Origin of the sequence: Prosthecomicrobium pneumaticum (assembly GCF_014199915.1) — a bacterium.
Classification (GTDB): Bacteria; Pseudomonadota; Alphaproteobacteria; order Rhizobiales; family Kaistiaceae; genus Prosthecomicrobium; species Prosthecomicrobium pneumaticum.
In genome coordinates this window covers 605,480-659,222 of sequence record NZ_JACHOO010000003.1, presented here as the reverse complement: position 1 = coordinate 659,222, position 53,743 = coordinate 605,480, and the positions used below count along the sequence as shown (strand labels likewise).

General features: G+C 69.9%; 58 protein-coding genes and 2 pseudogenes (2 of these 60 cut by a window edge). 29 read left to right on the top strand and 31 right to left on the bottom strand.

What is annotated here, in order from left to right; genetic code table 11:
* Window positions 1-1,017: the 3' portion of a hydantoinase B/oxoprolinase family protein gene (locus GGQ63_RS10215; protein ID WP_183855299.1), read on the top strand. Its footprint begins 2,715 nt before the window's first position; 1,017 of the gene's 3,732 nt are visible here — the last part of the coding sequence; its start codon lies off the left edge, out of view; the stop codon is at window positions 1,015-1,017.
* Between the two features lie 8 nt (window positions 1,018-1,025).
* Here the strand turns inward: GGQ63_RS10215 and GGQ63_RS10210 are convergent, their stop codons facing one another.
* The gene (locus GGQ63_RS10210; protein ID WP_183855297.1) at window positions 1,026-2,030 is read right to left on the bottom strand and encodes a zinc-binding alcohol dehydrogenase family protein; all 1,005 of its coding nucleotides are present in this window, start codon (window positions 2,028-2,030) and stop codon (window positions 1,026-1,028) included.
* 115 nt (window positions 2,031-2,145) lie between these two features.
* Between GGQ63_RS10210 and GGQ63_RS10205 the strand changes: the two genes are divergently transcribed.
* Window positions 2,146-2,496 carry a winged helix-turn-helix transcriptional regulator gene (locus tag GGQ63_RS10205; RefSeq protein ID WP_183855294.1) on the top strand — a complete coding sequence of 117 codons (351 nt, stop codon included), beginning with the start codon at window positions 2,146-2,148 and terminating at the stop codon, window positions 2,494-2,496.
* Window positions 2,497-2,499: 3 nt separating this feature from the next.
* On the opposite strand, the gene GGQ63_RS10200 is transcribed toward GGQ63_RS10205, so the two are convergent.
* On the bottom strand, window positions 2,500-3,210 hold the full coding sequence (locus GGQ63_RS10200) for a hemerythrin domain-containing protein (protein ID WP_183855292.1): 711 nt from the start codon (window positions 3,208-3,210) through the stop codon (window positions 2,500-2,502).
* Window positions 3,211-3,311: 101 nt separating this feature from the next.
* On the bottom strand, window positions 3,312-4,268 hold the full coding sequence (locus GGQ63_RS10195; protein ID WP_183855290.1) for an extensin-like domain-containing protein: 957 nt from the start codon (window positions 4,266-4,268) through the stop codon (window positions 3,312-3,314).
* Between the two features lie 133 nt (window positions 4,269-4,401).
* On the opposite strand from GGQ63_RS10195, the gene GGQ63_RS10190 reads away from it, so the two are divergent.
* Both GGQ63_RS10190 and GGQ63_RS10185 read left to right on the top strand, forming a co-directional pair.
* Window positions 4,402-4,770, top strand: coding sequence for a BA14K family protein (locus GGQ63_RS10190; RefSeq protein ID WP_183855288.1), 369 nt, complete (start codon window positions 4,402-4,404; stop codon window positions 4,768-4,770).
* 334 nt (window positions 4,771-5,104) lie between these two features.
* Window positions 5,105-5,983 carry a YihY/virulence factor BrkB family protein gene (locus GGQ63_RS10185; RefSeq protein ID WP_183855286.1) on the top strand — a complete coding sequence of 293 codons (879 nt, stop codon included), beginning with the start codon at window positions 5,105-5,107 and terminating at the stop codon, window positions 5,981-5,983.
* On the opposite strand, the gene GGQ63_RS10180 is transcribed toward GGQ63_RS10185, so the two are convergent.
* The 3 genes from GGQ63_RS10180 to GGQ63_RS10170 all read right to left on the bottom strand — a co-directional run bounded on the left by GGQ63_RS10180 (window position 5,980) and on the right by GGQ63_RS10170 (window position 8,375).
* A complete protein-coding gene (locus GGQ63_RS10180) occupies window positions 5,980-6,996 on the bottom strand; it encodes a DUF2336 domain-containing protein (protein WP_183855284.1) in 1,017 nt (338 codons plus the stop codon). The two genes, GGQ63_RS10185 and GGQ63_RS10180, sit on opposite strands and share 4 nt — an antisense overlap.
* Window positions 6,997-7,362: 366 nt before the next feature.
* The gene (locus GGQ63_RS10175) at window positions 7,363-7,680 is read right to left on the bottom strand and encodes an AzlD family protein (RefSeq protein ID WP_183855282.1); all 318 of its coding nucleotides are present in this window, start codon (window positions 7,678-7,680) and stop codon (window positions 7,363-7,365) included.
* Entirely contained in the window at window positions 7,677-8,375 is a 699-nt protein-coding gene (locus GGQ63_RS10170; RefSeq protein WP_183855280.1) for an AzlC family ABC transporter permease, read from the bottom strand. Before GGQ63_RS10170 ends, GGQ63_RS10175 begins: the two co-directional genes overlap by 4 nt.
* Before the next feature lie 199 nt (window positions 8,376-8,574).
* On the opposite strand from GGQ63_RS10170, the gene GGQ63_RS10165 reads away from it, so the two are divergent.
* Complete coding sequence (locus tag GGQ63_RS10165; protein ID WP_246429699.1) at window positions 8,575-9,513, top strand: glycosyltransferase family 90 protein; 939 nt, start codon at window positions 8,575-8,577, stop codon at window positions 9,511-9,513.
* Here GGQ63_RS10165 and metH read toward each other — a convergent pair.
* From metH to GGQ63_RS10115, 10 genes and pseudogenes are all read right to left on the bottom strand, one after another.
* A pseudogene (metH, locus tag GGQ63_RS10160) lies at window positions 9,480-12,197 on the bottom strand (methionine synthase); the annotation flags it as partial. The gene GGQ63_RS10165 and the pseudogene metH overlap by 34 nt on opposite strands.
* Window positions 12,169-12,615, bottom strand: coding sequence for a PIN domain-containing protein (locus GGQ63_RS10155; RefSeq protein WP_425502072.1), 447 nt, complete (start codon window positions 12,613-12,615; stop codon window positions 12,169-12,171). The pseudogene metH and the gene GGQ63_RS10155, both read right to left, overlap by 29 nt.
* Window positions 12,616-12,620: 5 nt before the next feature.
* Window positions 12,621-12,818, bottom strand: coding sequence for a hypothetical protein (locus GGQ63_RS10150; protein ID WP_183855272.1), 198 nt, complete (start codon window positions 12,816-12,818; stop codon window positions 12,621-12,623).
* 49 nt (window positions 12,819-12,867) lie between these two features.
* Window positions 12,868-13,914: pseudogene (locus GGQ63_RS10145) on the bottom strand (homocysteine S-methyltransferase family protein); the annotation flags it as partial.
* A 15-nt stretch (window positions 13,915-13,929) separates the two neighbouring features.
* On the bottom strand, window positions 13,930-14,352 hold the full coding sequence (locus GGQ63_RS10140; RefSeq protein WP_183855270.1) for a type II toxin-antitoxin system VapC family toxin: 423 nt from the start codon (window positions 14,350-14,352) through the stop codon (window positions 13,930-13,932).
* Window positions 14,345-14,599: a type II toxin-antitoxin system Phd/YefM family antitoxin gene (locus GGQ63_RS10135; protein WP_183855268.1), complete on the bottom strand. Its 255-nt coding sequence runs from the start codon at window positions 14,597-14,599 to the stop codon at window positions 14,345-14,347. Before GGQ63_RS10135 ends, GGQ63_RS10140 begins: the two co-directional genes overlap by 8 nt.
* Before the next feature lie 67 nt (window positions 14,600-14,666).
* Window positions 14,667-15,605, bottom strand: coding sequence for a methylenetetrahydrofolate reductase [NAD(P)H] (metF, locus tag GGQ63_RS10130; RefSeq protein ID WP_183855266.1), 939 nt, complete (start codon window positions 15,603-15,605; stop codon window positions 14,667-14,669).
* Entirely contained in the window at window positions 15,602-16,615 is a 1,014-nt protein-coding gene (locus GGQ63_RS10125) for an ArsR/SmtB family transcription factor (protein WP_183855264.1), read from the bottom strand. The genes metF and GGQ63_RS10125 overlap by 4 nt, the downstream gene beginning before the upstream one ends.
* Before the next feature lie 85 nt (window positions 16,616-16,700).
* A complete protein-coding gene (locus GGQ63_RS10120) occupies window positions 16,701-17,423 on the bottom strand; it encodes a B3/B4 domain-containing protein (protein WP_183855262.1) in 723 nt (240 codons plus the stop codon).
* Window positions 17,424-17,483: 60 nt separating this feature from the next.
* Window positions 17,484-18,068: a DUF2336 domain-containing protein gene (locus GGQ63_RS10115; RefSeq protein ID WP_183855260.1), complete on the bottom strand. Its 585-nt coding sequence runs from the start codon at window positions 18,066-18,068 to the stop codon at window positions 17,484-17,486.
* A gap of 272 nt (window positions 18,069-18,340) precedes the next feature.
* Between GGQ63_RS10115 and GGQ63_RS10110 the strand changes: the two genes are divergently transcribed.
* From GGQ63_RS10110 to GGQ63_RS10100, 3 genes are all read left to right on the top strand, one after another.
* On the top strand, window positions 18,341-19,756 hold the full coding sequence (locus tag GGQ63_RS10110; RefSeq protein WP_183855258.1) for a cytochrome ubiquinol oxidase subunit I: 1,416 nt from the start codon (window positions 18,341-18,343) through the stop codon (window positions 19,754-19,756).
* Window positions 19,756-20,760, top strand: a complete 1,005-nt coding sequence (gene cydB, locus GGQ63_RS10105; RefSeq protein ID WP_183855455.1) for a cytochrome d ubiquinol oxidase subunit II — start codon at window positions 19,756-19,758, stop codon at window positions 20,758-20,760. The genes GGQ63_RS10110 and cydB overlap by 1 nt, the downstream gene beginning before the upstream one ends.
* Before the next feature lie 92 nt (window positions 20,761-20,852).
* The gene (locus tag GGQ63_RS10100; RefSeq protein WP_183855256.1) at window positions 20,853-21,431 is read left to right on the top strand and encodes an NADPH-dependent FMN reductase; all 579 of its coding nucleotides are present in this window, start codon (window positions 20,853-20,855) and stop codon (window positions 21,429-21,431) included.
* A gap of 51 nt (window positions 21,432-21,482) precedes the next feature.
* On the opposite strand, the gene GGQ63_RS10095 is transcribed toward GGQ63_RS10100, so the two are convergent.
* Both GGQ63_RS10095 and GGQ63_RS10090 read right to left on the bottom strand, forming a co-directional pair.
* Window positions 21,483-22,121, bottom strand: coding sequence for an NrsF family protein (locus GGQ63_RS10095; protein WP_183855254.1), 639 nt, complete (start codon window positions 22,119-22,121; stop codon window positions 21,483-21,485).
* An 8-nt stretch (window positions 22,122-22,129) separates the two neighbouring features.
* Entirely contained in the window at window positions 22,130-22,663 is a 534-nt protein-coding gene (locus GGQ63_RS10090; protein WP_425502069.1) for a sigma-70 family RNA polymerase sigma factor, read from the bottom strand.
* Window positions 22,664-22,860: 197 nt separating this feature from the next.
* Between GGQ63_RS10090 and GGQ63_RS10085 the strand changes: the two genes are divergently transcribed.
* The 4 genes from GGQ63_RS10085 (at window position 22,861) to GGQ63_RS10070 (ending at window position 25,338) form a co-directional block, all read left to right on the top strand.
* Entirely contained in the window at window positions 22,861-23,145 is a 285-nt protein-coding gene (locus tag GGQ63_RS10085) for a BufA1 family periplasmic bufferin-type metallophore (RefSeq protein ID WP_183855250.1), read from the top strand.
* A 54-nt stretch (window positions 23,146-23,199) separates the two neighbouring features.
* The gene (gene bufB / locus GGQ63_RS10080; RefSeq protein ID WP_183855248.1) at window positions 23,200-24,081 is read left to right on the top strand and encodes an MNIO family bufferin maturase; all 882 of its coding nucleotides are present in this window, start codon (window positions 23,200-23,202) and stop codon (window positions 24,079-24,081) included.
* Window positions 24,078-24,851, top strand: coding sequence for an HvfC/BufC N-terminal domain-containing protein (locus GGQ63_RS10075; RefSeq protein ID WP_183855245.1), 774 nt, complete (start codon window positions 24,078-24,080; stop codon window positions 24,849-24,851). Before bufB ends, GGQ63_RS10075 begins: the two co-directional genes overlap by 4 nt.
* A gap of 64 nt (window positions 24,852-24,915) precedes the next feature.
* Window positions 24,916-25,338 carry a DoxX family protein gene (locus tag GGQ63_RS10070; RefSeq protein ID WP_246429724.1) on the top strand — a complete coding sequence of 141 codons (423 nt, stop codon included), beginning with the start codon at window positions 24,916-24,918 and terminating at the stop codon, window positions 25,336-25,338.
* On the opposite strand, the gene GGQ63_RS10065 is transcribed toward GGQ63_RS10070, so the two are convergent.
* Window positions 25,287-26,231: a hydrogen peroxide-inducible genes activator gene (locus tag GGQ63_RS10065; RefSeq protein WP_183855241.1), complete on the bottom strand. Its 945-nt coding sequence runs from the start codon at window positions 26,229-26,231 to the stop codon at window positions 25,287-25,289. The genes GGQ63_RS10070 and GGQ63_RS10065 overlap by 52 nt on opposite strands.
* 151 nt (window positions 26,232-26,382) lie before the next feature.
* Between GGQ63_RS10065 and GGQ63_RS10060 the strand changes: the two genes are divergently transcribed.
* Window positions 26,383-27,846: a catalase gene (locus GGQ63_RS10060; RefSeq protein ID WP_183855239.1), complete on the top strand. Its 1,464-nt coding sequence runs from the start codon at window positions 26,383-26,385 to the stop codon at window positions 27,844-27,846.
* Window positions 27,847-28,307: 461 nt separating this feature from the next.
* On the opposite strand, the gene tam is transcribed toward GGQ63_RS10060, so the two are convergent.
* Together tam and GGQ63_RS10050 are read right to left on the bottom strand one after the other, a co-directional pair.
* Window positions 28,308-29,081: a trans-aconitate 2-methyltransferase gene (tam, locus tag GGQ63_RS10055; RefSeq protein WP_183855453.1), complete on the bottom strand. Its 774-nt coding sequence runs from the start codon at window positions 29,079-29,081 to the stop codon at window positions 28,308-28,310.
* A gap of 5 nt (window positions 29,082-29,086) precedes the next feature.
* Window positions 29,087-29,686 (bottom strand): MOSC domain-containing protein, encoded by a 600-nt coding sequence (locus GGQ63_RS10050; RefSeq protein ID WP_183855237.1) that lies wholly within the window; start codon window positions 29,684-29,686, stop codon window positions 29,087-29,089.
* A 645-nt stretch (window positions 29,687-30,331) separates the two neighbouring features.
* On the opposite strand from GGQ63_RS10050, the gene GGQ63_RS10045 reads away from it, so the two are divergent.
* Window positions 30,332-33,025 (top strand): HAD-IC family P-type ATPase, encoded by a 2,694-nt coding sequence (locus GGQ63_RS10045; protein WP_183855235.1) that lies wholly within the window; start codon window positions 30,332-30,334, stop codon window positions 33,023-33,025.
* Window positions 33,026-33,044: 19 nt separating this feature from the next.
* Here GGQ63_RS10045 and ettA read toward each other — a convergent pair whose 3' ends face one another.
* On the bottom strand, window positions 33,045-34,697 hold the full coding sequence (gene ettA, locus GGQ63_RS10040; protein ID WP_183855232.1) for an energy-dependent translational throttle protein EttA: 1,653 nt from the start codon (window positions 34,695-34,697) through the stop codon (window positions 33,045-33,047).
* A 135-nt stretch (window positions 34,698-34,832) separates the two neighbouring features.
* Window positions 34,833-36,053 (bottom strand): NAD(P)/FAD-dependent oxidoreductase, encoded by a 1,221-nt coding sequence (locus GGQ63_RS10035; RefSeq protein ID WP_183855229.1) that lies wholly within the window; start codon window positions 36,051-36,053, stop codon window positions 34,833-34,835.
* Window positions 36,054-36,261: 208 nt separating this feature from the next.
* On the opposite strand from GGQ63_RS10035, the gene GGQ63_RS10030 reads away from it, so the two are divergent.
* The 6 genes from GGQ63_RS10030 (at window position 36,262) to GGQ63_RS10005 (ending at window position 41,022) form a co-directional block, all read left to right on the top strand.
* Window positions 36,262-37,284: an SIS domain-containing protein gene (locus GGQ63_RS10030; protein WP_246429698.1), complete on the top strand. Its 1,023-nt coding sequence runs from the start codon at window positions 36,262-36,264 to the stop codon at window positions 37,282-37,284.
* On the top strand, window positions 37,281-38,432 hold the full coding sequence (gene nagA / locus GGQ63_RS10025) for an N-acetylglucosamine-6-phosphate deacetylase (protein ID WP_183855449.1): 1,152 nt from the start codon (window positions 37,281-37,283) through the stop codon (window positions 38,430-38,432). Before GGQ63_RS10030 ends, nagA begins: the two co-directional genes overlap by 4 nt.
* The gene (locus GGQ63_RS10020) at window positions 38,432-39,328 is read left to right on the top strand and encodes an ROK family protein (protein ID WP_183855227.1); all 897 of its coding nucleotides are present in this window, start codon (window positions 38,432-38,434) and stop codon (window positions 39,326-39,328) included. The genes nagA and GGQ63_RS10020 overlap by 1 nt, the downstream gene beginning before the upstream one ends.
* 16 nt (window positions 39,329-39,344) lie before the next feature.
* Entirely contained in the window at window positions 39,345-40,112 is a 768-nt protein-coding gene (locus GGQ63_RS10015; RefSeq protein WP_183855226.1) for a copper homeostasis protein CutC, read from the top strand.
* A gap of 129 nt (window positions 40,113-40,241) precedes the next feature.
* Entirely contained in the window at window positions 40,242-40,466 is a 225-nt protein-coding gene (locus GGQ63_RS10010; protein WP_183855225.1) for a hypothetical protein, read from the top strand.
* A 52-nt stretch (window positions 40,467-40,518) separates the two neighbouring features.
* Window positions 40,519-41,022 (top strand): YciE/YciF ferroxidase family protein, encoded by a 504-nt coding sequence (locus GGQ63_RS10005; RefSeq protein WP_183855224.1) that lies wholly within the window; start codon window positions 40,519-40,521, stop codon window positions 41,020-41,022.
* 65 nt (window positions 41,023-41,087) lie between these two features.
* Here the strand turns inward: GGQ63_RS10005 and GGQ63_RS10000 are convergent, their stop codons facing one another.
* From GGQ63_RS10000 to GGQ63_RS09985, 4 genes are all read right to left on the bottom strand, one after another.
* Window positions 41,088-43,541, bottom strand: a complete 2,454-nt coding sequence (locus tag GGQ63_RS10000; protein WP_183855223.1) for a beta-mannosidase — start codon at window positions 43,539-43,541, stop codon at window positions 41,088-41,090.
* A 154-nt stretch (window positions 43,542-43,695) separates the two neighbouring features.
* The gene (locus tag GGQ63_RS09995) at window positions 43,696-43,980 is read right to left on the bottom strand and encodes a hypothetical protein (protein ID WP_183855222.1); all 285 of its coding nucleotides are present in this window, start codon (window positions 43,978-43,980) and stop codon (window positions 43,696-43,698) included.
* Window positions 43,981-44,047: 67 nt separating this feature from the next.
* Window positions 44,048-44,896: an SDR family oxidoreductase gene (locus GGQ63_RS09990; RefSeq protein WP_183855221.1), complete on the bottom strand. Its 849-nt coding sequence runs from the start codon at window positions 44,894-44,896 to the stop codon at window positions 44,048-44,050.
* Between the two features lie 78 nt (window positions 44,897-44,974).
* Entirely contained in the window at window positions 44,975-45,220 is a 246-nt protein-coding gene (locus tag GGQ63_RS09985; protein WP_183855220.1) for a hypothetical protein, read from the bottom strand.
* A gap of 140 nt (window positions 45,221-45,360) precedes the next feature.
* On the opposite strand from GGQ63_RS09985, the gene GGQ63_RS09980 reads away from it, so the two are divergent.
* From GGQ63_RS09980 to GGQ63_RS09970, 3 genes are all read left to right on the top strand, one after another.
* On the top strand, window positions 45,361-45,657 hold the full coding sequence (locus tag GGQ63_RS09980) for a hypothetical protein (protein ID WP_183855219.1): 297 nt from the start codon (window positions 45,361-45,363) through the stop codon (window positions 45,655-45,657).
* 73 nt (window positions 45,658-45,730) lie between these two features.
* Entirely contained in the window at window positions 45,731-45,919 is a 189-nt protein-coding gene (locus GGQ63_RS09975; protein ID WP_183855218.1) for a DUF3008 family protein, read from the top strand.
* A 50-nt stretch (window positions 45,920-45,969) separates the two neighbouring features.
* Entirely contained in the window at window positions 45,970-46,302 is a 333-nt protein-coding gene (locus GGQ63_RS09970) for a DUF2934 domain-containing protein (RefSeq protein ID WP_183855217.1), read from the top strand.
* 56 nt (window positions 46,303-46,358) lie between these two features.
* Here the strand turns inward: GGQ63_RS09970 and GGQ63_RS09965 are convergent, their stop codons facing one another.
* The 3 genes from GGQ63_RS09965 to GGQ63_RS09955 form a co-directional block, all read right to left on the bottom strand.
* On the bottom strand, window positions 46,359-46,943 hold the full coding sequence (locus tag GGQ63_RS09965; protein ID WP_183855216.1) for an amino acid synthesis family protein: 585 nt from the start codon (window positions 46,941-46,943) through the stop codon (window positions 46,359-46,361).
* Window positions 46,940-47,524, bottom strand: a complete 585-nt coding sequence (locus GGQ63_RS09960) for an amino acid synthesis family protein (RefSeq protein WP_183855447.1) — start codon at window positions 47,522-47,524, stop codon at window positions 46,940-46,942. Before GGQ63_RS09960 ends, GGQ63_RS09965 begins: the two co-directional genes overlap by 4 nt.
* 64 nt (window positions 47,525-47,588) lie before the next feature.
* The gene (locus GGQ63_RS09955; protein WP_183855215.1) at window positions 47,589-48,236 is read right to left on the bottom strand and encodes a DapH/DapD/GlmU-related protein; all 648 of its coding nucleotides are present in this window, start codon (window positions 48,234-48,236) and stop codon (window positions 47,589-47,591) included.
* 152 nt (window positions 48,237-48,388) lie between these two features.
* Here GGQ63_RS09955 and phnC point away from each other — a divergent pair, with 152 nt between their 5' ends.
* The 4 genes from phnC (at window position 48,389) to phnE (GGQ63_RS09935) (ending at window position 52,166) form a co-directional block, all read left to right on the top strand.
* Window positions 48,389-49,201: a phosphonate ABC transporter ATP-binding protein gene (gene phnC, locus GGQ63_RS09950; protein WP_183855214.1), complete on the top strand. Its 813-nt coding sequence runs from the start codon at window positions 48,389-48,391 to the stop codon at window positions 49,199-49,201.
* An 80-nt stretch (window positions 49,202-49,281) separates the two neighbouring features.
* Complete coding sequence (phnD, locus tag GGQ63_RS09945) at window positions 49,282-50,214, top strand: phosphonate ABC transporter substrate-binding protein (protein WP_183855212.1); 933 nt, start codon at window positions 49,282-49,284, stop codon at window positions 50,212-50,214.
* Between the two features lie 118 nt (window positions 50,215-50,332).
* A complete protein-coding gene (phnE, locus tag GGQ63_RS09940; RefSeq protein ID WP_183855210.1) occupies window positions 50,333-51,265 on the top strand; it encodes a phosphonate ABC transporter, permease protein PhnE in 933 nt (310 codons plus the stop codon).
* A gap of 10 nt (window positions 51,266-51,275) precedes the next feature.
* Window positions 51,276-52,166: a phosphonate ABC transporter, permease protein PhnE gene (gene phnE / locus GGQ63_RS09935; RefSeq protein WP_183855208.1), complete on the top strand. Its 891-nt coding sequence runs from the start codon at window positions 51,276-51,278 to the stop codon at window positions 52,164-52,166.
* Window positions 52,167-52,197: 31 nt separating this feature from the next.
* On the opposite strand, the gene phnF is transcribed toward phnE (GGQ63_RS09935), so the two are convergent.
* Window positions 52,198-52,965 (bottom strand): phosphonate metabolism transcriptional regulator PhnF, encoded by a 768-nt coding sequence (gene phnF / locus GGQ63_RS09930; protein ID WP_343061125.1) that lies wholly within the window; start codon window positions 52,963-52,965, stop codon window positions 52,198-52,200.
* Between the two features lie 86 nt (window positions 52,966-53,051).
* On the opposite strand from phnF, the gene phnG reads away from it, so the two are divergent.
* A complete protein-coding gene (gene phnG, locus GGQ63_RS09925) occupies window positions 53,052-53,510 on the top strand; it encodes a phosphonate C-P lyase system protein PhnG (RefSeq protein WP_343061124.1) in 459 nt (152 codons plus the stop codon).
* Window positions 53,507-53,743: the 5' portion of a phosphonate C-P lyase system protein PhnH gene (gene phnH, locus GGQ63_RS09920; protein ID WP_183855206.1), read on the top strand. It continues 360 nt past the right edge of the window; the window shows 237 of its 597 coding nt (coding positions 1-237); its start codon is at window positions 53,507-53,509; its stop codon lies beyond the right edge, outside the window. The genes phnG and phnH overlap by 4 nt, the downstream gene beginning before the upstream one ends.

Here is a 53,743-nt window from a genome sequence, read left to right as displayed (position 1 = left end):
CGCAACGTTGCGCAAAACGTCGCCGACCTGAAGGCGCAGATCGCCGCGAACGAGAAGGGCGTCGCCGAACTCGCCCGCATGGTCAGCCATTTCGGCCTCGAGACCGTGCGGGCCTATATGGGCCACGTCCAGGACAACGCCGCGGAGAGCGTGCGGCGGGTCATCGACCGGCTGAAGGATTCCGAATTCGCGGTCGAGACCGACCAGGACGCGGTGATCCGGGTGAAGATCACCGTCGACCGGGCGGAGCGGCGGGCGAGAGTCGATTTCACCGGAACGAGCCCGCAGCAGAAGACCAATTTCAACGCGCCCGAGCCGGTGACCCGCGCCGCCGTGCTCTACGCCTTCCGCGTCATGGTCGAGGACGCGATCCCGATGAATGCCGGCTGCCTGCGGCCGATCGACATCGTCATCCCCGAGGGCTCGATGCTCGCGCCGCGCTATCCGGCCGCGGTCGTGGCGGGCAATGTCGAGACCAGCCAGCAGGTGACCAACGCCCTCTTCGGCGCGCTCGGCGCGATGGCGGCGAGCGAAGGCACGATGAACAACCTCACCTTCGGCAATGACCGCTACCAGTATTACGAGACGATCTGCGCGGGCGCGCCGGCCGGCATCTTCAACGACGGCACGGGTTTCGACGGCGCGGACGCGGTGCACGTCCACATGACCAATTCGCGGCTCACCGATCCGGAGATCCTCGAACTGCGCTTTCCGGTCCTGCTCGAGGATTTCCACATCCGCCGCGGCTCCGGCGGCAAGGGCCGCTGGTCGGCCGGCGGCGGCACGGAGCGGACCATCCGCTTCCTCGAGCGGATGGACTGCGCCATCCTCTCCTCCCACCGCACGATCCCGCCGCACGGCCTCCTCGGCGGCGCGGCCGGCGCGCTCGGCAAGACCGAGGTGCGCCGTGCCGACGGCCGGATCGAGGAACTCGCCGCCTCCGACCAGACGGTGCTCGACGCCGGCGAGGCGGTGATCATCACCACCCCGACCGGCGGCGGCTACGGCCGGCCGTAGGGCGTCCCCTACCAGCCCTCGACGACGATCTTGCCGATCGACCGGCCGCTCTCGATGAGGGCGTGGGCGGCTTTCAGATTGGCGGCGTCGATCGGGGAGAGGGTCTTCTGGATCGTGGTGCGCAGCCGGCCCGCGTCGACGAGGCCCGCCACCTCGTCGAGCAGCTCGTGCTGCCGGATCATGTCGGGCGTGCCGAAGACGGGCCGCGTGAACATCGATTCCCAGTGGATTCCGATAGCCTTCGCCTTGAAGGGGACGATGTCGAGCGTCTCCATGTCGTCGATGATGCCGACATGGCCCTGCGGCGCGACGAGCTTCTGGATCGCCGGCCAGTGGGTCGCGGTCTGCGTGAGCGCGAGCACGATGTCGATCTGCGGCAGGCCGATGCGGGCCGCCTCCTCGTCCAGCGGCTTGGTATGGTCGACGACGTGATGGGCGCCGAGCGCGCGCACCCATTCGGCCGTCTCCGGCCGCGAGGCGGAGGCGACGACCGTCAGACCCGTGAGCGCCCGGGCGAGCTGGATCGCCACCGAGCCGACGCCGCCGGCGCCGCCGATGACGAGCAGCGAGCGGCCGGTCTCGCCTTTCTCGACGCCGATCCGGTCGAACAGCAGCTCATAGGCGGTGATCGCGGTGAGCGGGATCGCCGCGGCCTCGGCGAAGGAGAGCGTTGCCGGCTTGCGACCGACGATCCGCTCGTCGACGCAGTGGAATTCGCTGTTGGTGCCCGGCCGGGCGATCGAGCCGGCGTAGAAGACGGCGTCGCCCGGCCGGAACAGCGTCACTTCGGCGCCGACCGCCTCGACGGTGCCCGCGGCATCATAGCCGAGCACCTTCGGCTCGCCCTTCGGGTCGGCGCGCTTCCGGACCTTGGTGTCGACCGGATTGACCGAGACGGCCGCGACACGGACGAGAAGATCGCGCGGGCCGGGTTCGGGACGGTCGAGGACGACATCGAGCAGCGCCGCCTCCTCGGTGATCGGCAGCGACTGGCGGTAGGCGACGGCGCGCATCGGCTCTTCCTCTTGCGTTCGGTTGCGTCGCCGCGCACTTTGGCACTATGCGCCGGAACGGCAAGAATGCACTTTTCGGGCCTGTAGGCACCGTTCGGATACCATGGAGCCGCCGATGAGCCGGACCGCCGCCGACCCTTACGAGAAATGCGCCGTCGAGACCGCGCTCGATCTGATCGACGGCAAGTGGAAGGGCGTGATCCTCTTCCACCTGATGGGCGGCACGCTGCGCTTCAACGAGATCCGCCGCCGCGCTCCGGGTGCGACGCAACGCGTACTGACCAAGCAGCTGCGCGAGCTGGAAGCCGACGGGCTGATCCTGCGCACCGTCTATGCCGAGGTGCCGCCGCGGGTCGAATACCGGCTCTCCCCGCTCGGCGAGAGCCTTTCACCGATCATCGAGGCGCTGAAGGCCTGGGGCACCGCCTATCAGGAGAGCGGCGCAGAGGCGCGCCGCGCGGCGTGAGCCTCAGGCGGCGAGGCCGAGCCCCGCATCGACCCGGCGCCATTCGGCATCGGTGAGCACCGGCTTGACGACGCCCTCGACGAGGCCGGTGAAGACCTCGGCCGGCATGACGGCGCGCATGCCGGAGAGCATCTCGATCCGCACCACCGGGTCGACCGCCGGGAACATCAGCCGCAGCGCGTCGGTCATCACCTCCGGCGGGATCGAGGCGACGATGCGGTGCTCGATATCGGCGAGTTCGGCATCGGTGAACAGCCGGTGCAGCATCGGCAGGATCACCGTCTCCTCTTCCAGCATGTGCTCGAAATCATGCGCGATGAAGGTCGCGTAGCGATGATAGAGCGCGCGGATCGCGGAGCGGCGGGCGGAGCCTTCCGCCGCCTCGATGGCCTCGACGAACGCTTCGAGCTCGACGAAGGACCGTTCATGGTCCTCGTGATCGTCGGCGAGGCCGGCGGAAGCGCCCGGAAGCCGCTCCTCGAGGGCGGTGTGGATGAAGTCGTTCTCGTCGGTGAGGTGGAAACGGCCGAGCACCAGCAGCCGGCGAAGCTCCGCCATCGCCGCGGCGACCGCCGCGTCATCGGCGGCGTCGAGCGCACCGATGCGGGCGAGGAAGCTCATCTCCGCCATGCGCAGCGCACGATGGATGGTGCCGTAGAGATCGTAACGGGCATCGGCGGCCTCCTGGGCCGCGATCAGGGAAGCGACGGTCATTGGGGATTCTCCGGGGCGGCGCCCGAGCGGCGCCGATCGAGCGAGGCCATAGCCGCTCGCCGGAGGGGCGGCAGTGACGGTTGTCACATGCCGCGCCGCACCTACTCCGAATAGGAAAGCGGCACGCGCGCCGGCGGCAGCCAGCGTTCGTCCGCCTGCCGGGCCGGCATAGGCGGCGGAGGCAGCGCCGCGGCCGGCGCGGCGGGTGTCGCGCCGTAGAGCACGTCGTCCGTGCCGGCGATCCCCTCCTCTTCCGCCGGCGTCTCGCCGTTCGGATAGCCATAGAGCATCGACCGCTCGGCAAGGGACTGCGGCGCCGGCATCGGTTCCGCGGGCGGCAGCGAGACCATCAGGCCCGGTGCCGGCATGGCGGGCGGGGTGAGCCGCGGGCTGCAATAGACGGAACGGCCGGTCTTGCCGCGCCGGGCGAGATCGAGGTGGAGATGGTCCTCGTGCAGCCGGTTGCTGCCCGGCCCGAGCACCGTGGTGAACGGTCCGCAGGCGGCCGCCGCGACCGTGCGCAGGAAGGCCTGCTCCTCCGGAGCGCCGCGCCGCCAATGGGTCTTCACCCGCACGATCCGGCCGCTCGCGAATTTGAAGCCGGCGACATCGATCGCATTGCCGAAGGCGTGCTCTGAGAGCTCGGCGCCGCGCCGATGGTTGATCGGCCGGCAGGAATAGGAGCCCATCGACAACACCTCGATCACCGGTTCGCCGAACCAGGCGAGCGCGGCCGGCTGCACACTGTTGGTGAGCCAGGCCTCGGTCGTCGCGGTGATGTTGCAGCCGAGCGGATAGGTCGAGGAGAGATTGATGCGGCCGCCGTCGAAGGCGGAAACCTTGAGCGGCTGCTCGATGCCGCAGGCACCGCGGCCGTCGATCTCGCGGCCCGGCTGCTGGAAGGCCGAGGGGATCACCCGGCCCTCGCGGAAACAGGCCCGCTCGGCCTTGTCCCGCCAGGCTTCGCGTCCCTCGTCGAGGAAGTTGAAGCCGCAACCGGACAGGAACAGGCCGAGCAGGACTGCCGACGCGGGACGCAACAGGACGCAACGCAACATAGGCCGGGATCATCCGCCGATCGCCTTAACGAAGTGGAAACGACGTTCGACACGGTCGTTCATCGCCGGTTCATGCGGCGGCGGCGACACTCCCCGCGGGGTCGACGAGGGGCGGTTCAACCTTGGAGGAGGCATGAACAGACTCTCTCGCGCGCTCTGCGCGCTCACGCTCTGCGCCACCACGGCCGGCGGCGCCGCGGCGGCCCCGCTCGCTGCGCCGACGACGGCCCAGGCGACGGCGCCGACGGCGCAGTCCGATGTGACCGAGGTGCGGCATCGTCGCTGGCACCATCGGCGGCATCACTGGCAGGGCTTCCGCGTCGCGCCCGGCTATTACTACCATCGACCGTATTACCGGCCCTACTACCGGGCGCCGGCCTGGCGCCTGCCGGCCCGCCATGTCCGCTGGTGCGAGGCGCGCTATCGTTCCTACCGGGCCTGGGACAACACGTTCCAGCCCTATAACGGCCCGCGGCGGCAGTGCCGCTCTCCCTTCTACTGAGCCGGACAGGTCCGTTCCGGCGCTTCGGGGCGGCGGTCCTCGCCGCCCCGCCATGGCTGCACCGCCGCAGCGCCTTGGCCCCCGGGCGACCGCGCGCTATGATTCGTCGCGGGGACCGATGCGGAGACGGGCGCGGACGATGCGAAGCGAGACCGCATGGGCGGACGGCGGGAGGCGGCGGTATGCCTCGACACACCGCGCGAGCCCGCCGCGTGTGGGAGCCGTCCGCTGCGGGCCGTGAGACCCATCGCCTCCGATTGTGGCCGCTCCGAACCGCGCGGTTGCCGTCGTGCGATGATTGCGGCCGCCCTCCCCTTTCGGGCGGGCTGATCCGATGCGCCTCCTCGCCCCCCGCACTCTGCTCGCGGTCGCGGTCGAGACCCTCGAGGGTTTCGTCTTCCATCGCGCGACGCGGGCGGCGAACGACATTGCCGTCTCCGCCTTCATCGCCCTCTTTCCCTTCCTGATCTTCGTCGCGAGCCTCGCCAATCTGCTGCGCTCGCCTTCCCTGTTCGCCGCCGCGGAACAGTCGATCTTCGTGCTCTGGCCGACCGACATCGCGCATCCGCTGGTGCGGGAATCCGCCCGGGTGATCAACAGCCTCGGCGGCGAGGCGGCCGCCTTCAGCCTGGCGGTCGCGGTATGGCTGAGCTCGAACGCGCTCGAGGCCGTGCGCGAATCCTTCGACGACGCCTATGAGATCGTCGAGCGGCGCGGCTGGTGGCGGCGCCGGGCGGAGAGTGTGGTGCTCGTCCTGCTCGGCGCCGGCTTTCTCCTCGCGCTCGCCTGGATCGTCGGCTTCCTCAGCGCCCTGCCCCTTCCGACCGTGACGCTCGCCCCGCTCGTGCCACAACCCGTCAGCCTCGCCCGCATGGTGCAGGTGCTGTCGGGCCTCGTCGTCTATCTCGGCCTGCTCGTCGCATGCCATCGCCGGCTCGTGCATGGCGGACGCAGCTTCAAGGCGATCCTGCCGGGCATCGGCTTCACGCTCGTGCTTTCCGCAGCGGCCACCTGGGGGTTCGCGCTGTGGACGAGCCGGATCGTCGACTACCGCACGACCTATGGCAGCCTCGCCATCGCGCTTGCGACGCTCGTCCTCTTCGTCCTGCTCGCCGCCACGCTGGTGCTCGGCGCCGAGCTCAACGCCGCGATCGAACGGGTTCGCGACGACCGGGCGAAGGGCCCGCGCCTGCTCTCCTGGGCGCGCTATTAGGGACCCGTGGGTGTCCCCCGCGCGCGAGGCCTGCGGATGCCGAGGAGCGCGAGGCCGCGCTCCGCATCGGCGAGGCTCAGCGTCTCATAGCGCCTGGCGAGCCGCTCCACTTCACGGGCGGGCCGGCGGGCGCCCGCGCCGCTGAGGCCGACGAGCGCCGCAAAGACGTCGCCCGGCAATCCGGCCACCTTGCACAGCGCGGCGATCGGAGCGGGATCTCGCCGGCCGATCAGCTCGGCGACCCGCGCGGCCGGCAGTCCGATCGCGGTCGCGATCAAGGTTGACAATGCGCGCAGCCGGCTCTCCTCCGTATGAGGCCGCAGGGCCTCGGCGACCGCCTCGGGCGACAGCCACGGGGTGGGCGGGATCGCCGGCGGGGATCGCAGCGCCATCGCCCGCAGCGCCCGGAGCTGCCGCGCCAGAAACGGGACGAGCCGTTCGGCGACCTCGGCCGGCGCATCTTGACGGGCAGCGAGCCGGGCGCGGAGTTCGCCATCCGCCTCGGCCCGGCCGAGCAGGATGGCGAGCGCCCGGCCGGAGAGCGGCGCCGCATCATTGGCCGCGAGCGCGTGCAGCACGGTCCGCTCGCCGCCCTCGACGAGCCCCTCGACGAGCGCCGGATCGAGATCGCGCCGCATCGCGATCGCCGCCCGGTGCGGCGCTCCGTGCGCTTCGGCGAGGCGTGCGAGATCGGCAGTTCCGAGCACCGGCGAATGCCGCAGGAGCGGCGCGGCAACCGCAATCGGCTGCGCCGCGAGATGGAGGGCGAGGCGGACCGGGAGATCCGGTGCCTCCGCCAGCCGCGCCGCCAGCGCCGCCGCCCGCCCGGCCGGCAGACCGGCGAGCAGCCGCAGAACGACATCGGCATAGAGGGCCGCTGCGACCGGCGAAGGTGGAGGGCCGGCAAGAAAGAGCCGCGTCACGCGATCGAGCAGTTCCGCCCGACCGGCCTCCGAGCGATCCGAAGCGAGCCGTGTCCAGGCGGCGTGGGCAGAGGCGTCCGCGAGCTGCATGGACCGCGAGCTTCACCGCCATTCGATAATATTCGGTTGCCACCGGTCGCCCGTTCCGCGGGGCGCTCGCGGATGTTTTTTCCACCGTGCCGCCGCAATTTGGAACGGGCAGGGCGCCGCCCGCCGCCGCCGAGCGGCCGCGCCCCTTGCGGATCCGTCAGACTGCGTTAAGCTCTGTGTCACAATTCGGACACGGAAGATCACGGAGACCCGACATGAGCCTCGTCCGTCCGTTCCAGTTGCTGACCGTGAGCGCCGCCTTCCTGTTCGTCGGCGCGATCCTGCTCGGAGCCCTCTGAGACACGGGCAGCGCAAGACCAGAGTCATTCGGCCGGACCTCCCCGGAGGGCCGGCTTTTTTGTTGCCTCAGCCGATCAGGGCGCGCGCCGCGGCGACCGCCACCACGCCGGCGAGCGCGGCCAGAATGTCGTCGCCCTTGACGCGCCAGACAAGGAAGGTCGCGGCGAAGCCGATCCATTCCGGCGGGCCGCCGTGAACGGCGATCGGAGCGAGGATCGCCCCCATCACGGCGAGCGGGAGCGCGCGCAGCCAGGCCTCGACCAACGGCGTGACGGCGACGAAGCGCATCAGGAAGAAGCCGGCGGCGCGGGTCAGGAAGGAGACGGCCGCCATAGCGGCGATGACGAGGGCGGCGCCCCCCGCGGTGCCGGTGTCGACCGTCATGCCGTCGCTCCCCGTCGCCGCGCATAGGCGCCCGCGACACTCCCCGCGAGGCCGCCGGCGAGCACGTGCCAGGAGCCGCCGCCAACCGCATCGACCGCGAGCGCGATCCCTCCGCCGACGAGGAGCGGCACGAGATCGGCCTTCCCCTTCCAGAATCCGCAGGCGAGCACGAAGAAGAAGGCGGGCAGGAAGAAATCGAGCCCGAGCCGGCGGGTGTCGCCGAGCAGGCCCCCGAAACCGGCCCCGGCGAGCGTTCCGGCCGTCCAGCCGAGCATGAAGGCGGTGCCGAGCCCGACGAAGACGGCGACATCGTTCCGCCCCTCCTCACGCTCCTTCATCGCCGCCGCCCAATTGGCGTCGACGAGCAGGAAGAGCGAGGGATAGGCGATGTGCGGCGGCAGCCCGCGCATCCAGGGCTGCATCGCCGCGCCGAACAGGAAGTAGCGCGCGTTCATGGCGAGCACCGCGACCAGCGAGGCGACGAGCACATCCGGCGAATTCCAGGAGTGGAGCGCGAGGAGCTGCGCCGTGCCGGCGAAGACGACGACGCTCGCCACCCCGGCGGTGACCACGCCGACGCCCGCCTTCGCCGCCAGCACGCCATAGATCAGCCCGAAAGCGGCCATGCCGGGCGTCAGCGGCAAGCCCTCGAGGAAGCCGCGGCGAAAGCCGGCGCGGGTGAAGATGGCGGACATGGGGGGTGGCCAGTTGTCGGATGAGCGGATCGTCTAGCGGATTCCGCGCGGCGGTGCCAGCGGGCCGCAACGGACTTGACAATGGTCAGCGCGATCGGTCCTGCTACCGCAGCAGGCGGGACAATGGGAGCTGGGGATGAACAGGGTCACCCGGCGCGCGCGGCGTGTGGCGTTCTATGCGGAGGGGGTTCTCCGAACCATGATCCCTCGCCCCGTCTTCGCCACGCGCAAAGATGCCATGCTCGCGCGGCACGATGCGGCGCCGGATCCGGCGGTGCTCGACCGCCTCTCCTATTACAACGGCATGGCCCCCTCCGAGGTCTCGGCAAAGGCCTGCGATCTCGCCCATCTGCCGCGCAAGCCCAGCTACTATCACTACGACCTCACGCGCTACACGCGTGCCTTCCCGGCATTCCTCAAGGCCGACGTCCTGTTCGGCGATGTGATCACGGTTCAACCGGTCCCCACCCTCGTCAAGAGCCGACCGATCGCACCGGACAACGGCAACTCAATCCTGCTGAAGCTCGACCGTCTCCGCCATTTCACCTGGGAGCGCGATTCGATCGGCTTCCGGGACAAGCGGCGCGCCGCGGTCTGGCGGGGCGGGCTCATCAATGAACAGCGCCGCGACCTCGTCCAGCGCTTCTACCGACATCCGGTCTTCGATATCGGCCATGTCGGCGCGCCGCAGCCGGGCCTCGATCCCAAGCGATTTCTGTCGGTCGCCGAGCAGATGCGCTTTCGCTATGTGATCTCGGTCGAGGGCAACGACGTCGCCACGAATCTCAAATGGATCCTCGCCTCGAACGCGCTCTGCATGATGCCGCGCCCGCGCTACGAGACATGGTTCATGGAGGGGCGGCTCGAGAGCGGCGTCCACTATGTCGAGCTGCGCCCCGATTTCGCCGATCTCGAAGAGAAGGTCGCGCATTACGATCGCAACGAGGACGAGGCTCTCGCCATCATCGCCCGCGCGAACGCCCATGTCCGGCAATTCCTCGACCCGCGCCGCGAAGACCTGCTGTCGCTGCTCGTGCTGCAGAGATATTTCGCGCTGACCGGGCAGTTGCCGGCCGGGGCCCTGCCGGAACGCGGACGTTTCGGCTACTCCGCCGCCTCCGCGCGGCCCGGATCGTAGTTGAGAACGGGCGCGAGCCAGCGTTCGGCCTCGGCGAGCGGCCAGCCCTTGCGCGCCGCATAGTCCGCAGCCTGATCGGCCTCGATCCGGCCGACTCCGAAATAATGGCTCTCCGGATGCGCGAAATAGAGGCCGGAGACCGAGGAGCCGGGCCACATCGCATAGCTCTCCGTGAGCCGGATGCCGGTCGCGGCCTCGGCGTCGAGCAGGCGGAAGAGCGTCCCCTTCTCGGTGTGGTCGGGCTGCGCCGGATAGCCGGGCGCCGGCCGGATGCCCTGATAGGCCTCCCGGATCAGCTCCGCGCTCGACAGCCTTTCGCCGGAGGCATAGCCCCAGAACTCGCGCCGCACCCGCTCGTGCATGCGCTCGGCGAAGGCTTCGGCGAGCCGGTCCGCGAGCGCCTGCGAGAGGATCTTCGAATAGTCGTCATTGGCGCGGGCGAAGCGTTCGGCGATCGCCTCCTCGCCAATGCCAGCGGTGACCGCGAAGCCACCGACATGATCGGCGAGACGGGTCTCGACCGGCGCGACGAAATCGGCGAGCGCGACATGGCGGCGCCTGTCGGTCGAACGGGCGATCTGCTGGCGCAGCGTATGGAGCCGGGCGATCTCGTCCCGCCGCGCCGCATCGGCATAGAGGACGATGTCGTCACCCAGCGCATTGGCCGGCCAGAAGCCGATCACCGCATTCGCGGTCACCCACTTCTCCTCGACCATCTTCCCGAGCATCGCCTGCGCATCGGCGAAGAGCGCGCGGGCGGCGGCCCCGACCGTCTCGTCCTCGAAGAGCAGAGGATAGGTGCCCTTGATCTCCCAGGTCGCGAAGAAGGGCGTCCAGTCGATGTAGGGGACCAGTTCGGCGATCGGATAGTCGCGGAACACCCGGGTGCCGAGGAAGCCGGGCGCGGAGGGGATCGGCTGCGACCAGTCGATCGCCAGCCGGTCGGCGCGCGCCTCGGCGAGGGTGATGCGCCGCTTCGTCTCCTGCGCGCGGGCGTGCGCCGCGGCAATCTTGGCATATTCCTCGCGCAGCGAGACGACATAGCCGGCGCGCTCGCGGCCGAGCATCGACGAGGCGACGCCGACCGCGCGGGACGCGTCGGTGACATAGACGGCCTGGCCGCGTGCGTAATTGGGGTGGATCTTGACCGCGGTGTGCACCTTCGAGGTCGTCGCCCCGCCGATCAGCAGCGGCAGGTCGAGCCCTTCGCGCTCCATCTCGGCCGCGACATGGCACATTTCGTCGAGCGAGGGCGTGATCAGGCCCGAAAGGCCGATCGCATCGACCTTTTCGGCACGGGCGGTGTCGAGGATCTTCTGGGCCGGCACCATCACGCCGAGATCGATGACCTCGAAATTGTTGCACTGGAGCACGACGCCGACGATGTTCTTGCCGATGTCGTGCACGTCGCCCTTGACGGTGGCGAGCAGGATCTTGCCGGCCGAGGAGGTTCCCTCACCGCCGGAGAGCCGCTTCTCCTCTTCCATGAACGGCATCAGATAGGCGACCGCCTGCTTCATCACGCGGGCCGACTTGACGACCTGCGGCAGGAACATCTTGCCGGCCCCGAACAGGTCGCCGACGACGTTCATGCCGGCCATCAGCGGGCCTTCGATGACGTGGAGCGGCCGCTCGGCCTTCTGCCGCGCCTCCTCGGTATCGGCCTCGATGAACTCGGTCATGCCGTGCACCAGCGCGTGCTCGAGCCGTTTCTCGACCGGCCAGTCGCGCCAGGCGAGATCGGCCTCCTTCTTCTGCGCCGCACCGCCCTTGTAGCGCTCGGCCGCTTCGAGCAGACGCTCGGTCGCATCGCGGCGGCGGTTGAGGACGACATCCTCGCAGAGCTCGCGAAGCTCCGGCTCGATCTCGTCATAGACCGGCAACGCGCCGGCATTGACGATCCCCATGTCCATGCCGGCGGCAATCGCATGGTAGAGAAAGACCGAGTGCATCGCCGCGCGCACGCCCTCATTGCCGCGGAAGGAGAAGGAAAGATTGGAGACGCCGCCGGAGACGTGCGCATGCGGCAGGTTCTGCCGGATCCAGCGCGTCGCCTCGATGAAGTCGACGCCGTAATTGTCGTGCTCCTCGATGCCCGTCGCCACCGCGAAGACGTTCGGATCGAAGACGATGTCCTCGGGCGGGAAGCCGATCTCCTCGACGAGGATGCGGTAGGCGCGGGCGCAGATCGAGGTCTTGCGGGCGAAGGTGTCGGCCTGGCCGGCCTCGTCGAAAGCCATCACGACGACGGCGGCGCCATAGCGGCGCACCTTCTTCGCCTGCTCGCGGAAAGCCGGCTCGCCTTCCTTGAGCGAGATCGAGTTGACGATCGGCTTGCCCTGGACGCAGCGCAGCCCCGCCTCGATCACCGACCATTTCGACGAGTCGATCATCACGGGCACGCGGGCGATATCGGGCTCCGCGGCGAGGAGATTGAGGAAGGTCGTCATCGCCCGCTCGGAATCGAGCAGGCCCTCGTCCATGTTGACGTCGAGGATCTGGGCGCCGTTCTCGACCTGCTCGCGCGCCACCTCGAGCGCGGCGGCGTAGTCCCCCGCCGTGATCAGCTTGCGGAAGCGTGCCGAGCCGGTGACGTTGGTCCGCTCGCCGACATTGATGAAGGTGGCCGTCGAAGCGGTCATCGGGTTGATCTTCTCATGTAGAAATAAGGGCCTGAGCCCGTTCGGAGAGTCCGTCCGGCCCGAAAGGCGCGACCACTTCCAAGGCACCGACCCTCACGCCATCCGCCATATCCTCCGACAGGAGCGCGGTGCAACCCGCAGCTTCCGCAGCCGTCAGAAGATTGGCATCCCAATAGGAGAAGCGCCCGGAAGCGGCGAGTTCCAAAGCCTGTGCGACGGTCGCCGACGAATTATTGAACAGCAGGAACGAGGTCATCAGCCCTCTCGTCAGGTCGGCCGCATCGCGGGGAGCTCGGCCGAACTTGCGTGTCATGACATTGTAGAATTCGCCGCAAACCTGAAGCGCGACCGGCAATTGCCCGCGATGCATTCTTTTCACGATCTGAACGGCGATCTCATGCTTGCGGCGATCTCGCTGGTCGAAGGCATAAACGAGAACGTTTGTGTCGATCGTCAGCATCGACATCAGGCGCGATCATAGAGATCGGCGCGGGATCCATAGGGACCGATCGACCGCCATCCGCCCTGCATCGCTTCAGTGACGATCTTCCAGCCCGCTTCGCGCTCCTCCGGCGTGCCGAACTCGATCAGCGGCAATGCCGAGACCGGCTCAGCGGCCTGCCGCTCCACTCGTGCTATCGTCGTCTTGCTTCGCGCGGCCATCGAACCCGCCTCTCCCCGATCAATCTCTAGCAGATCACGCCGCCGCCTCGAACGGCTCCAGGCCAGACAGCCGGAGCGCCGGCGAAACCGTCGGGATGGCGCGCGGGGCGATGCCCGCAACCGCCTCGGCGATCGCCCCGATGTGGTCCGGGGTCGTGCCGCAGCAGCCGCCGACGACGTTGACGAGGCCGGAGCGGGCGAACTCGCCGACGAGCCGGGCCATCGCCTCCGGGCTCTCGTCGTATTCGCCGAACTCGTTCGGCAGACCGGCGTTCGGATAGGCGCACACGAAGGTATCGGCCGCGCGCGCGATCTCGGCGATGTGGCCGCGCATCTCCTTTGCGCCGAGCGCACAGTTGAGCCCGATCGAGAACGGCCGCGCATGGCGGACCGAATACCAGAAGGCGGTCGGCGTCTGGCCGGACAGCGTGCGGCCGGAGAGGTCGGTGATCGTGCCGGAGATCATCACCGGCAGGCGCTCGCCCCGCTCCTCGAACACGTCTTCCGCAGCGGCGATCGCCGCCTTGGCGTTCAGCGTGTCGAAGATCGTCTCGATCAGCACGATGTCGGCGCCGCCCTCGGCGAGGCCGCGCACCGCTTCGGCATAGGCCGTGCGCAGTTCCTCGAAGGTCACGGCGCGGAAGCCGGGATTGTTGACGTCCGGCGAGATCGAGGCGGTTCGGTTGGTCGGCCCGACCGCGCCGGCGACGAAGCGCGGCCGGCCGGTCGCCGCGCCGACCGCGTCGGCGGCGCGTTTGGCCACCCGCGCGCCCTCGAGGTTCAGCTCGTAGGCGAGGCTCTCCATGCCGTAATCGGCCTGGGCGATGGTCGTGGAGGAGAAGGTGTTGGTCTCGACGATGTCGGCGCCCGCCTCGAGATAGGCGCGGTGGATGCCCTCGATGATGTCCGGCCGGGTGATCGACAGGAGGTCGTTATTGCCCTTCAGGTCACGGCTCCAGCCCGCGAAGCGCGACCCGCGAAAATCCGCCTCGCCGAGCCTGTGCCGCTGGATCATCGTGCCCATGGCGCCGTCGAGCACGAGGATGCGCTCCGAAGCGAGGCGCCGGAGCGCCGTCTCACGATCCCGATCGGTCATGCCTGCCTCATCGTCTCAGCCCGCCGACCAGGGGTCGACCAGCGCCACACCCGTATCTCTCACGTCGGCGACGTTGCGCGTCACCAGCGTCATACCGTGCACCATCGCCGTCGCGGCGATGAGGGTATCGATGATCGGACGAGAGCGCCCGGCGGCCAGCCGCCCCCATTGATCGGCGACGGAAGCGTCGACACTCAAGATCCGGTCGCGGAAGAGCATCTCGACCTCGTTGATCCATTGACGAAGGCTCTCGCCCATCGCGGCGTCGGTGCGCATCTTGGAGACCGCCCCCTTCCTCAACTCGCCCATCGTCAACGCGCTGACATACATCGCGTCTTCATCCAGCCCATCGACAAACGCGGCAACGCCAGGATGGGGACGACTCTTCCGAAGCTCGGACACGATATTGGTGTCCAACAGGAAGCCGATCTCACTCATCGAAGTCGGGGATGTCGCGGCCTGTATCCTTCGAACGCTCGAGATCGAGATCATCGAAGCGCGGCCCATTCATAAGGAAGTCCTTGAAACTCGGGCGTTTCTTCTGAAGGACCTCGAACTCCTCGACCGACATCAGCACGGCGCGCGGCTTGCCGTGCCGGGTGATCGTCTGCGGCCCCTCGCTGATCGCCCGGTCGATCACTTCGCCGAGGCGCGTCTTCGCTTCCTGCACCTGCCACGTCGCCATGTCGAAAACTCCGGTCCGACCTGCCTCGCCCTAATCTAGTCGTTCCGGCCGGACCTCGCCATCCGCCTCACGCCGCCGCCTCGACCCCTTGCGGCTTCCCGCCCGGCCGCATGCCGAGGAGGTGGCAGACGGCATAGACGAGATCGGCGCGGTTCATCGTGTAGAAATGGAACTCGCGGGCGCCACGGTCGACGAGATCGAGCACCTGTTCGGCGCAGACCGCCGCCGCGACGAGCTGGCGGGTGGCGGCGTCCTCCTCGAGCCCCTCGAAGCGGTCGGCGAGCCAGCGCGGCATGCTCGCGCCGGCCTTTTCCGCGAAGCGGGCCGTCTGGCTGAAATTCTGCACCGGCACGACGCCCGGCACGATCGGCAGCGCAATGCCGGCGGCATCGACGCGGTCGAGGAAGCGCAGGAACAGGTCGTTGTCGAAGAAGAACTGGGTGATCGCCCGGTCCGCCCCGGCATCGACCTTGCGCTTCAGATTGTCGAGCTCGATCGTCCAGTCGGCGCTTTCCGGGTGACGCTCGGGATAGGCGGAGACCGAGACCTCCATCGCCGGATGGCGGCGCTTGATCGCCGCGACGAGCGCTGCCGCGCTGTCATAGCCTTCCGGATGCGGCTCGAACCGGGTGCCGAGGCCGGTGACCGGATCGCCGCGCAGCGCCACGACGTGGCGGACGCCGACCTCGGCATAGGAATCGACAACCGAATCGATCTCCGCGCGGGTGGCGGCGACACAGGTGAGATGTGCGGCCGGCGCGAGCGCCGTCTCCCGCAAGATGCGCGCCACCGTCTGATGGGTGCGCTCGCGGGTCGTTCCGCCGGCGCCGTAGGTCACCGAGACGAAGGCGGGCGAAAGCGGCGCCAGCCGCTCGATCGAGCGCCACAACGTCTCCTCCATCGCCTCGGTCTTCGGCGGAAAGAACTCGAACGAGACGGCGAGCCCCTTCGGCCCGCCATCGAGCCGGCTGCGCCGCACGCCGTCCTTCGCCAATGTCACGCTCATGCCGTCTCCCGCGTCCTCGTCGCAGTGTCCGCCACCAGGAGGCGCGGATCGCGCGCCAGCCAGAGCGTCACCGTCAGCCGCCCCTCCCCGCCCTTGCCGGCGAGATCGATCGTCCGCTCGAGCGAAAGCCCCGCCGCCTCGATCCAGCCGGCCATCGTCTCGTGCGCGAAGCCGAGCCGGCGGTGGGCGTGGCGGTCGCGCAGGAATTCGAGCGTGTGCGGGGCGAAATCGACGACGAGCAGCCGGCCGCCCGGCCGCAGCACACGGGCGGCTTCGCGCAGCGCGCGCGCCGGATCGTCGAGATAATGCAGCACCTGATGGATCGCCACGATGTCGAAGCCGTCGCGTGGCAGCGGCAGGGCGAGGATGTCGCCGTGCCGGACCTGCGCGTGGCCGATGCCCGCCTCGGCGAGGTTCGACCGCGCCACGGCGAGCATCGCCGTCGATGCGTCGATGCCGACGCCGCGGCCATAAAGATCGGCGAAGAGTTCGAGGACACGGCCGGTGCCGGTGCCGATGTCGAGAAAGGCGTCGACCGAGCGGCGGCCCAGCGCGTCGCGCATCGCCGCCTCGACATCCGATTCGGCGACATGGAGCGAGCGGATCGTGTCCCATTCGGCGGCGTGATCGGCGAAATAGCGTGCCGCCGCGTCGGCATGGTCGCGCCGGACGGCGAGAAGCCATTCGCGGTCGCGGGCGATCGCCGCGTCGTGCGGGTCGACGATCGCCACCAGCACGCCGACGAGTTCACGGGCCGCCGCTGTATCCGACAGGCGCCAGTAGACCCAGGCGCCCTCGGGATGGCGTTCGACGAGCCCCGCCTCGGCGAGCAGCTTCAGATGGCGCGAGATGCGCGGCTGCGACTGGCCGAGAATGGTGGTGAGGTCCTTCACCGTCAGTTCGCCATCGGCCAGAAGCGCGAGCATGCGCAGCCGGGTCTGCTCGCCGGCGGCGCGCAGCGCGGCGAGCAGCGCATCGGAGGAGAAGATGCCGGTGGGCGGTGCGAACATCGCCACAAGATATAAAGGTATCTTTATATCTGCAAGCGTTCTTCGCGATCCCGCGCCCCTCGCCGATGCCGGACGGTGGAGAACCTCAGGCACTCACCGAAGCCACCGGACGATCCCGGTCGGCGATCGCCACCGCGGCCGTGCCGCCGCAGAAGCGCGCGACGAGAGAAACGAGGTCCTCGACCGCCCCGTCGAGATCGCCGACGCCGTTCGCCTGCACGGTGACGACGGCGCGGCGGGTCTCCGGCGCGACGAGCGAGCGGGCGTCCTGGCGCCAGTTCCAGCGGCGGCAGAGCACGGTCGAGCCGGCGGCATAGACCACCTCGCCCGGCTTCGGCGGGTCCTCGGCCGGCGTAGCGCCCTCACCCTCCTCGCCGCCTGCCATATCGACGAAACTGTCGCCCGGCCGGGCGTAACGGAAGGCGAGCGCCAAGCCGACCCGATCCGCATCGTCGGCGCCGATCGGCATGACGGAGCGCAGCGAAACCGCGTTATAGGCGTCGACGAAGGGATTGATCCGCGGCAGGGGCCGTTCCGCGAGCACGTTCTTGACGAGCCGCTCGACGGACGAACGATAGCTCGTCTTCTTGATGCCGAAGGCGCGGTACGCGGTGCGCCAGGCCGCGACGCCGGGAATGGCGGAGAGATCCGTCCCGGCATAGACGTGGCGCGTTTCGGCCTCCCGTGCCGCGATCAGCGCATCGAGCGCCTCGGGCCGTTCCGATCCGACCGCGAGGCCTTCGAAGACGACGAGGGCGACCCGGAAATCGGGAAAGGCGGCTGCGATGTCGGAAATGTCGAGCTGCATCGGCGGCTAGTCCTCCGTCTGCCGCCTCCTAGCAGGCTCCGACGGACGCGGATAGGCGGCTCAATGCGTCAGGAGGAGGCGGGGCACGTCGTCGCGTGCGGCAAGCAGGCGTCGCAGGACGGGATCGCGCCGCGCCTGATCGTAGAGACAGTGGAAGGCGCGCGCCGAAATGGCGGCGCTGCGATTGCCCGCGACGGCGCGGCGGACCGGATCGTCGCCATGCACGACCAGCGTCTCGGCGACACGCGCGGAAAGACCGGACCGCGCGGCGATAGCGAGCCGGTGCGGCTCGCCGCGCGAGCAGGCGATCGCAACGAGATCGTTCTCGTCGAGCGCCGTGGAGTGGCCGAGGAGCGGCGCAGCCACCTCAATGTCGTCGAGGGCGAGCCGGCGCACGATGCCCGCCGGCGCCCGGCCGAGGCCGGCGAGCCGATGCGCCGCCTCGCCGCGCATCGGCGGCGCCACCATGTCGGCGAGCCGCACGGGCACCGCATCATAGACGTCGAGATGCTCCTGCAGGCACCGGTCGACGACGAGCACCAGCAGCGCCGTCACATGCCGAAAGAGTTCGCCCCGCCGTTCGGCGGAGGCGCCTTCGGAGCCCGATCGATAGTCGTCGGCCATGACGTCGGCGAGCGCGTCCATCTCGTCCCCTCCCGCGGGTGGCGCTGCGCCGGTCCCGACCGCTGCGGAGGCTAGGCCCGGCCCGGTTGCGGGGCCGCTAAGCCGATCGTTCGAATTCTAACCATTGCGCCGCGCGCCCCGCGGCGGGATCATCGCCGAGCCGATCGGCGTTCGGTCGCAGCGGCCGGATGTCCCACGGGGACGGTTTCGAAGATGGCCGCCCTATAAAGACGGTCGAACGATCCAGAAAACGATCCAGGAAAAGGTCCAGGACCGGAACTCGGAGCCTTGCGATGGACGCCGACGCTCTCCTCTACGCCCGCCTGCAATTCGCCTTCACCGTCTCCTTCCACATCATCTTCCCCGCCTTCACGATCGGCCTCTCGGCCTTCATCGCGACGCTGCTCGTCATGTGGCAACGCACCGGCGTCGAGCGCTACCGCACGCTCGCGAAGTTCTGGACCAAGATCTTCGCCGTCTCCTTCGCCATGGGCGTCGTCTCGGGCATCGTGCTCTCCTATCAGTTCGGCACCAATTGGAGCCGTTTCTCCGAGGTGGTCGGCAACGTCATCGGGCCGCTGATCGGCTATGAGGTGCTGACGGCCTTCTTCCTCGAGGCGTCCTTCCTCGGCGTGATGCTGTTCGGCTGGAACCGCGTGCCGCCCTGGCTGCACGTCACGAGCGCCGTCCTCGTCGCGATCGGCACGCTGATCAGCGCGTTCTGGATCCTGTCGGCCAATTCCTGGATGCAATATCCGACCGGCTTCGAGATGCGCGACGGCATCGCCCACCCGACCGACTGGCTGGCGGTCGTCTTCAACCCGACCTTCCCCTATCGTTTCCTGCACATGGTGGTCGCCTGCTACCTGACGACGTCCTTCGTGGTGATCGCCGTCGGCGCGCGCTATCTGCTCGCCGGGCGCGAGGAGATGCAGGCCCGCACCATGCTCAAGATGGGCCTCGGCATGGCGATCGTGCTCGCGCCGCTGCAGGCGATGATCGGCGACGCCCACGGCATCAAGACGCTGGAGGTGCAGCCCGCGAAGATCGCCGCCCTCGAGGCGCACTGGGAGAAGAAGGAGGAGGTCGACGCCGCCGGCCACGGCGTGCCGCTGATCCTCTTCGCGCTGCCGAACCCATCTGCCGAGCGCAATGATTTCGAGATCGCCATTCCGCGGCTCGGCAGCCTGATCCTGACGCACAGCTGGGACGGCAGCTTCCCCGGCCTCAAGGATTTCGCGCCCGAAGACCGGCCGCCGGTCTGGGGTCCGTTCATCGGTTTCCGGATCATGGTCGGCCTCGGTCTCCTGATGATCGCGGTCGCCGCCTGGGGCGTCGTCGAATGGGCGCGCGGCGCGCTCGGCCGCTCGCGCCTGTTCCTCCGCGTCGCCTCGCTGATGTGGCCGGTCGGCTTCGTCGCCATCCTCGCCGGCTGGATCGTCACCGAACAGGGACGCCAGCCCTGGATCGCGACCGGAATCCTGCGCACCGCGGACGCCGCCTCGCCTGTGCCGGGCACTTCGGTGCTCGCGACCTTGATCCTCTTCGTACTCGTCTACACGATCGTCTTCGGCATCGGCGTGCTCTACATCAACCGGCTGATCAATCGCGGGCCGACGCCGCTCGAGAAGGAGCCGGAAGGCGTGCCGAACCGGCCGCTCTCGGCGGCCGAGAACGCCGGCCGCGAAGTGTTCGGAGGGACGGAATGATGGAGCTCTATCTGCCGGTCGTCTGGGCGCTGATCATCGCCGCCGCGGTCGCCTTCTACGTCGTCGCCGACGGCTTCGACCTCGGCCTCGGCATCCTCTTCCCCTTCACGAAGGAGGAGGCGGAGCGCGACCAGATGATGAATTCGGTGGCGCCCTTCTGGGACGGCAACGAGACCTGGCTGGTGCTCGGCGGCGGCGGGCTATGGGTCGCCTTCCCGAAGGCCTATGCGGTGATCATGCCGGCGGTCTATCTGCCGGTGATCGTCATGCTGCTCGCGCTCATCTTCCGCGGCGTGTCGTTCGAATTCCGCTGGGTGGCGAAGCCGACGCATTTCTGGTGGGACGTCGCCTTCTGCGGCGGCTCGACGGTCGCCGCCTTCGCGCAGGGTGTCATCCTCGGCGCGCTGATCCAGGGGATCGCGGTCGCGGACGGCCGGTTCGCCGGCGGCCCGTTCGACTGGGCGACGCCGTTCGCGCTCCTCTGCGGGCTCGGCGTCGTCGCCGGCTATGCGCTGCTCGGCGCGGTCTGGCTGATCGCCAAGACGGAGGGGCCGGTCGCCGACCGGGCACGCGCGCAGGGCAAGACCCTGCTCATCGTCGTGCTCGGCTTCGTCGGCCTCGTCAGCCTGTGGACGCCGCTCGGCTTTTCCCGCATCGCCGAGCGCTGGTTCTCGCTGCCGAACCTCTATTTCCTCTGGCCGGTGCCGATCCTCACCGCCGGGCTCGGCCTGCTGGTCTGGCGCGGCATCGACCGCGGCCGGGACCTCGCGCCCTTCCTCGGCGTGGTCGCGCTCTTCCTGCTCGCCTTTCTCGGCCTCGCGATCTCGACCTTCCCCTATCTCGTCCCGCCGACCCTCACCATCTGGGACACCGCGGCCGCTCCGGCGAGCCAGATCTTCCTGCTCGTCGGCGTGGTCTTCCTGCTGCCGATGATCTTCGCCTATAACGTGTTCGTATACTGGACGTTTCGCGGCAAGGTGCGGCCCGGGGAAGGCTATCACTGAGCCGTGCGACGCCGTACGGCCACGGACCTTTCCCCCTTGTCGCGGCCCGTCTTTCGCAGACAATGGCCCGCCCACAACCGAAGAGGCGCTTCATGTCCACTCTCAAGATCGCGGTCGTCATCGGCAGCGTCCGGCCGAACCGCTTCGCCGACCACCCCGCCAACTGGATCCTCGCCAAGGCCAACGACCGGCCGGAGATCGAGGCGGAACTGCTCGACGTCCGCGAATATCCGATGCCGCTGTTCAACGAGGTGGCCTCGCCCGCCTGGGCGCCTTCGCAGAGCGAGGTGGCGCAGCGCTGGCAGAAGAAGGTCGCCGAGTTCGACGCCTATATCGTCATCGCCGCGGAGTACAATCGCGCCCCGACCGGCGCGCTCAAGAACGCGCTCGACTACGCCTATAACGAGTGGAACAAGAAGCCGGTCGCCTTCGTCGGCTATGGCAGCGTCGGCGGCGCGCGGGCGATCGAGCAGCTGCGCACCATCTCGGTGGAGCTGCAGATGGCGCCGATCCGCACCGCCGTCCACATCCCCTGGCCGACCTATGTCGCCGTCGCGCAGGAGGGCAAGTCGCTCGACGATTTCGACTTTGCCGTGCAGGGCGCGAAGGACCTGCTCGACCAGCTCGTCTGGTGGGCGAAGGCGCTGAAGACGGCGCGCGAGGCCGGCTGACAACCGGGGAATTCCCGCCGACCACGATCGAGGCGCCCGCGAGCGGGCGCCTCACCAGCGCAGGACGCGGCCGCCAGCGGCCGCGCCGACGGCCGCCAGAAGCGCGATCGCCAGCGTGTACCAGGTGGCGACGAAGAGCGGCGAATCGTCGGTGCAATGCGCCGCATAGAAGGTCGCGGCGAGGCCGCCGGCGAGCAGACCGGCGACCGCCCCCGCGAGACGCGGCCGGGTCGGCGCGTTCGCGCGGAGCGCGGCGAGGAAGACGGCGAGCGGCCCGATCCCGATCAGCGGCACGAAGGTCAGGCAGGTGCGGCTGTTGCTGCCGATCAGACGGGCGCCCCACTCGGCCGAAGGCACGACGTAGAGCTCGAGCAAGACACCGGCGGCGAGCAGCGCCGGCGCGACGAGGAGCGCGGCGAGCGCCGTGCGGCTCGCCGCTCCGGGCCGACCGAGCATGCGCGCGGCGCCGAACGCCGCGCCGGCGAGAGCGGCGGTGACGACGAATTTGAACAGGAAGCGCGCCGTCTCCATGGCTGCGGCGATGTCGGGTCGCGGTCCGATCGCGGCGAAGAAGACGAGCGCGGCGAGCACGGCCGCCGCCGGGAGCGCGAACCTCCATGTCGCGGCGACGGAGAGCCGGCGCGGGCGGGCGTCGGCGCCGAGCGCCCGGATGAGTTCGTCGGTCCTCATGGCTCCCCTCATGGCTCACTCCCGAAGCGCCGGGCGATCGCCGCGAGCCCGCGATGCAGGGCAACGCGCACGGCGGTCTCGGTCATCGACAAACGGCGTGCCGTCTCGCCGATCGATCGGCCGTCCACCGATATGGCGCTGACCACGGCGCGCTGGCCCGCCGGCAGACCGTCGAGCGCGCGGTTGAGATCGCGCGCGCTCACCGTCTCGGCCTCCGGAGCCGCGACGAACTCGGCGACATCGTCGATGTCGACCGTGATCCGCCGGCCGCGCCGGCGCACGCCGTCGATGAGCTTGAAACGGGCGATCGCATAGAGCCAGGGCAGGATCGGCCGGTCCGCCTGCCAGGTGTGGCGCTTGAGATGGAGGGCGAGAAGGGTCTCCTGCACGACATCCTCCGGATCGGGCTCGCCATGCGGAATGCGGCGCCGCGCGAAGCCGCGCACCAGCGCGGCGGCATGTTGGAGGAAATCGGCATAGGCACGCTCGTCTCCGGCGATCGCGGCACGCATGAGCGCGGCGAGTTCGTCCTCCCCTCTCACCGCTCCCCCCTTCATTCGCGCCGCGCGCCCGGTTGTTACATGGCGGCCGCGCTTTGCAAGTCCTCGCGCGGGCGCCGGAGTTCACGCGCCTGTGATCTGCGCTCGATGCATGGCGCGTAACGCGGCGATGCGCCGGCGCGAACTCGTCGATGCGTCCGATCGTCCGGCCGCGCAACCCTCCCAGAGGAACCATGACGATGACCCGCTCCACGCTCGCCCTCGCGCTCGCCGGCTCGCTCGGCGCCGCCCTCGCCGCGTCCGCCGCCGCGGCCGGCCCGCTGCCCGCCGAAAAGATGGTGGGGATGGAGAAGTGCTACGGCATCTCCCTCGCCGGCCAGAACGACTGCGCCGCCGGCCCCGGCACCACCTGCGCCGGCACCTCGACCGTCGACTACCAGAAGAACGCCTGGAAGGCCGTTCCCGCCGGCACCTGCGAGACGATGAATGTCGACGGCCACAAGGGCATGCTGCAGCCGATGTGAGCCTCCCCGCGGGAGGCCGTGCGCCTCCCGCTCCTCCTCCTCCGGAGCCATCCGATGATCGAGACCGCTTCCCTGCCCGCACGGGCCGGCCTCGGCTTCAAGCCGCAGCACGCCGCCGCCATTCTCGGAGACCGGCCGGATATCGGCTTCTTCGAGGTCCACGCCGAGAACTATATGGGCGCCGGCGGCCCGCCGCACCGCATGCTCGCGGCACTCGGCGCGCTCTACCCGATCTCGCTGCACGGCGTCGGCCTGTCGATCGGCGGCGAAGGGCCGCTCGACGCCGCCCATCTCGCCCGACTGAGGGCGCTCGTCGAGCGCAGCCGGCCGGCTTCCTTCTCCGAACATCTCGCCTGGTCGACGCATGACGGCGCCTTCCTGAACGATCTGCTGCCCCTGCCCTACACGCCGGCGACGCTCGACCGCGTCGTCCACCATGTCGACACGGTACAGCAGACGCTCGGTCGGCCGATGCTGATCGAGAACCCCTCGACCTATCTCGTCTTCTCCGAGAGCACGATCGCCGAGGTCGACTTCCTCGCCGCGATCGCCGCGCGCACCGGCTGTGGCCTGCTGCTCGACGTCAACAATGTGATGGTGTCGGCGGTCAATCACCGGCTCGACCCCTTCCTCTATCTCGACCGCTTCCCCGTCGAGCATGTCGGCGAGATCCATCTCGCCGGCTATGACGAGACGGTCGACGGCGCCGGCGACCGGCTGCTGATCGACGCCCACGGCACGCCCGTCGCGGCGGATGTGTTCGCGCTCTACCGCCATGCGCTCGGCCGCACCGGCCCGGTGGCGACGCTGATCGAATGGGACAATGCGGTCCCCGACTTCCCGACGCTGCACGCCGAGGCGCGGCGGGTCGATGCGGCCCTCGATGCCGAGCGGGCGCGGCGGAACGCGGCGTTGCGGGTCGGGGTGGCGGCATGAACCCGGTCTCGCAAGGCGCCTTCGCCGCAGCGCTGCTCGATCGGGGCGACGCCGTTCCGGCGGGCTTGGCCGGCCGGAACGGCGCGGCCGACCCGCTGCGGCTCGCGGTCTATCGCAACAACGTCCGGGTGGGCCTCGCCAGGGCACTCGCCGCCCGCTTTCCCGTCACGGCCCGGCTCGTCGGCGACGCGTTCTTCCGGCTGATGGCCGACGCCTATGTCGACGACAGGCGGCCGGCGTCGCCGCTCCTCGCCGCCTATGGGGACGATTTCCCCGATCACGTCGCGGGCTTTCCGGCGGCGGCCGGGCTCGCCTATCTCGCCGACACCGCCCGGCTCGAGGCGGCGGTCAGCCGCGCCTACCATGCGGCCGATGCCGCACCGCTCGGTCTCGCCGACCTCGCCGGCCTCGCCGGACCGGAGCTCGGCCTCGCCCGGCTGACGCCGCACCCGGCGGCCTTCCTCATTCGCTCGGCGCACCCGGTCGGCTCGATCTGGCGGACGCATCAGAAGGAGACGGTCACGGCGCCCGACTGGCGGCCCGAGACCGTGCTCGTCGTCCGGCCGGATCTCGATGTCGGCGTCCATCTCCTGCCGGCCGCCGATGCCGGCTTCGCCGCGGCGCTCCTCGACGGGACGCCGCTCGGCAGCGCGGCGGAAGCCGCCCTTGCCGCCGATCCCGACTTCGATTTCGGCCGGGCGCTGACCGGCCTCACCACGCTCGGCGCTTTCGCCCGAGCGGTCATCCCGGGGGAAAACGATGATCAATAACCTCGCCACCGCGCTCGACGGCCGCCCGCCCTCGCCCGCCGGTCCGATCGGCCGCGCGGAGCGGATGCTCGCACGCATCCCCGCCGCGCTGCCGCTCGCGGCACTGCGGGTCGCCCTCGCCGTGCCGTTCTTCCGCTCCGGGCTGACCAAATGGGACGGCTTCCTCAGCCTTTCGCCCGGCGCGCGCTATCTCTTCACCGAGGAATTCCGCCTGCACATCCTCGGCGGGGCATATCCCTATCCCGCGCCGATCCTCGCCGCGACGCTCGCCGGGATCGGCGAGATCGCCCTGCCGATCCTGCTCGTGCTCGGCCTCGGTACCCGCTTCGCCGCGCTCGGCATCCTCGCCATGACCGCGGTGATCCAGCTCACCGTGCCGGAGGGGTGGGCGAACTTCCACCTGCCCTGGGCGGCGATGGCGCTCGCCCTCCTCGTCTATGGCGGCGGCACGCTGTCGCTCGACAGGGTGCTCGGCGGCGCGAAGTGAGCGGGGCGCTCGGCGGCCTCCCTGAGCAACCCGCCGAGCGCATCGAAATCGGCCCGGCGGGGGGAGGAACGCCGCCAGACGAGCGCGATCTCGCGTGACGGCTCGGGCTCGGCGAAGCGGCGGAGCGCGATGCGCGGATCGCGCGCCTCCACCGCCAGCGACAGCTCCGGCAGCAACGTCACGCCATAGCCGCCCGCCACCATCTGCATGATCGTCGAGAGGCTCGCCGCGCCGAAGCCGTTCGTCTCCGGCCGGGCGATGCGGCAATAGGCGAGCGTCTGGTCGCGCAGGCAATGGCCCTCCTCGAGCAGGAGCAGCCGCTCGGGCGGAATCCGCTCCGGCCGGGCGAACGGCTCCTCCGTTTCCGCCGAGCCGGCGCGGGCGGCGAGCAGGAAGCGGTCGACAAAGAGCGGCAGCGCCTCGAAGCCGGGCCCATGGACCGGCAGGGCGATCAGGATCGCGTCGAGCAGGCCCTGCGACAGCTCGTCCTCCAGCGTCTCGGTCAGGGTCTCGCGCAGATGCAGTTCGAGCGCCGGGAAGCGCGCCTCGACGAGCGGCAGGGCCCGGGGCAGCAGATAGGGCGCGACGGAAGGGATGACGCCGAGCCGCAGCGGCCCGGCGAGCAGCGCGCCATGATGGCGGGCATAGTCGACGAGATCGCGCACCGAGCCGAGAATCGCCGCCGCCCGCCGCGCCACCTCCTCGCCGCGCGGCGTCAGCGCGACGCGGCGGGGTCCGCGCTCGACGAGCTTGACGCCGAGCAGCGCCTCCATGTCCTGCACCTGCTGCGACAGAGCCGGCTGGCTGACGGCACATTCCTCCGCCGCGCGGCCGAAATGGAGATGGCGGGCGAGCGCTTCGAGATAGCGGAGCTGACGGAGGGTGACGGTCATTTCGATAAGATATTCCTATCGCAAGTCTCAGGCAATGCGATTGGAATTTATCAAAACTGCGGGCATGATAGGCACCATCGAAGCGGGCGCGACGAATGACAGGGCGCCCGGTGCCGGCGGTCGAACGGGCCGGCTCTGAGAGGAGAACGCCATGTCGGAACCGACCCTCACCACGTCGGCCGGTGCGCCGGTCGCGGACAACCAGAATTCCCTCACCGCCGGCGAGCGGGGTCCCGTCCTCCTGCAGGACTGGCAGCTGATCGAGAAGCTCGCCCACCAGAACCGCGAGCGGATCCCCGAGCGCGTCGTTCACGCCAAGGGCTGGGGCGCCTATGGCACGCTGACGATCACCGGCGACATCTCGAAATACACCCGCGCCAAGGCGCTCCAGCCGGGGGCGACGACCCCGATGATCGCCCGCTTCTCGACGGTCGCCGGCGAGCTCGGTGCCGCCGATGCCGAGCGCGATGTGCGCGGCTTCGCCCTCAAGTTCTATACCGAAGAGGGCAATTGGGACCTCGTCGGCAACAACACGCCGGTCTTCTTCGTCCGCGATCCTTTGAAGTTCCCCGACTTCATCCACACGCAGAAGCGGCATCCGAAGACCAATCTGCGCTCGCCGACGGCGATGTGGGATTTCTGGTCGCTTTCGCCCGAAAGCCTCCACCAGATCACCATCCTGTTCTCCGACCGCGGCCTGCCGCAGACCGTGCGCCATATGAACGGCTACGGCTCGCACACCTATTCCTTCATCAATGCGGCGGGCGAGCGTTTCTGGGTCAAGTTCCACTTCAAGACGGTGCAGGGCCACAAGCACTGGACCAATAACGAGGCCGCCGAAGTGGTCGGCCGGACGCGCGAATCGACCCAGGAAGACCTCTTCGGCGCGATCGAGAAGGGCGACTTCCCGAAGTGGAAGATGCAGGTCCAGGTGATGCCGGAACTCGACGCCGAGAAGACGGCCTACAACCCGTTCGATCTGACGAAGGTCTGGCCGCACGCCGATTATCCGCCGATCGACGTCGGTGTCCTCGAGCTCAACCGCAATCCGGAGAACTATTTCGCCGAGATCGAGCAGGTCGCCTTCTCGCCGTCCAACATCGTGCCTGGCATCGGCTTCTCGCCGGACAAGATGCTGCAGGCGCGCATCTTCTCCTATGCGGATGCGCATCGCTACCGTCTCGGCACGCATTACGAGGCGCTGCCGGTCAACGCACCCAAGGTGCCCGTCCACCACTATCACAAGGACGGGGCGATGCGGTTCTTCCCCAACAACCCGAATCCCAACGCCTTTTACGAGCCGAACTCGTTCGGCGGGCCGAAGCAGAACGAAGCCTTCCGTGAGCCGCCGCTGAAGATCTCGGGCGATGCGGACCGCTACAACCACCGCATCGGCAATGACGACTACACCCAGCCGGGCAATCTCTTCCGCCTGCTCGACGACGGGCAGAAGGCACGGCTGATGGACAATCTCGCCGCAGCGATGCAGGGCGTGCCGGCCGAGATCCAGCTCCGTCAGGTCAACCACTTCTATAAGTGCGACCCGGCCTATGGCCGCGGCGTCGCCGAACGCCTCGGCCTGTCCGGCGAAGGCCTCGGCGTCGCGGCGGAGTAGGCCCGTCCTCTGAGAAATGACAGCGGCGGCCCCCTCTCCCGCTCGCGAAGTCGGCTGTTGCCGACTTCGCCTTTCCGCGCTCGGCTCGGCAACAGCCGAGCCGAGTGGGAGAGGGCTTCCGGCCTTGGCGTCGCAGGGAGCGGGAGCGACCGAGACGGTTAGGCCGGAAGGGTGAGGGTGGCCCTCCTTCGTCGACCAGGAGAAGGCCCTCACCCCGGCCCTCTCCCGCGGAGCGGGAGAGGGGGAGCCCAGCCGCTGCGCCCGCCCCACTCATCCGCCGTCCGCAGTTCCGCACAACCGTTTTCGCCCCCTCTCCCGCTCGCGAAGTCGGCTGTTGCCGACTTCGCCTTTTCCACGCTCGGCTCGGCAACAGCCGAGCCGAGCGTGGAGAGAGCTTCCGGCCTTGGCGTCGCAGGGAGCGTGAGCGACCGAGACGCGCAGGCCGGAAGGGTGAGGGTCGCCTACTCGCCCCGCACCGCGACGATGAAGAGCCGCGGGAAGCGGAACAGCACGCGGCCGTCGGCGAGCGGGGGATAGGCCGCGGCGATCGCGCTCGTATAGGCGGCGAGGAAGGGCGCGCGCTCGGCCGCGTCGAGCCGGTCGAGGAAGGGGCGGAGCCCGGTGCCCATCACCCAGTCGACGATCGCCTCGGGACCCGCGAGCGGGTGCTGATAGATGGTGTGCCAGACGTCGAGCCGCGTCGCGAAGGGGCCGAGCGCCTCGAAATAGGCGCGCGGCGGCAGGATCGGCTCGCGCGCGATCGGTGCGGCGAAGCGCGCCGCCCAGGACCCGCTCGCCGCGGTCGCCCGCATCGCGGCATGGCTCGGCTCGGCCTGATTGTCCGGCATCTGGACGGCGAGCACGGCGCCCTTCGGCAGGCCCCCGAAGAGGCGCGTCAGCGCGCCGAGATGGTCGGGCACCCACTGGAACACGGCATTGGCGAAGAGCAGATCGACCGGCGCGTCGGGTGTCCAGCTCGCGATGTCGCCCTCGACGAAGCGGCCGGCGGGCAGGCGCTTGCGCGCCGCGGCGAGCATGTCGGGCGAGGAATCGAGCCCGGTCACCTCGGCATGCGGATAGCGGGCGGCGAGCAGTTCCGTCGAATTGCCGGGACCGCAGCCGAGATCGACGATGCGCGTCGGCCGCAGAAGCGGCACCTGGGCGAGCAGGTCGCGCGAGGGACGGGTCCGCTCGTCCTCGAAGCGCAGATAGGTCTCGGCCGACCAGTCCTTCATGTCGTTCATCGATAGATCCGCCTTTCCCACAGAAGCACGGTGAGCGTCTCGCCGGCCGCGACCCGGCCCTCGCGCTCGACCCAGCCGACCAGGCCGCGGCGATGCCGCGCCGCCTTCGGGAAGGCGAGGTCGAGCCCCTCGCGGCCCGGATAATGGCGAGCGATCGCCGCACCCGCCTGGCGGCACGGGCCGTTATGGCCGTCGATGACGATCGTCGCGCCGCCCTCGAAGAGGAGGCGGGTGCGCGGCGGCAGCCAGGTGAGGTCCGGAATGCCCGAGAGCACCAGATTGGCGCCGATCCATTCCGGCCGGATCGCGTCGATCTCCATCAGCGCGGCCGCCTCGGCGAGTTCGCCGGCATCGACGATCGAGACCTGACGGTCGTTCTTCATCTCCGTGCCGCGGCGATACCACGGCTCGCGCGCACCGGACGGCCGCGTCAGGCCGGCGTGGAGATCGCCCGCGACGCCGCCATAGGTGAGCGTGATCGCCTCCACGCCCCGCGTCTCGAAGCCGGTGCCGTCGCCGACCAGAACCTCGTCGACGCGGGCGGGAAAACGGCGGGCAGGCAGGATTTCGGCGGGGAAGAGGTCGGTCGCGCTCATCGGCGGGAAGCCTCGCGAAAGCGGAGGGGAGCAGCTTGGGGCAACGGCCGACAGATAGCACGGAAGCGGCGGCGCGACAGCCGCCGCAAAGGGGGTGTGACCGACGTCACTGACACCGATCATGCCCCGGCGCATTGTCTACCCAACGAAGCGGGGCGCCGGATCGCCCCGCAGATGAAAGGAGATCAGACCGCGCCTCGTCCCCCCGATCTCCTCCCGATCGGAGGCGCGTTCTCCCTCTCGGCCGAGCCATCGGCCGAGCGATGCGGACGGCCCGGCCCTGCCCCCCAGACCCCGCCGGGCCGTCCGCTCCTCCCCGCGCCGCGGTCCGCACCTCCCGGACCGGCGGCGGAAGGAGGCGACGGATGCGCCGATCCCGCGATCGGCAGAGTTCCTTCGGCGCGCGCGCCGAAGCGATGCGGACGGCCCGGCCCTGCCCCCCAGACCCCGCCGGGCCGTCCGTACTTCCTCCCCCTCCGCCCGACGCGGCGCTGCTCTCGGTGTTCGATCGTCGCAGGCGCGCGCCCCGCCTCGCCACGTGCAGCGCCGGGGGTTAGGATCGTCCACGTGCGGCGGCCGGCTTCGCCGCGCACCGACCGTCGGCGCGAAGGGGACGAGATGGCGGATCGACCGGCCCCGAGCGACATGCCCGAGCCCCCCTTCCACGCCCGTTCCGCTGCGGAGGTGCTCGCCGCCCTGGAGGCGCGGGCAACGGGGCTCTCGGATGCCGAGGCGGCCGCGCGGCTCGCCCGTCATGGACCGAATGCGCTGCCGGAGAAGCCCGGTCCGGGGCCTCTCCGACGTTTCCTGCGGCAGTTCGACAGCGCGCTGATCTATTTCCTCGTCGCGGCGAGCATCGCCGCCGCCCTGCTCGATCACCGGATCGACGCCGCCGTGATCCTCGCCGCCGTGCTGATCAACGCGGTGATCGGCTTCATTCAGGAAGGGCGGGCGGAGAACGCGCTGGCGGCGATCCGCACGATGGTCGCGCCGCGCGCGAGCCTCTGGCGCGACGGCCGGCGGATCGGCGTCGCGGTGGCCGACATCGTGCCCGGCGACATCGTCGCGCTCGAGCCCGGCGACCGCGTGCCGGCCGACCTGCGGCTGCTGCGGGCGCGGTCGCTGCGCATCGACGAGGCGATGCTGACCGGCGAATCCGTCGCGGCTGAGAAGCACGCCGGGCGCGTCGCGGCCGCGGCCCCCCTCGCCGAGCGCGGCTCGATGGCCTATTCGGGCACGCTCGTCGTCGCCGGTCAGGCGACGGGGATCGCCGTGGCGACGGGCCGCGACACCGAGATCGGCCGGATCAGCGGCCTCATCGAGACGGCCGAGGCGGCGACCACGCCGCTCCTGCGCCAGATCGACCGCTTCGCCACCCGCTTCACCTGGATCGCGCTCGCCGCATCGGTCGCCCTCTTCCTTTTCGCGACGCTGGTGCGCGGCTTCCCGTGGGACGAGGCGCTGATCGCCGTCGTCGCCCTCGCCGTCGGCGCGATTCCGGAAGGTCTGCCGGCCGTCATCACCATCACGCTGGCGATCGGCGTGCAGCGCATGGCGCGCCGCAAGGCGGTCGTCCGCCGCCTGCCGGCGGTCGAGACGCTCGGCTCGACCTCGGTGATCTGCACCGACAAGACCGGCACACTGACCCGAAACGAAATGACGGCGCGCCGGATCGTCACCCTCGGTGGCCGGCTGCTCGCTACCGGCGCGGGCTATGGCGCCGGCGGCACGCTCGCTGCAGAGGACGGCATCGACGACGCCGGCGCGCTCGAGTCGGCCTTGCCCCTGATCCGCTGCGGCGTGTTGTGCAACGATGCGGAGCTGCGGTCCGCGGGTGGCCGCGTCCTCGTCGAGGGCGACCCGATGGAGGGCGCGCTGCTCGCCCTCGCCGCCAAGGCGGGGCTCGATCCGGCCCATCTGCGCACCGCCTGGCCGCGGCTCGAGGAAATTCCCTTCGACGCGCGCCACCGCTTCATGGCGAGCCTGCACACCGGGCCGGACGGCACCCGCACCCTCTTCGTCAAGGGAGCGCCGGAACGCCTGCTCGATCTCTGTGCGACGGAGGCGGGACCGGAAGGACCGCGGCCGCTCGAGCCCGGGCGGTGGACGGAGGCGATCCGCGCCGCCGCCTCGGCCGGCGAGCGTGTGCTCGGCTTCGCGAGCCGGCCGGCTTCGCCGGACGAGACGCTCGATTTCGCCGCGGTCGAGCGCGGCCTCGCCTTTCTCGGCCTGGTCGGGCTCGTTGATCCGCCGCGGGAGGAGGCCGCCGCGGCGATCGCCGAGTGCCGCTCGGCCGGCATCGCCGTCAAGATGATCACCGGCGACCATGCCGCCACCGCCGGAGCGATCGCCCGGCAGCTCGCCCTCGCGGACGAAGGCGCGGTCGTCACCGGGGCGGAACTCGACCGCACGGACGACGCCGCATTGCCGGCGCTCGCGGCGAGGGCCGCCGTGTTCGCCCGAACGAGCCCGGAGCACAAGCTGCGTCTCGTCCGGGCGCTGCAGGCGGGCGGCGCCGTCGTTGCGATGACCGGGGACGGCGTCAACGACGCGCCGGCCCTGAAGCAGGCCGATATCGGCATCGCCATGGGCGACAAGGGCACCGAGGCGGCGAAGGAAGCCGCCGGCATGGTGCTGCTCGACGACAATTTCGTCTCGATCGTCGCGGCCGTGCGCGAGGGCCGCGTCGTCAACGACAACATCCGCAAGGTGATCGCCTGGACCATGCCGACCAATGGCGGCGAGACGCTCGCCGTGGTCGCGGCGATCTTTCTCGGCCTCGCCATGCCGATGTCGGCGGTGCAGATCCTGTGGGTCAACCTCGTCACGGAGGTGACGCTCGGCCTCGTGCTCGCCTTCGAGCCGGCGGAGCCGGGCGTGATGCAGCGCCGGCCGCGCCCGGCCGATGCCCCGCTCCTGTCGCGCTTCCTCGTCTGGCGGATCGGCTTCGTGTCGCTGCTGTTCGCGATCGGCACGTTCGGCATCTTCGCCTATGCGCTCGCGCGCGGCCACGACATCGAGACGGCGCGCACGCTGGTGGTCGATCTCGTCGTCGTGTTCGAGATCTTCTACCTCTTCGCCGTGCGCTACACGCACACCACCTCCTTCACCTGGCGCGGCGCTCTCGGCACAGGCCCCGTGCTCGCCGCGCTCGCCGCGATCGTCGCCGCGCAGCTCGCCTTCACCTATGCGCCCTTCATGCAGGCGGTCTTCGACACGAGGCCCGTATCGCTCGCCGACGGCCTCGTCGTGCTCGCCGCCGGCGCGGGGCTGATGCTGATCCTCGAGGCCGAGAAGGCCGTGCTGCGCCGGACCGGATGGTTCGGCGGGCCCGACTGAGCCCGCCGGACTCCCGCGCTCAGCGCGTCAGGCGCTTGTACTTGATCCGCTTCGGCATCACCGAATCGGGGCCGAGGCGGCGCTTCTTGTCTTCCTCGTAATCGGCGAAATTGCCCTCGAACCATTCGACATGGCTGTCGCCCTCGAAGGCGAGGATGTGCGTCGCGAGCCGGTCGAGGAACATGCGATCGTGCGAGATGATGACGGCGCAGCCGGCGAAGTCCTCGAGCGCCTCTTCGAGCGCGGCGAGGGTCTCGGTGTCGAGGTCGTTGGTCGGCTCGTCGAGCAGGATGACGTTGTTGGCGTCCTTGAGGAGCTTCGCCATGTGGACGCGATTGCGCTGGCCGCCCGACAGGGAGCCGACCTTCTGCTGCTGGTCGCCGCCCTTGAAGTTGAAGGCGCCGACATAGGCGCGGGTGTTGACCTCGCGCTTGCCGAGATAGAACACCTCGGCGCCGCCCGACACCTCCTCCCACACCGTCTTGTTGCCGTCGAGCGCGTCGCGGCTCTGGTCGACATAGCCGAGATGCACCGTCTCGCCGATCGAGATCGAGCCGGAATCGGGCTGCTCCTGGCCGGTGATCATGCGGAACAGCGTCGTCTTGCCGGCGCCGTTCGGGCCGATGATGCCGACGATGCCGCCGGGCGGCAGCTTGAAGGACAGATTGTCGATCAGCAGCCGGTCGCCATAGGATTTCGACAGGTTCTCGACCTCGATCACCTTGTCGCCGAGCCGCTCGCCGGTCGGGATGACGATCTGCGCCTGGCCGAGCACACGCTCCTCGGCGCGGCGGACCAGCTCGTCATAGGCCTTGATACGCGCCTTCGACTTGGTCTGGCGGGCCTTGGGCGAGGCCGAGATCCACTCCCGCTCGCGCGAGATGGCGCGCTGCCGGGCCGCCTCTTCGCGGCCCTCCTGCTCCATCCGCTTCGCCTTCTTCTCGAGATAGACGGAGTAATTGCCCTCGTACGGGATGCCACGGCCGCGATCGAGCTCGAGGATCCAGCCGGTGACGTTGTCGAGGAAGTAGCGGTCGTGGGTGACGATCAGGATCGCCCCCGGATATTCGCGCAGATGGTTTTCCAGCCAGTTGATCGATTCGGCGTCGAGATGGTTGGTCGGCTCGTCGAGGAGCAGAAGGTCGGGCTGTTCGAGCAGCAGCTTGCAGAGCGCGACGCGGCGCTTCTCGCCGCCCGACAGCTTCGACACGTCGGCGTCGCCCGGCGGGCAGCGCAGCGCGTCCATCGCCATCTCGACCTGGCTCTCGAGATCCCAGAGGTTCTGGCTGTCGATGATGTCCTGGAGCTTCGCCCCCTCCTCCGCGGTCTCGTCGGAGTAGTTCATCATCAGCTCGTTGTAGCGGTCGAGGATCGCCTTCTTCTTGGCGACGCCCTCCATGACGTTCTCCATCACGTCCTTCGACGGATCGAGCTGCGGCTCCTGCGGCAGGTAGCCGACGGTGGCGCCCTGCGCCACCCAGGCCTCGCCGGTATACTCCTTGTCGATGCCGGCCATGATCTTCAAGAGCGTCGACTTGCCCGAACCGTTCGGGCCGAGCACGCCGATCTTGGCGTCCGGGTAGAAGGAGAGATGGATGTTCTCCAGCACCTTCTTGCCACCGGAATAGGCCTTGGTCAGGCCCTGCATGAAATAGATGAACTGGCGCGCCATCGCCGCGTGACCCTCTGCCTGCCGCGCGCCAAGGGGCACGCCGTCCTGTCGGGAGATGGCGCCTGATGTAGCGAGGCGCCGCCGCTTCGGCAAGCAAGGCGCGCAGCGGCGGTCAGCCGTGCGGCGGCGGGGGCCTCAGCGCGGCACGAGCTTCTTCAGGTCCGTCGCCTCGTCGGCCACCACCTCCGGCGCGGGCGAAATGCCGGCGCCGATCATCCGGCGGCCGACCATGTGGTCGGCGGCGCGGTTGATCGAATCGACCGCGACGAGCACCTCGCCGCGATAGTGGAAGACGGAGAAGGCGCCGCTCTCCTGCCGGCCGCGGACGACGCTGCGCGTCGCGTCGATCGCGAGGCCGACCATCTGCAGCTTGACGTCGGCCTGGTCCGACCAGAACCACGGCACCGCATCGAAGGCCTCGCGCCGGCCGACGAGCGTCGCCGCCGCGGTCTTCGCCTGATCGACGGCGTTCTGCACGCTTTCGAGCCGGACGTGACGGCCGAGCATCGGGTGGAGGAAGGAGACGCCGTCGCCGGCGGCGACGATGCGCGGATCCTCCGTCGCCATGAAGGGGTCGACGGCAATGCCGTTGCCGACCTCGAGCCCCGCCGCCTCGGCGAGCTCGGTGTTCGGCACGACGCCGACGCCGACCACCACGAGATCGGCGGGAATGCGCCGGCCCTCCGCGGTCTCGACCGCGACGGCGCGCGCCTCTTCGCCGACGACGGCCGCGAGCGCCGTTCCGAGCCGCACATCGCTGCCCCAGCCGCGATGGAGAGCGAGGAAATGCTCCGAGACGAGCGGCGCCACCGCCCGGCCCATCAGCCGCGGCGCGGCCTCGAGAATGGTCACCGCCTTGCCGAGCGCACGCGCTGTCGCCGCGATCTCGAGGCCGATGAAGCCGCCGCCGACCACCACGACCTCGCGCGCCGCATGCAGCCGGGCGCGCAGCGCCCGGCCGTCCGCCGCGGTGCGGAGGAAGAACACGCCGTCGAGATCGATGCCCGGCACGTCCGGCACGCGCGGCCGCGCGCCGACGGCGAGCACGAGCCCGTCGAAGCCGAGCGCCCCGCCGCTTGCGAGCGTCACCCGCCCCGCGGCCCGGTCGATCGCCGTCACCGTCTCTGCGAGCAGGAGCCGCACGCCGTTGGTCGCATAGAAGGCCTCGGGGCGGAGCACCTGCGTCTCCTCCTCGAGATTCTTCAGATAGGCCTTCGACAGGGGCGGCCGGTGATAGGGCAGGTCCGGCTCTGACGAGACGAGCGTCAGCGGGCCCTGATAGCCCTCCTGGCGCAGGCTCGCCGCGGCCTGCGATCCGGCATGCCCACCGCCGATGATGATGATGCCGTCCGCCATTGCCCTACCCTTCCGAAAGTGCGCGGACAGTGCCACCCGATCGGGGCGCCGGCAAGCCGGCCGGCCGGCGGAAATGCGGCAAGAGGTTATAACGAGTCTTCCAAGCGATCCCGCTTTGGTGTTTAGAGACGCCGGGCATGGGCGAGGCCCGCCCCTTGATGCCGGGGCGCGGACGGGCCATGACGAAGCGGACAGGAGAGGCGTCGCCATGACGACATTGATGCGGGCCGAGATCGACGAGACGCCCGAAGCTGTCCGGCGGCTGCTCGACCGATCGGCGGGCGCGATCGAGACGGCCGGCCGCCGGCTCGCCGCGCTCGATCCGAAGGTGATCGTCACGGTCGGCCGCGGCTCTTCCGACCATGCGGCCACCTATTTCAAATATGCCTGCGAGATCACCACCGGCGTGCCGGTCGCCTCGCTCGGACCCTCGGTCGCCTCGGTCTACCGCGCCCCGCTGAAGCTCGAGGGCGCCGCCGCGCTCGCCGTCTCGCAGTCGGGCAAGAGCCCCGATCTGCTCGCCCTCTTCGATGCGGCGCGGGCCGGCGGCGCGACGACGATCGCGCTCGTCAATGTCGAGGATTCGCCGCTCGCGACCCGCGCCGACGCCTTCGTGCCGCTGCGCGCCGGGCCGGAGCGGAGCGTCGCGGCGACGAAGTCTTTCGTGACGGCGATCGTCGCCGGGCTCGCGCTTCTCGCCGAATGGCGCGGGGACGACGCGCTGAAGGCGGCGCTCGCGGCGCTGCCCGACCAGCTCGCCGCGGCGCTCGACGCCGATTGGGGCGCGGCCGAGGAGACCTTCGTCGCCGCCGCCTCGCTCTATACGCTCGGCCGCGGTCCGGGCTTCGCGGTCGCCCTCGAAGCGGCGCTGAAGTTCAAGGAGACCGCCATCCTGCACGCCGAGGCCTATTCGGGCGCCGAGCTGCAGCACGGCCCGGTCTCGCTCGTCGACGAGCACTTCCCGCTGCTCGCCTTCATCCCCGAGGACGCCGCCGCCGACAGCCTCGCCGCCACCGCGTCGGCGCTCGCAAGCCGCGGCGCCAAGGTGTTCGCGGCGACGACGCGCGATCTCGCGGCGCCGCTTCTGCCGGGTGTTGCCACCGGCCATCCGCTCACCGCGCCGCTGCCGCTGCTCCTCTCCTTCTATCGCCTCGTCGAGCGGGTGGCAGTGGCGCGGGGCAAGGACCCCGACAATCCGCGCGGCCTCAAGAAGGTGACGGAGACGCTCTGATGGCGATCAAGGCCTTCATCGCCGACCGCCTGTTCGACGGCGGCCGCATCGCGCGCGATCAGGCGCTCCTCGTCGAGGACGGCCGCGTGCGTGCGGTGGTCGGGCCGGGCGGCATTCCGGAAAGCGCGGCACGCGAGACCATCGCGGCCGATCTCGTCGCGCCGGGCTTCGTCGACCTGCAGGTGAATGGCGGCGGCGGTGTGCTGCTGGGCGGCGACACGACGCTCGAGGGCGTCCGCACGATCTGCGCCACGCATGCCCGGCACGGCACGACGGCGATCCTGCCGACGCTGATCACCGAGAGCGCGCAGGCGACCGATCATGCGATCGAGACGGTCCGCGCGGCGATCGCCACGCGCGTTCCCGGCTGTCTCGGCCTGCACATGGAGGGCCCGCATCTCTCGGTCGCCCGCAAGGGCGCGCACGACCCGGCGCTGATCCGGCCGATGGACGCGGCCGATTTCGCCCGCGTCACGTCGACCGGGATCGGGCATGTGCTGCTCACCGTCGCCGCCGAGACCGTGCCGGCGCACCAGATCGCCCGGCTCGCCGCGGCGGGCGTCACCGTGTCGATCGGCCATTCGGATGCGCCGGCGGCGCTCGTGCTCGAAGCGGCGGATGCCGGCGCCCGGCTCGTCACCCATCTCTTCAACGCGATGAGCCCGCTCGGCCACCGCGAGCCGGGCGTCGTCGGCGCTGCGCTCGGCCATGGCGGCCTTTCCTGCGGGCTGATCGCCGACGGCTTCCACGTCCACCCGCTCGCCATCCACGCCGCGCTCGCGGCGAAGGCCGGGCCGGGCTCGATCTTCCTCGTTTCCGACGCGATGCACGCCTTCGGCGCGCCGGGCGACACCTTCACGCTCAACGGCCGCACCATCTATCGCCGAGCCGGGCGGCTGACGCTCGAGGACGGCACGCTCGCCGGCGCCGATATCGATCTCGCCGGCTGCGTCCGCTTCCTCGTCGAGACGGTCGGCGTCGAGCGGGCGCAGGCGCTCGCCATGGCGACCGCGCTGCCGGCGAAGGCGATCGGCGCGGAGGCGAGCCATGGCCGCCTCGCGCCCGGCACCCGCGCCGATTTCGTCGCCCTGTCCGCCGATCACGCCGTCACCGGCGTCTGGGTCGGCGGCGAACCGGTCGCACGCTGATGCGCCTCGCTTTCGACATCGGCGGATCGAAGATCGACTTCGCGATGGTCGCCGAAGACGGCGGTATCGCCCACCGCGCCACCCGGCCGACGCCGCGCGAGCACTGGGATGATTTCGTCGCGACGATGCGGGCGCTGCTCGAGGGTGCGCCCGACGGGCCGGTCGGCCTCTCGATCGCCGGCACGACCGACCCGCGCACCGGCATGGCGCTCGCCGCCAACGTCCCGGTGACGAACGGCCATCGGCTGGAGGCCGAACTCGGCGCCGCGCTCGGCCGGACGGTGAAGGCGGGCAACGACGCCGATTGTTTCGCCCTCGCCGAGGCGACGGTCGGTCCCGGACGGGGCCATGCCGTGGTGTTCGGCATCATTCTCGGCTCGGGTGTCGGCGGCGGGCTCGTCGTCGAGGGCCGGATCGTGCGCGGCACCACGGGCGTCGCTGGCGAATGGGGCCATGGGCCGATCCTCGTCGACGCCGGGCTCGCCCGGGGCGTTCCGCCGATCCGCTGCGGCTGCGGCCAGTATGGCTGCGTCGACGCCTATGGCAGCGCCCGCGGCCTCGAGAAGATCTTCCGCGCCCAGACCGGCCGGGATGCGCCGAGCGACGCGGTCACCGCCGCCTGGCACGAAGGCGAGCCGGAGGCGACGCGGGCGGTCGAAGCGCAGCTCGACTTTCTCGCCGGGCCGCTCGCCATGGTGGTCAACACGGTGGGCGCCGGCCTCGTGCCGGCCGGCGGCGGGCTCGCCGGCGACGCGCGGCTGATCGCCGCCCTCGACGCGCGCGTGCGAGCCGGTACGCTGCACCGCTTCGACACCCCGCTCGTCGTGCCCGGCGCGACGCGCGCCGCTTCCGGTCTCATCGGCGCCGCAATGCTCGTCGAGCCTGTCGCGCCATGACGCTGCGGGTCGAGCCATGACGATCACCGTCGAGATCTGCGTCGACACGCCGGACGGCCTCGCCGCCGCCCTCGCCGCCGGCGCCGACCGCATCGAGCTCTGCGCCGCGCTGGCGCTCGGCGGGCTGACGCCCTCGGCCGGCCTGATCTCGCTCGCCGCGGGCCTTGCGATCCCGGTCTACGCGATGGTGCGGCCCCGCGAGGGCGATTTCCTCGCCACGCCGGCGGAGATCGACCAGATGCGGCGCGACATCGATGCGATACGGGCGGCCGGTCTCGCCGGCGTCGTGTTCGGCGTGTCCGATGTCGACGGCCGTCTCGACACGGAGGCGCTCGGCCGGCTCGTCGCGCATGCCGAGGGGCTCGGCACGACGCTCCACCGCGCCTTCGACCTCGCGCCCGACCCGTTCGAGGCGATCGAGACGGCGATCGCGCTCGGCTTCGAGCGCGTGCTCACCTCGGGCGGTGCGCTGCGCGTCGAGGACGCCCTGCCGCGCGTCGCGGCGCTGATCGCGCAGGCGGCGGGCCGCATCGCCGTCATGCCGGGCGGCGGCGTCACGGCGGAGAATGCCGAGACCATCCTGAAGAAGACCGGCGCCGTCGAGATCCATGCCTCCTGCCGGCAGGCCCGGCTCGACATCGCCCCCGCTGCCGTGGCGCTCGGCTTCGCCACCGCGCCCACTCGCCCCGCCACCTCCGAGAGCGGCGTGCGCGCCCTCGTCGAGGCGGTTCGCGCCGGGCTCTCGGGTTCCTGGCGCGACGACTGGGGCGCCCATATCGGCTGACGGAAAGGCCGCGCTGTCGCTTGGTTCCGGCGGCCGAGATTCTTTTTCGGCCCGGAACGATCGCGCCGAGATCGTCTTTTCCCCGCATCGCAAGGCCGGCCCCCGGCCTCGATCGGAGGACAGGAGACGATGGCCATCCGACGGTCCGAAAGCCGCCCCATCCCTCACGGCAGCGCCGACGAGCGCAGCACCAGTTCCGGCACAGACGAGAACATCCGACGCCACCAGCGGACGGATGTCGTCGATCTCGGGCGGCGCGGCGGCACGGAGGACAGCGGCATCGGACAGGAGCCTTCGGACGCGCCCGAGGCGGACGACCGCAACGGCATGCGGCCGGGCCACGGCCCTTCCTGATCCTCCGACGCCGACACCCTTACAGAATCCGACACCCCCGAAGGAGGCACCGATGAAAGATCTCAACGAACTCTTCGTCCATATGCTGAAGGACGTGCTCTATGCCGAGCGCGCCATCCTGAAGAACCTGCCGAAGATGGCCAAGAAGGCGGATTCCGATGAACTCCGCCAGGCCTTCGAAAACCATGTTCAGGAGACCGAAGGCCAGGTCGAGCGCCTCGAGCAGATCTTCGAGCAGCTCGGCAAGGCGCCGCGGGCCGTCACCTGCGACGCGATGGTGGGCCTCGTCGAGGAGGCGAAGAGCGTGATGGAAGAGGCGAAGGACCCGGACGTCCTCGACGCCGGCATCCTCGCCGCGGCGCAGGCGGTCGAGCATTACGAGATCGCCCGCTACGGGACCCTGCTCGCCTGGGCCAAGCAGCTCGGCCTCAAGGATGCCGTACCGCTGCTCGAGCAGACGCTCGAGGAAGAGAAGAATGCCGACGTTCTCCTCACCAAGCTCGCCACCGGCAAGCTGAACAAGGAAGCGATGGGCGGCCGTTCCAAGGCGGCGTAATCCGCCTTCTTTCTGGTCGCGCCCTCGGAACCCCGGCCTTCTGGCCGGGGTTTCGTCGTTGGAACCTACCGATAGCTCCAGGCGAGATGCCGCGCGACGACCGCCTCGATACCGGGCAGCGGCGTGCCGGGCTCGGGACGGAACGTCACGCTGCGCGGTTCGCCGGGCAGCAGCAGGAAGCTCGCATCGTCGAAATGGCCGGCAAACCCGTCCGCCTCCGGCCGGACGAAGAAGGCCGGCCGGTCGGTGGAGAGACGGAAGCGGCCGGGGCCTTCGGGCTCGACGGAAACGGTCGCGGCCGGCAGGTCGAAGCGCTTGAAACGCTCGGCGAAGACGACGAACTGCAGCATCGGATCCCAGTCCGCGGCACCCTCCTCCTTCGCGTCGAGGACGAGGAACCGGTCGAGGCCCGCCGGCGCCGGCACGACGGCGATCTCGCCCGCACGGTCGGGTGACAATTCGGCGTCGCGGATCTCGTCGCAATGGACCGCGCCGTCGAGGCCGATCACGCGCAGCCGCAGCGCGAGGCGGACGGGCTCCGCCCGATCGTCGACGCCCGTGATGCGGACGATGCCGTCCTCGACCTTCGCCGCGAGCGCCACCGGCGCGAAGAATCGCCTGGCGTGATGATGCAGCGTCTTCCAGCAAAGGCTGTGATCGACCGATGACCACGACACCGCGGGCCAGACGTCGTTCAACTGCCAGTAGAGCGCGCCCATCGCATGCGGCTTCAGGCTCCGCCACCAGCGGACCGCCGTCTCGATCGCGAAGGCCTGCTGCAGTTGCGAGAGATAGACGAACTGCGCGAAGCCGGTCGGCATGCGGAAATAGCGCGCCATCGTATCGATGATGCGCGCATTGCCGGCCCGATCGCGCTGATGGAATTCCATCACCGGTGCGGTGGCGTTCCGTTCGTCGGGACCCGCGAAACGGCCGATCGCGGTCAATGTCGGAAAGGCCTGGAAGCCGAATTCCGAGCAGAAGCGCGGCTTCACCGTGAAGTAATGCTCGAAATTCTTGTTCGAGTGCCAGACGTCCCAGAAATGCATGTCGCCGGAGCCGTCGTCGTGCCAGGCGTCGCCATAGTCGAGACTGCCATTGCAGGGGCTCGACGGCCAGAACAGCCGGCCCGGATCGCTCTCGGTGACCGCCGCCTCGATCGCGCGGTTGAGACGGTCGTAATTGACGAGATAGCGGTCACGGTTGTTCTTCGAGAGATCGTACCAGGTGAGCGAGCCGATCACCTCGTTGTCGCCGCACCAGAGCGCGATCGACGGCCGGCTCGCCAGCCGCTTCACCTGATAGCGCAGTTCCGCATCGACCGCGGCGAGGAAGTCGGGCGTCGAGGGATATTGCGAGCAGGAGAACATCATGTCCTGCCAGACCATCAGGCCGAGCGCGTCGCAGGCGTCGTAGAAGGCGTCGACCTCGTAGAAGCCGCCGCCCCAGACGCGGATCATGTTCATGTTCGCCTCGACGGCCGCGCCGAGCAGCGCCGCGATACGCTCGGATGTGATGCGGGACGGCAGCGCATCCGCCGGGATCCAGTTGGCGCCCTTCGCGAAGATCGCCCGGCCGTTCACCTTGACCGTCAGCGCCGTGCCCGCCTCGTCGCGGCTCTGGTCCCATTCGAGATGGCGGAAGCCGATCCGCCGCACGGCTTCATCGCCGGGAATGGTGACGAGCGCCTCGAAGAGCGGCTGCGCCCCCATGCCGGCGGGCCACCAGAGCGCCGGCGCGGCGATGTCGAGCGCCAGCGTGACGGCGCCCTTGCCCCCCGCGATCACGGCGGTGCCCTCGACCGTTTCGCCGCACAGCGCGAGCCGGACCGGCACCGCGCCGTCGGCGCGGCCGACGAGCTCGACCCGCGCCTCGACGGTGACGACGTCGCGGCCGTCGCCGGCGAAGGCGTGGTGATGCTGGCGCAGCACGACGTGCTCGATCCCTGCGGCCTCATAGAGGTGGAGCACGGGTGGAGCATAGACGCCGGCGACGAGCAGGCACGGTCCCCAGTCCCAGCCGCCGTGACACTGCGGCTTGCGGATCATGTTGAGGTCGGGGACGCGGTTGTTGGAAACGCTCCAGGGGATCGGGAAGGGTAGCTTCGCCGCCCGCCGGCTCGCCTCGGCGACCGGCGGCGCGAAGCGCAACCGGATCTCGTTCTCGCCGGGGCGCAGCCACGCGCCGATGTCGATCCGGTGGCGGATGAAGGCGCTGTCGAGCGAGGCCGCGACATGTCCGTTGACGAGGAGCGTCGCGATCGTGTCGACGAATTCGAGCTCGAGCACCGCCCAGCGACCGGCGAGCTCCGCCTCCGTCAGCGCGAGGCTGCGCACGATCTCCCAATCCCGCTCGCCCACCCACTGCACCGCGGCCTCGTTCGTTCCGGCATGCGGATCGTCGATCCGGCCGAGCGCGAGGAGAGCGGAGTGGATATCCCCCGGGATCGGACAGGCGCCGACCGCCGCGCCCACGGCATCGACGAGCAGCCAGTCACCGGAGAGGGAGAGATGCGACATCGTGGGCGGTCCTGTACGGGCGGGGCCGGCATCAGACCGCGGCAGCATACTGAAATCAACGCAGAGTTTTGCCCTCGGGGAGAGGGGGCGCCCGCCCGATCACCCTCCCCCGCTTGGCGGGAGAGGGTAAACGTGTGCGGCAAGCAATACGCGGCTAGCCGCCGCGCAGCCCGCCGCCGCCGACCTTGTCGTCGGCATAGCTCGGCGCGCCGGCATTGCCCTGCTCGCCGACCGAACCGCCCTTGCCCCCCGAAAAGCGGGCGGCATCGTCCTCCTTCGCCCGGTCCGGACCGCCGATATGGCGCTTGCTCTCCGGGCCGGTCTCGATCGGGCTCTCGACCTCGTTCATCGGCTTGTCGCTGCCGCCGCCCTGAATGTCGGGCGGCCGCTTCTCGTTGCCGAGCGCACTGTTGCCGGCATTGGTCTGATGATCGGTCATGGTGGCGTCTCCTCTCATCTGGTCCGGACCAATCCCGGCGCGGGCAAGCGGTTCCGTGCGACCCGGCTCAGGCGAACACGGACCCGCCGTTCGGATGGAGCACCTGACCGGTGATGTAGGAGGAGTCGTCCGAGGCGAGGAAGACGTAGCAGGCCGCGACCTCGTCCGGCTCGCCGGGGCGCTTCATCAGCGTGTCCTGGCCGAACTCCGCGACCTTCTCGGCCGGGAAGCTCGCGGGGATCAGTGGCGTCCAGATCGGCCCGGGCGCGACGGCGTTGACGCGGATGCCCTTGTCGGCGAGCTGGCCGGCGAGCGCGCGGGTGAAGGCGAGCAGTGCGCCCTTGGTCGCGGAGTAGTCGACCAGCATCGGATTGCCCCGGAAGGCGGTGACCGAGGTCGTGTTGATGATCACGCCGCCCTTGCCCATTTTCGGCAGCGCCGCCTTGGTGAGATGGAAAGCGCCGAACACATTGGTGCGGAAGGTGCGCTCGAACTGGCGCTCGTCGATGGTGCTGAAATCCTCGACGACGTGCTGCTCGGCGGCGTTGTTGACGAGAATGTCGATCCGCCCGCCGGCCTCGGCCACAGCCTTCCTCGCCGTTTCCGGATCGCCGATGTCGCCGCGCACCAGAGCGCAGGAACGGCCCTCGGCCTCGACCAGCGAGCGGGTCTTCTCGGCGTCCTCGTCCTCATCGAGATAGAGGATGACGACGTCGGCGCCTTCCTTGGCGAAGGCGATCGCCACGGCCCGGCCGATGCCGCTGTCGCCGCCGCTGATCACGGCCTTGCGGCCGACCAGCCGGTCGGCGGATTTCAGGGTCCGCGCCTCGCCCTCGGGCGCGGGGTTCATCTCGCTCTGCAGACCGGGCTGACGGTCCTGCACTTGCGGGGGAAGCTTCTCGCCGGGCTCTGTCATGCGCACACGCTCCTGTTGTCGAGGATGGGCGCAGAACGGCGGGCGCGGCGCGGATGTTCCCCGCGTCCCGCCGGTCGGTCAGCCGGAGAGCGTGAAGAGGTCCCGCTGCAGATCGATCCGCTCGCGTGCGGCGCGCAACAGGTCGCCCTCGGCCGGGCGGTCGTCGTAGCGGCGGATGTTGACGGCGTCCCAGGTGCGCCCGCCCTCGTCGACGACGACGATCTCGAGGCCCGCGACGCCGCGCGTCGGCGCGTGGACGGCGAGTTCCTCGAGGCAGATCTGGCGAAGCTCGTCGGCGCGCTTCGCGGCGCGGTAAAGGATCACCGAGGCCTTCCTCCATCCGGTCTGTGAGCTTAACGCCGCTGGCGCGCAACTCGGCGCGAGCCCGCAAGACTATCCACAGGCTTATTGCGGAACGGCAGCGCGCGCGTCCCGTTCTCGTCGCGACAGGCAAGGAGGCGATCATGCCCGACCCACGCGACCCGGTGCTCCGCCCGGACCAGCCCGACCGCCGGCAAGAGCTTGAAGACGGGGGCGCCGCGCTGATCGATTCGCACGTCGCAGACGGCGAGAAGCCGGTCTATGGCGAACCCGGCGGCCCCCGGCCGCCGCGCTTCCGGCGCGGCCCGGATGAAGCCGGACCGACGAGCGGGCGCTATGGCGGCCCGCAGGACACTGACCGGGCAGGATTTTTCGGCGGCACGGGGGATCCGCCGGCAGCTCCCGAGAAGGACGACCCGGCGCTCGAGGATTCGCCGTGAAGCCGGGAACTTCCTGACCGAACGGCTCGTTGTTGCGCTGCACGAAATTGACCGCCACTCTGAGGAGGCAGAAATGCCTGCCAAGTCGAAAGCGCAGCAGAAGGCTGCCGGAGCCGCCCTCGCCGCCAAGCGGGGCGATGTGAAGAAGAGCGAGCTCAAGGGCGCTTCCAAAGAGATGGTCGACAGCATGTCGGAGAAAGAGCTTCACGACCTCGCCTCGACCAGACGGAAGGGCAAGCCCGAGCACGTCGACAAAGACTGACCGCTCGTGAAACACGGGATGGCCGCGTTCGGCCGAGGGGAGACTTGGACATGACGACGGAGAATCGGGAAGAGCGCATTCGCGTCCGTGCCTACGAGATCTGGGTCGCCGAAGGCATGCCCGCGGGTCGCGAGGCCGACCATTGGTACAATGCGGAGCGCGAGATCGCCGAAGCGGAGCAGCCGGCACCCGCCGAGAACGGCCATGCCGCCGCCGGCGAGCTCTCGGCGATGCCCGAGATGAAGGGAGCCGCCGAGGGTCCGAGGGCGCGCACCCGCAGCAGCCGGGCGAAGCCCGCCGCGGCCGAAACGGCCGCTCTGACCGAGGGCGTCGCGCAGCCGCGCCCGCCGCGCACCACCAAGCGGGCGGCGAAGCCCGCCTGAGGCACGCCCCTCCCGGGGGGCAGGGCGCGCAAGAGCCGCGCCGCCCCCGGCGCGGATCAGCGAAGACCGTCCTCGCCCTTGATGTCCTCCTTGGCGAGCCCGCCGACACGCGGGTGCGGCCGGCCGCCCATCGTCACCGCGAGCGCGACGACGATCTCCGTCTCGCGCGGCGCGTCGCCCACGCTCACTTCCATACCGTCGAAATGGCTGCGGACATAGGCAGCGTCCTTGTGGCCGAGCGGTATGTCGAAGGGGACGCCGGGAGCGGTCCGCTTTTTCGAGGACGGGATCAGTGCCGCACCCTTGCCGAGCGTGCGGCGGAAGGGGGCGCCGATCTTCGGGTGCAGGAGCGCCGCGGCGTGTTCGAGCTCGCCCTCGGCGCCGACCGCCGCCGCCTTGCCGAAGCTCTCGACCTCCGGTCCCGGAATGCCGAGCGCCGCGACGGCCCGCTCCGACAGGAGGGCGCCGAGCTCGTCCCCGATCTCGTAGAGCGGCGACAGATCCTCGACGTAGCGGCCGGCGAAGGGATTTTCGATCACTGCGATCGCCGCGGCCTTCTTCGTCGGCGGCGAGACCGTCACCCCGCCCTCGATCAGCGTCTCCTCGACGATCGTGACGATCTTGCGGATCCGGGCGCTCACCGCAGGCCGTCCCATTTCGCGATGTCGGACACGGCGAGACCGCCGACGCGGGCATGCACCCGCGGCCCGGTCGTCATCGCGAGCACGAGCACGATCTCGTTGCGGCGCGGCGCATCGCCGATGCCGATCTCGATCGCGTCGAAATGGCTGCGCACATAGGAGGCGTCCTTGTGTGTGATCGGGATGTCGATGCGGGTGCCGAGACCGCCGACCTTCTTCGCCGAGGGGACGATCGCATGCGCCTGGCCGAGCAGTTCGCGCATCGCATAGCCGCCCGGCACGTGCCAGAGCGCGCCGTGCTCGAGCTCGCCCCCCTCGCCGACGATCGCGCCCTTGCCATAGCCCTCGATCGCCGCGCCATCGCCGCCGAGCGCGGCGAGCAGCCGGCGCGACATGGCGAGCCCGAGCGGCTTCAGATCATCCATGAAGCCGGCGATCTCCTCGACATAGCGGCCGGCGAAGGGGTTCTCGATCACGGCGGCGATCACCCCGCGCTTCGGCGGATCGGCCGAGACGGGACCGCCTTCGTGCAGGATCTCCTCGATCCGCGTGACGAACTTCCGGACGACGACCTCGGGCATCGGCAAGCGCCTCTCCGCAACAGATTGTATGAGTACCAACAATCGGTCGCGGCCGAGCCCGCTGTCAAGCGGCGGGCGGCCTTGCGCCGCCGAGTAGCGCTCCCTCGTGCCGGTCGAGAAAGGCCTCGACCGGCAGGTGGCGGAAGTCGTCGAGCGCCGTGCGAAGCCGGTCGTGGCCCCAGTCCCACCAGGCGAGGCACTCGAGGCGATCGGCGATCTCGACGGGGAAACGACGGCGGATCGGCCGCGCCGGGATGCCGGCGACGATCGTGTAGGCGGGAACGTCCTTGGTGACGACCGCGCCGGCTGCGATCACCGCGCCGGTACCGACCGACACGCCGGGCAGCACGATCGCGCCGTGGCCGATCCACACGTCGTGGCCGATCGTCACGGGATGGGCGCGGCGCCATTCGAAGAAGCCCGCATCGTCCGCTTCGCCCTCGAAATAGCGCGAGGCGCGATAGGTGAAGTGCGACTGCGACGCGCGCTCCATCGGGTGATTGCCGGGATTGATCCGGGTATGGGCGGCGATCGAGCAGAACTTGCCGATGGTCGTGTAGATCACGTCGGAATCGTTGACCACGTAGGAATAGTCGCCGAGTTCTGAATCGACGAAGCTCGTCCGCGCGCCGACCTCCGTATAGCGGCCGAGGCGGCTCGCCTTCACCTCCGCGGTCGGATCGATCAGCGGTTGCAGGCCCAGTCTATCCATGATGCACCCGAAGTCTAAAGCACGAAGGTGCGAGCGCGTGCCCGATTTCGACGACGTTTTGATGACAGCCGCCGCAGAAAAGCGCCAGGCCGCTGTCACGAAAGCTTCGCGGAACGGCGCTAGCGGAAAGGCAACCGAAAGGGGCTTTCTCGATGCTCGTTCTGGAAGGCGTGAGCCGCCGCTTCGGCGATAAGTCGGCCGTTTCCGATGTCGACCTGCGCATCGAGCCGGGCAGTTTCGTGGGCGTCGTCGGCCCGTCGGGCGCCGGCAAGTCGACGCTGCTGCGGATGATCAACCGGCTCGTCGAACCGACGGCCGGCAACATCCGCTTCGAGGACCGCGACACGACGCGGCTGTCGGGTTCGGCTCTGCGCGACTGGCGCGCCCAGTGCGCGATGATCTTCCAGCAGTTCAACCTCGTCAGTCGGCTCGACGTTCTCACCAACGTCATTGCCGGACGTCTCAACCACATGCCGCTGTGGCGGTCCCTGACGAAGAGCTTCACCGATGCCGAGCGGACGATGGCGCTGCGCGCGCTGCACCGGCTCGGTATTGCGGAGGTGGCGCTGAAGCGTGCCGATGCGCTCTCCGGCGGCCAGCAGCAGCGCGTCGCGATCGCCCGCGCGCTGATGCAGGAACCGCGGATCATCCTCGCCGACGAGCCGATCGCCTCGCTCGACCCGCACAACGCCAAGGTCGTGATGGACGCTCTGCGCGACATCAACCGACGCGACGGAATTCTCGTCATGTGCAACCTGCACACGCTCGATACCGCCCGGACCTATTGCGACCGGATCATCGGTATGGCGAACGGACGGGTCGTCTTCGATGGGGCGCCGGCCGAGTTCGTCGGCGGTGTGATCGAGCAGATCTACGGCGCCGACGGCGCTCGGATCGACGAACGGATGACGTCGACGTCGCTCGGCGTCGGTGGAGCGGGACAGCCCGCGCCCATGCCCGCCTGACCCCTTCCGCCGCCTGACGGGGTGCATCGGGCGGCGCTCAATACCGGCACCGACAGATATGCAACGACGGAGTTCGACCCATGTTTGGCAAGCTTATGCTGGCCGCCGCCACGGCGGGCCTGCTGCTGACGGCCTCGGCCTCGGCCGACGCGCAGTCGTACAAGGACACGGTCAAGGAGCTTCGCGTCGGCCTGATCGGCGGCGAGAACGCTTCCGACCTCATGACGCGCAATGAGGGCTATCGCCAGCTCCTCGAGAAGGAGCTCGGCATCCCGGTGAAGCTCTTCCCCGCGACCGACTATGCCGGCATCATGCAGGCGATCGGCGCCGGCCAGGTGGAAATGGCCGCGTTCGGCGCTTCCGGCTTCGCCGGCGCCTATCTCGACTGCAACGGCTGCATCGAGCCGCTCGTCGTGCCGCAGGAGAAGGACGGCTCGACCTTCTACTATTCCGTGATGGTCACCCGCGCCGACAGCGGCATCGACTCGCTCGAGACCGCGAAGGGCCATTCGCTCGCCTTCGCCGATCCGAACTCGACCTCGGGCTATCTGATCCCGAACGCCACCTTCAAGGCGCAGGGCATCGATCCGGAGCAGTATTTCTCGAAGGTCGGCTTCGCCGGCGGCCATGAGCAGGGCGTGCTCGCGGTCCTCAACAAGCAGTACGACCTCGCCGTCACCTGGACCTCGGGCCAGGGCGAGATGTCCGAAGGCTATACCCGCGGCAACCTCCGCGCGATGGTCGACAAGGGCCTGCTCAAGATGTCGGACATCAAGATCCTCTGGCAGTCGGGCAAGATCCCGAACGGCCCGACCGCGGTCCGGGCCGACCTGCCGGCCGATCTGAAGGAGAAGCTCCTCTCCATCCTGCTCGACCTGCCGAAGTCGCATCCGGACATCTACGAGTCGATCGAGCGCGGCTCGGGCGCCGGCTATGCGCGCGCCGACATGGACCTCTACAAGGACATCATCGACCTGCGCAAGGCCGAGGCGACCGGCGGACGCAAGTCCTAACCGGCTCCGTTCGGTGGCCCGGATCGGCGCGGCTCGGCCGCGCCGATCCGGAGCGCGCGGCGGGTCCGGCTGGACGCCGTCTCCGGCCACCCTCGGCCTTTCTCACGCGGATGGTGCGATGTCGGCAACGGATGTGAGCGAAGACGTCCTGACCGTCATGCAGGCGCGGATCGCCGCACATCGGCGGGAAAAGCGGCTGATGACGCTGAGCGGAATCGCGATATTCCTGCTCCTCTTCTTCACCGCGTCGTGGTGGACCGATTTCGGCATCGGCGCCATCATCGACGGACTGCCGAAGTTCGGCCACTACCTCGCCAAGCTGTTCTCGACACCGGCGGGTGGCGGCTCCGCAGAGCGGATTCCGATCGTCTCGTTTGCCCATCTGTTCGGCGGCTGGGACACCAAGCAATCGATCCTCTACTGGTTCTACAATATCGGCACCTTCATCTCGCTGATGCTCGATACCGTCGCGATGGCGGTCCTCGCGACACTGCTCGGCTTCAGCATCGCCTTTCTCGCCAGCTTCCCTGCGTCGCACAACCTGTCGCCCGCTCCCTGGATCGTCTGGCTGAGCCGCCGCATCCTCGAAGTGCTGCGCTCGATCCCCGACATCGTCTTCGCGCTGTTCTTCGTGTTCTGCTACGGCATCGGTCCGCTCGCCGGCATCCTGGCGATGGGGCTGCACACGGCCGGCGCCCTCGGCAAGCTGTTCTCCGAACTGAACGAGAACGCCAGCAGCCGGCCGATCGAGGGCATTCGCTCCGTCGGCGCCGATTGGTTCTCCACCATCCGCTATGCTGTGGTGCCGCAGGTCTTCCCGGGTTTCGTCAGCTACGCGCTGCTGCGCTTCGAGATCAACGTCCGCTCTTCGGCGATCATCGGCGTGGTCGGCGCCGGCGGCATCGGCGAGGAGATCAAGAAGGTGATCAACTTCAACCGCTACGAGGACATCAGCGCGATCGTCATCCTCGTCGTGCTGCTGGTCATCGCCATCGACACCCTGTCCGGCCGTATCCGCCAGCGCTTCATCGGCGATGCGCGCATTGCCTGAGAGCGAGACCATGCGCCCGGTTCGACTCGACGCCATCCTTGCCGACGACATCCGCGCCGCGAAAGCGGAAATGCCGCGCGCCTTCGGCCGGCCTTGGCCGGCACGCGCCGCGTTCGGACTCGGCCTCGCCGCCGCCGTCGTCGGCCTCGTCGCCCTGCACGTCGTCTATGGCCTCACCCCCGAGCGGCTGCTCTCCCCCGACCCGCGCGCGTGGCTGCTCTTCGTGCATTTCTTCGACTGGTCGGGCTTCCTGACCTGGGAGCACCGCGACATTCTGCGCTCGCTCGGCGACACGGTCGCGATGGCCTTCATCGGCACCACGCTCGCTTCGCTGATCGCTCTGCCGCTCGCCTTCCTCGCCGCGCGCAACGTCCTGCCCGCCTTCGTCGTCCGCTTCATGACCCGCCGCACCTTCGATGTCGCCCGCGGCGTCGATCAGGTGATCTGGGCCCTGATGTTCATCTCGGTGGTGGGCCTCGGGCCGCTCGCCGGCATCCTCGCCATCATCGTCAGCGACAGCGGCACGCTCGGCAAGCTGTTCTCCGAGGCGATCGAGAACACCGAGCGCGGGCCTGTGGAAGGCGTGCGCTCGGTCGGCGCCTCGCCGGTGGCGGTCCAGCGCTACGGCCTGCTGCCGGAGGTGCTGCCGGTCTTCGTCTCGCAGGCGCTCTACTTCTTCGAATCGAACACGCGCTCCGCGACGGTGCTCGGCCTCGTCGGTGCCGGCGGCATCGGCTTCGAGCTGATCGCCCGCTGGCAGGTGATGCGCTTCGACGAGGTCGCCTACGTCATCGTGCTGATCCTGATCACCGTGTCGTTGATCGACACGATTTCGGGCGCGATCCGGCGGCGGCTGATCGGTGGCCGGCAGGAGGCCGACGCCGCCGCGCAGGCCGCCTGATCGGAAGCCTCCCGCGCAAGCGCCGCCGTCTTCAGCCCTCCACCCGCAGCTCCACACGGTCGGCGGCGAAGGCGCCGTAGGTGAGCTGGACGGGCATGCCCGCCTCGTCGACATTGACCGCCTCGGTGACGAGCACGATCCGCCCGGGGGCGAGATCGAGCGCCGCGGCCTCCTCGGGCGTCGCGAGGCGTGCCGAGATCGCGGTGGAGCGGCGGCGGTAATCGGCGACGCCGCAGGCGGCGAGTCCCGCGGTCACCGAGCCGGTCGCCCGATACGCCTCGGCGAAGCCGGCGAAACGCGGCAGCGGATGATAGCTGCGGCCCGCCGTGATCGGCACGCCGTCGGCGAGACGGCGGCTCCTCACCTCGAGCACGAGCGCCCCTTCCGCGACGCCGAGCCGCTCGGCGACGACGGCGGAGGCCGGCAGTTCCCGCGCCGCGATCAGTTCGCCGCCGGCGCCATGCCCCGCCCGGCCGATGTTCTCCGAGAAGCGGGTGCGCGGGCCGATCGGATAGGGCAGCGGGCGGGCCTCGACGAAGCTGCCCTTGCCCTGCGCCGTGCGCACGAGACCCTCTGCAGCGAGCGCGGCCAGCGCCCGGCGCGCGGTGTGGCGGTTGACCGCGAACCGCTCGGCGAGGCGCGCCTCCGTCGGTAGCTGCGCGCCCGGCGCCAGCCGGCCCGCGGCGATCTCGGCCGCGATCGCATCGGCGATCTGCCGCCAGGCCGCGACGCCCGCGCCGCGGGTCAGCTCGGTGGTCGCCTCCGTCACGGCCGCGTCGCCCGTCTCGGTTAGGGTCACGCCTCGATCCTTCATCGAAATGTCATTGGACAATTCCATCTGCTTGTCTATACCACTAGACAAGACGATCGGAAAGCGAAACCGCCGTGACCGACACCCCGCTCCCTCCTGAAATCGAAGCCCGCCGTGCGCTCATGGCGCTCTGCGCCGGGGCGACCGCCGCCGAACTCGCCGCCGCGCTCGACGGGCTCGGCCCGATTGCCGCGCACGAGGAACTGCGCGCGCCCGAGCCCGGCCTCGTGATGGTGCGCGGCCGCATGGGCGGCGATGGGCGCCCCTTCAATCTCGGCGAGGCGACGGTGACCCGCGCCGTCGTGCGGCTCGCGACCGGCGAGACGGGCTTTGCCTATCAGCTCGGCCGCGATCGCGACAAGGCGCGCCGGGCCGCACTTCTGGACGCGCTGGCGCAGATTCGCCCCGCCGCCGTCAGTGCCGCGCTCGCCCCCATCCGTAACCGGATCGAGGCGGAGCGGGACGTTGCGCGCCGGCGCACCGCCGCGACGCGCGTCAATTTCTTCACCCTCCAGCGCGGAGAGGACACATGAGCCCCCTCACCCGCGGTTTCGCGGAACCGGCACGCGAGGCGCAGGCCGCCTTCCGCGTCCTGATGACGGCGATGAGCCGGCCGGCAACCGTGCATCCCTTCGCGGCCGCGGTCACCCCGCCGCCGCCGCTCTCGCCCGAGCTCGCCGCGATCGCGCTCTCGCTCGCCGACCCCGACGCGCCGATCTGGCTCGATCCGCCGCTCGCCGCCGTTCCGGCGATCGCCGACTATCTG

Coding starts and splice junctions, on each gene's coding strand:
- GGQ63_RS10195 (WP_183855290.1), bottom strand. CDS start 4,268: ATGTTGCGTTGCGTCCTGTTGCGTCCCGCGTCGGCAGTCCTGCTCGGC.
- phnE (WP_183855210.1), top strand. CDS start 50,333: ATGTCGGCAACGGATGTGAGCGAAGACGTCCTGACCGTCATGCAGGCG.
- GGQ63_RS10165 (WP_246429699.1), top strand. CDS start 8,575: ATGATCCCTCGCCCCGTCTTCGCCACGCGCAAAGATGCCATGCTCGCG.
- GGQ63_RS10185 (WP_183855286.1), top strand. CDS start 5,105: ATGCGCCTCCTCGCCCCCCGCACTCTGCTCGCGGTCGCGGTCGAGACC.
- GGQ63_RS10120 (WP_183855262.1), bottom strand. CDS start 17,423: ATGCAGCTCGACATTTCCGACATCGCAGCCGCCTTTCCCGATTTCCGG.
- GGQ63_RS09990 (WP_183855221.1), bottom strand. CDS start 44,896: ATGACAGAGCCCGGCGAGAAGCTTCCCCCGCAAGTGCAGGACCGTCAG.
- GGQ63_RS10015 (WP_183855226.1), top strand. CDS start 39,345: ATGACGATCACCGTCGAGATCTGCGTCGACACGCCGGACGGCCTCGCC.
- GGQ63_RS10155 (WP_425502072.1), bottom strand. CDS start 12,615: ATGCTGACGATCGACACAAACGTTCTCGTTTATGCCTTCGACCAGCGA.
- GGQ63_RS10005 (WP_183855224.1), top strand. CDS start 40,519: ATGAAAGATCTCAACGAACTCTTCGTCCATATGCTGAAGGACGTGCTC.
- cydB (WP_183855455.1), top strand. CDS start 19,756: ATGGAGCTCTATCTGCCGGTCGTCTGGGCGCTGATCATCGCCGCCGCG.
- metF (WP_183855266.1), bottom strand. CDS start 15,605: ATGAGCGTGACATTGGCGAAGGACGGCGTGCGGCGCAGCCGGCTCGAT.
- GGQ63_RS10190 (WP_183855288.1), top strand. CDS start 4,402: ATGAACAGACTCTCTCGCGCGCTCTGCGCGCTCACGCTCTGCGCCACC.
- GGQ63_RS10125 (WP_183855264.1), bottom strand. CDS start 16,615: ATGTTCGCACCGCCCACCGGCATCTTCTCCTCCGATGCGCTGCTCGCC.
- phnD (WP_183855212.1), top strand. CDS start 49,282: ATGTTTGGCAAGCTTATGCTGGCCGCCGCCACGGCGGGCCTGCTGCTG.
- GGQ63_RS10205 (WP_183855294.1), top strand. CDS start 2,146: ATGAGCCGGACCGCCGCCGACCCTTACGAGAAATGCGCCGTCGAGACC.
- GGQ63_RS10115 (WP_183855260.1), bottom strand. CDS start 18,068: ATGGACGCGCTCGCCGACGTCATGGCCGACGACTATCGATCGGGCTCC.
- GGQ63_RS10060 (WP_183855239.1), top strand. CDS start 26,383: ATGTCGGAACCGACCCTCACCACGTCGGCCGGTGCGCCGGTCGCGGAC.
- GGQ63_RS10065 (WP_183855241.1), bottom strand. CDS start 26,231: ATGACCGTCACCCTCCGTCAGCTCCGCTATCTCGAAGCGCTCGCCCGC.
- GGQ63_RS09975 (WP_183855218.1), top strand. CDS start 45,731: ATGCCTGCCAAGTCGAAAGCGCAGCAGAAGGCTGCCGGAGCCGCCCTC.
- GGQ63_RS10135 (WP_183855268.1), bottom strand. CDS start 14,599: ATGGCGACGTGGCAGGTGCAGGAAGCGAAGACGCGCCTCGGCGAAGTG.
- GGQ63_RS10050 (WP_183855237.1), bottom strand. CDS start 29,686: ATGAGCGCGACCGACCTCTTCCCCGCCGAAATCCTGCCTGCCCGCCGT.
- GGQ63_RS10110 (WP_183855258.1), top strand. CDS start 18,341: ATGGACGCCGACGCTCTCCTCTACGCCCGCCTGCAATTCGCCTTCACC.
- GGQ63_RS10045 (WP_183855235.1), top strand. CDS start 30,332: ATGCCCGAGCCCCCCTTCCACGCCCGTTCCGCTGCGGAGGTGCTCGCC.
- ettA (WP_183855232.1), bottom strand. CDS start 34,697: ATGGCGCGCCAGTTCATCTATTTCATGCAGGGCCTGACCAAGGCCTAT.
- GGQ63_RS10000 (WP_183855223.1), bottom strand. CDS start 43,541: ATGTCGCATCTCTCCCTCTCCGGTGACTGGCTGCTCGTCGATGCCGTG.
- GGQ63_RS10070 (WP_246429724.1), top strand. CDS start 24,916: ATGCTCGCACGCATCCCCGCCGCGCTGCCGCTCGCGGCACTGCGGGTC.
- GGQ63_RS10095 (WP_183855254.1), bottom strand. CDS start 22,121: ATGAGGACCGACGAACTCATCCGGGCGCTCGGCGCCGACGCCCGCCCG.
- GGQ63_RS10180 (WP_183855284.1), bottom strand. CDS start 6,996: ATGCAGCTCGCGGACGCCTCTGCCCACGCCGCCTGGACACGGCTCGCT.
- GGQ63_RS10200 (WP_183855292.1), bottom strand. CDS start 3,210: ATGACCGTCGCTTCCCTGATCGCGGCCCAGGAGGCCGCCGATGCCCGT.
- GGQ63_RS10085 (WP_183855250.1), top strand. CDS start 22,861: ATGACCCGCTCCACGCTCGCCCTCGCGCTCGCCGGCTCGCTCGGCGCC.
- bufB (WP_183855248.1), top strand. CDS start 23,200: ATGATCGAGACCGCTTCCCTGCCCGCACGGGCCGGCCTCGGCTTCAAG.
- GGQ63_RS10150 (WP_183855272.1), bottom strand. CDS start 12,818: ATGGCCGCGCGAAGCAAGACGACGATAGCACGAGTGGAGCGGCAGGCC.
- GGQ63_RS10175 (WP_183855282.1), bottom strand. CDS start 7,680: ATGACGGTCGACACCGGCACCGCGGGGGGCGCCGCCCTCGTCATCGCC.
- GGQ63_RS09995 (WP_183855222.1), bottom strand. CDS start 43,980: ATGACCGATCATCAGACCAATGCCGGCAACAGTGCGCTCGGCAACGAG.
- GGQ63_RS10140 (WP_183855270.1), bottom strand. CDS start 14,352: ATGAGTGAGATCGGCTTCCTGTTGGACACCAATATCGTGTCCGAGCTT.
- GGQ63_RS10100 (WP_183855256.1), top strand. CDS start 20,853: ATGTCCACTCTCAAGATCGCGGTCGTCATCGGCAGCGTCCGGCCGAAC.
- GGQ63_RS10035 (WP_183855229.1), bottom strand. CDS start 36,053: ATGGCGGACGGCATCATCATCATCGGCGGTGGGCATGCCGGATCGCAG.
- phnE (WP_183855208.1), top strand. CDS start 51,276: ATGCGCCCGGTTCGACTCGACGCCATCCTTGCCGACGACATCCGCGCC.
- GGQ63_RS10210 (WP_183855297.1), bottom strand. CDS start 2,030: ATGCGCGCCGTCGCCTACCGCCAGTCGCTGCCGATCACCGAGGAGGCG.
- GGQ63_RS09955 (WP_183855215.1), bottom strand. CDS start 48,236: ATGGATAGACTGGGCCTGCAACCGCTGATCGATCCGACCGCGGAGGTG.
- GGQ63_RS10020 (WP_183855227.1), top strand. CDS start 38,432: ATGCGCCTCGCTTTCGACATCGGCGGATCGAAGATCGACTTCGCGATG.
- GGQ63_RS10030 (WP_246429698.1), top strand. CDS start 36,262: ATGACGACATTGATGCGGGCCGAGATCGACGAGACGCCCGAAGCTGTC.
- GGQ63_RS10010 (WP_183855225.1), top strand. CDS start 40,242: ATGGCCATCCGACGGTCCGAAAGCCGCCCCATCCCTCACGGCAGCGCC.
- phnC (WP_183855214.1), top strand. CDS start 48,389: ATGCTCGTTCTGGAAGGCGTGAGCCGCCGCTTCGGCGATAAGTCGGCC.
- GGQ63_RS09980 (WP_183855219.1), top strand. CDS start 45,361: ATGCCCGACCCACGCGACCCGGTGCTCCGCCCGGACCAGCCCGACCGC.
- GGQ63_RS10075 (WP_183855245.1), top strand. CDS start 24,078: ATGAACCCGGTCTCGCAAGGCGCCTTCGCCGCAGCGCTGCTCGATCGG.
- GGQ63_RS09970 (WP_183855217.1), top strand. CDS start 45,970: ATGACGACGGAGAATCGGGAAGAGCGCATTCGCGTCCGTGCCTACGAG.
- tam (WP_183855453.1), bottom strand. CDS start 29,081: ATGAAGGACTGGTCGGCCGAGACCTATCTGCGCTTCGAGGACGAGCGG.
- GGQ63_RS10170 (WP_183855280.1), bottom strand. CDS start 8,375: ATGTCCGCCATCTTCACCCGCGCCGGCTTTCGCCGCGGCTTCCTCGAG.
- GGQ63_RS09960 (WP_183855447.1), bottom strand. CDS start 47,524: ATGCCCGAGGTCGTCGTCCGGAAGTTCGTCACGCGGATCGAGGAGATC.